General features: G+C 29.9%; 47 protein-coding genes and 2 other annotated features. Of the genes, 39 read left to right on the top strand and 8 right to left on the bottom strand.

The genetic code is table 11. The features are described from left to right. Window positions 1–49: 49 nt before the first annotated feature. Together TICRE_RS05240 and TICRE_RS05235 are read right to left on the bottom strand one after the other, a co-directional pair. On the bottom strand, window positions 50–346 hold the full coding sequence (locus TICRE_RS05240) for a transposase (RefSeq protein ID WP_075725875.1): 297 nt from the start codon (window positions 344–346) through the stop codon (window positions 50–52). A gap of 84 nt (window positions 347–430) precedes the next feature. Then, the gene (locus tag TICRE_RS05235) at window positions 431–649 is read right to left on the bottom strand and encodes a DUF188 domain-containing protein (protein ID WP_075725873.1); all 219 of its coding nucleotides are present in this window, start codon (window positions 647–649) and stop codon (window positions 431–433) included. Between the two features lie 111 nt (window positions 650–760). Here TICRE_RS05235 and TICRE_RS05230 point away from each other — a divergent pair, with 111 nt between their 5' ends. The 15 genes from TICRE_RS05230 to gltA all read left to right on the top strand — a co-directional run bounded on the left by TICRE_RS05230 (window position 761) and on the right by gltA (window position 17,709). Next, the gene (locus TICRE_RS05230) at window positions 761–1,483 is read left to right on the top strand and encodes an ABC transporter ATP-binding protein (protein WP_075725871.1); all 723 of its coding nucleotides are present in this window, start codon (window positions 761–763) and stop codon (window positions 1,481–1,483) included. Further along, window positions 1,483–3,156, top strand: coding sequence for a putative ABC transporter permease subunit (locus TICRE_RS05225; protein WP_075725869.1), 1,674 nt, complete (start codon window positions 1,483–1,485; stop codon window positions 3,154–3,156). The genes TICRE_RS05230 and TICRE_RS05225 overlap by 1 nt, the downstream gene beginning before the upstream one ends. Before the next feature lie 24 nt (window positions 3,157–3,180). Next, the gene (locus tag TICRE_RS05220) at window positions 3,181–4,032 is read left to right on the top strand and encodes a metallophosphoesterase (RefSeq protein ID WP_075725867.1); all 852 of its coding nucleotides are present in this window, start codon (window positions 3,181–3,183) and stop codon (window positions 4,030–4,032) included. Between the two features lie 68 nt (window positions 4,033–4,100). Continuing rightward, window positions 4,101–5,111 (top strand): AIR synthase family protein, encoded by a 1,011-nt coding sequence (locus TICRE_RS05215; protein ID WP_143583081.1) that lies wholly within the window; start codon window positions 4,101–4,103, stop codon window positions 5,109–5,111. A 277-nt stretch (window positions 5,112–5,388) separates the two neighbouring features. Further along, window positions 5,389–6,126 (top strand): DeoR/GlpR family DNA-binding transcription regulator, encoded by a 738-nt coding sequence (locus tag TICRE_RS05210; protein WP_075725865.1) that lies wholly within the window; start codon window positions 5,389–5,391, stop codon window positions 6,124–6,126. Next, the gene (gene pfkB / locus TICRE_RS05205) at window positions 6,127–7,041 is read left to right on the top strand and encodes a 1-phosphofructokinase (protein WP_075725863.1); all 915 of its coding nucleotides are present in this window, start codon (window positions 6,127–6,129) and stop codon (window positions 7,039–7,041) included. It abuts the gene before it with no gap. A 12-nt stretch (window positions 7,042–7,053) separates the two neighbouring features. Further along, window positions 7,054–8,937 carry a PTS fructose transporter subunit IIABC gene (locus TICRE_RS05200; protein ID WP_075725861.1) on the top strand — a complete coding sequence of 628 codons (1,884 nt, stop codon included), beginning with the start codon at window positions 7,054–7,056 and terminating at the stop codon, window positions 8,935–8,937. 109 nt (window positions 8,938–9,046) lie between these two features. Further along, window positions 9,047–9,511 (top strand): Cys-tRNA(Pro) deacylase, encoded by a 465-nt coding sequence (ybaK, locus tag TICRE_RS05195; protein ID WP_143583079.1) that lies wholly within the window; start codon window positions 9,047–9,049, stop codon window positions 9,509–9,511. 17 nt (window positions 9,512–9,528) lie between these two features. Continuing rightward, on the top strand, window positions 9,529–11,223 hold the full coding sequence (locus tag TICRE_RS05190; RefSeq protein WP_075725857.1) for a phospho-sugar mutase: 1,695 nt from the start codon (window positions 9,529–9,531) through the stop codon (window positions 11,221–11,223). A 72-nt stretch (window positions 11,224–11,295) separates the two neighbouring features. Beyond that, window positions 11,296–12,306 carry an aldo/keto reductase gene (locus TICRE_RS05185; RefSeq protein WP_075725855.1) on the top strand — a complete coding sequence of 337 codons (1,011 nt, stop codon included), beginning with the start codon at window positions 11,296–11,298 and terminating at the stop codon, window positions 12,304–12,306. A gap of 377 nt (window positions 12,307–12,683) precedes the next feature. Then, window positions 12,684–12,977, top strand: a complete 294-nt coding sequence (locus TICRE_RS05180; protein WP_075725853.1) for an iron-sulfur cluster repair di-iron protein, ric — start codon at window positions 12,684–12,686, stop codon at window positions 12,975–12,977. A 59-nt stretch (window positions 12,978–13,036) separates the two neighbouring features. Next, complete coding sequence (locus TICRE_RS05175; RefSeq protein ID WP_075725851.1) at window positions 13,037–14,890, top strand: heavy metal translocating P-type ATPase; 1,854 nt, start codon at window positions 13,037–13,039, stop codon at window positions 14,888–14,890. 26 nt (window positions 14,891–14,916) lie between these two features. Beyond that, window positions 14,917–15,144 carry a heavy-metal-associated domain-containing protein gene (locus TICRE_RS05170; protein WP_075725849.1) on the top strand — a complete coding sequence of 76 codons (228 nt, stop codon included), beginning with the start codon at window positions 14,917–14,919 and terminating at the stop codon, window positions 15,142–15,144. Window positions 15,145–15,451: 307 nt separating this feature from the next. Beyond that, window positions 15,452–16,312, top strand: a complete 861-nt coding sequence (locus TICRE_RS13630) for a sulfide/dihydroorotate dehydrogenase-like FAD/NAD-binding protein (protein WP_075725846.1) — start codon at window positions 15,452–15,454, stop codon at window positions 16,310–16,312. After that, on the top strand, window positions 16,312–17,709 hold the full coding sequence (gene gltA, locus TICRE_RS13625) for an NADPH-dependent glutamate synthase (protein WP_075725844.1): 1,398 nt from the start codon (window positions 16,312–16,314) through the stop codon (window positions 17,707–17,709). Before TICRE_RS13630 ends, gltA begins: the two co-directional genes overlap by 1 nt. A 32-nt stretch (window positions 17,710–17,741) precedes the next feature. Here gltA and sdaAA read toward each other — a convergent pair whose 3' ends face one another. Next, a complete protein-coding gene (sdaAA, locus tag TICRE_RS05155; RefSeq protein ID WP_075725842.1) occupies window positions 17,742–18,611 on the bottom strand; it encodes an L-serine ammonia-lyase, iron-sulfur-dependent, subunit alpha in 870 nt (289 codons plus the stop codon). 4 nt (window positions 18,612–18,615) lie between these two features. Continuing rightward, window positions 18,616–19,284 (bottom strand): L-serine ammonia-lyase, iron-sulfur-dependent subunit beta, encoded by a 669-nt coding sequence (gene sdaAB / locus TICRE_RS05150; protein ID WP_075725840.1) that lies wholly within the window; start codon window positions 19,282–19,284, stop codon window positions 18,616–18,618. Between the two features lie 202 nt (window positions 19,285–19,486). Then, window positions 19,487–19,697: a binding site (T-box leader), on the top strand. A 43-nt stretch (window positions 19,698–19,740) separates the two neighbouring features. Then, window positions 19,741–19,951: a binding site (T-box leader), on the top strand. 52 nt (window positions 19,952–20,003) lie between these two features. Between sdaAB and TICRE_RS05145 the strand changes: the two genes are divergently transcribed. From TICRE_RS05145 to TICRE_RS13735, 11 genes are all read left to right on the top strand, one after another. Further along, window positions 20,004–20,918, top strand: a complete 915-nt coding sequence (locus TICRE_RS05145) for a D-2-hydroxyacid dehydrogenase (RefSeq protein WP_075725839.1) — start codon at window positions 20,004–20,006, stop codon at window positions 20,916–20,918. A 123-nt stretch (window positions 20,919–21,041) separates the two neighbouring features. Then, window positions 21,042–22,118 carry a pyridoxal-phosphate-dependent aminotransferase family protein gene (locus tag TICRE_RS05140; protein ID WP_075725837.1) on the top strand — a complete coding sequence of 359 codons (1,077 nt, stop codon included), beginning with the start codon at window positions 21,042–21,044 and terminating at the stop codon, window positions 22,116–22,118. Window positions 22,119–22,200: 82 nt separating this feature from the next. Next, window positions 22,201–23,445, top strand: coding sequence for a DUF1015 domain-containing protein (locus tag TICRE_RS05135; RefSeq protein ID WP_075725835.1), 1,245 nt, complete (start codon window positions 22,201–22,203; stop codon window positions 23,443–23,445). A gap of 70 nt (window positions 23,446–23,515) precedes the next feature. Then, complete coding sequence (locus TICRE_RS05130) at window positions 23,516–24,604, top strand: metallophosphoesterase family protein (protein ID WP_084191861.1); 1,089 nt, start codon at window positions 23,516–23,518, stop codon at window positions 24,602–24,604. Beyond that, on the top strand, window positions 24,601–27,030 hold the full coding sequence (locus TICRE_RS05125) for an ATP-binding protein (RefSeq protein ID WP_075725833.1): 2,430 nt from the start codon (window positions 24,601–24,603) through the stop codon (window positions 27,028–27,030). Before TICRE_RS05130 ends, TICRE_RS05125 begins: the two co-directional genes overlap by 4 nt. Before the next feature lie 88 nt (window positions 27,031–27,118). Continuing rightward, window positions 27,119–27,808: a metallophosphoesterase gene (locus TICRE_RS05120; RefSeq protein WP_075725831.1), complete on the top strand. Its 690-nt coding sequence runs from the start codon at window positions 27,119–27,121 to the stop codon at window positions 27,806–27,808. A 4-nt stretch (window positions 27,809–27,812) separates the two neighbouring features. Next, window positions 27,813–28,538 carry a glucosamine-6-phosphate deaminase gene (nagB, locus tag TICRE_RS05115; protein WP_075725829.1) on the top strand — a complete coding sequence of 242 codons (726 nt, stop codon included), beginning with the start codon at window positions 27,813–27,815 and terminating at the stop codon, window positions 28,536–28,538. A 9-nt stretch (window positions 28,539–28,547) separates the two neighbouring features. Then, entirely contained in the window at window positions 28,548–29,708 is a 1,161-nt protein-coding gene (gene nagA / locus TICRE_RS05110) for an N-acetylglucosamine-6-phosphate deacetylase (protein WP_075725827.1), read from the top strand. After that, window positions 29,693–30,238 (top strand): class IV adenylate cyclase, encoded by a 546-nt coding sequence (locus TICRE_RS05105; protein ID WP_075725825.1) that lies wholly within the window; start codon window positions 29,693–29,695, stop codon window positions 30,236–30,238. Before nagA ends, TICRE_RS05105 begins: the two co-directional genes overlap by 16 nt. Before the next feature lie 57 nt (window positions 30,239–30,295). Next, window positions 30,296–30,523, top strand: a complete 228-nt coding sequence (locus TICRE_RS05100; protein WP_075725823.1) for a hypothetical protein — start codon at window positions 30,296–30,298, stop codon at window positions 30,521–30,523. 83 nt (window positions 30,524–30,606) lie between these two features. After that, window positions 30,607–30,738: a hypothetical protein gene (locus tag TICRE_RS13735; RefSeq protein WP_269843975.1), complete on the top strand. Its 132-nt coding sequence runs from the start codon at window positions 30,607–30,609 to the stop codon at window positions 30,736–30,738. 37 nt (window positions 30,739–30,775) lie between these two features. Here the strand turns inward: TICRE_RS13735 and TICRE_RS05095 are convergent, their stop codons facing one another. Beyond that, the gene (locus tag TICRE_RS05095) at window positions 30,776–31,000 is read right to left on the bottom strand and encodes a DUF896 domain-containing protein (protein ID WP_084191860.1); all 225 of its coding nucleotides are present in this window, start codon (window positions 30,998–31,000) and stop codon (window positions 30,776–30,778) included. A gap of 158 nt (window positions 31,001–31,158) precedes the next feature. Between TICRE_RS05095 and TICRE_RS05090 the strand changes: the two genes are divergently transcribed. Next, window positions 31,159–31,680, top strand: coding sequence for a peroxiredoxin (locus tag TICRE_RS05090; protein ID WP_084191859.1), 522 nt, complete (start codon window positions 31,159–31,161; stop codon window positions 31,678–31,680). Between the two features lie 19 nt (window positions 31,681–31,699). Here TICRE_RS05090 and mnmH read toward each other — a convergent pair whose 3' ends face one another. Then, entirely contained in the window at window positions 31,700–32,731 is a 1,032-nt protein-coding gene (gene mnmH / locus TICRE_RS05085; RefSeq protein ID WP_075725819.1) for a tRNA 2-selenouridine(34) synthase MnmH, read from the bottom strand. Window positions 32,732–33,145: 414 nt separating this feature from the next. Between mnmH and gloA the strand changes: the two genes are divergently transcribed. Further along, entirely contained in the window at window positions 33,146–33,532 is a 387-nt protein-coding gene (gene gloA, locus TICRE_RS05080) for a lactoylglutathione lyase (protein WP_143583077.1), read from the top strand. A 364-nt stretch (window positions 33,533–33,896) separates the two neighbouring features. On the opposite strand, the gene TICRE_RS05075 is transcribed toward gloA, so the two are convergent. Beyond that, window positions 33,897–35,165, bottom strand: coding sequence for an ArsB/NhaD family transporter (locus TICRE_RS05075; protein ID WP_075725814.1), 1,269 nt, complete (start codon window positions 35,163–35,165; stop codon window positions 33,897–33,899). A gap of 535 nt (window positions 35,166–35,700) precedes the next feature. On the opposite strand from TICRE_RS05075, the gene TICRE_RS05070 reads away from it, so the two are divergent. The 11 genes from TICRE_RS05070 to TICRE_RS05025 all read left to right on the top strand — a co-directional run bounded on the left by TICRE_RS05070 (window position 35,701) and on the right by TICRE_RS05025 (window position 42,242). Next, window positions 35,701–36,180, top strand: a complete 480-nt coding sequence (locus TICRE_RS05070) for a DUF2975 domain-containing protein (RefSeq protein WP_075725812.1) — start codon at window positions 35,701–35,703, stop codon at window positions 36,178–36,180. Between the two features lie 7 nt (window positions 36,181–36,187). After that, complete coding sequence (locus TICRE_RS05065) at window positions 36,188–36,400, top strand: helix-turn-helix domain-containing protein (protein ID WP_075725810.1); 213 nt, start codon at window positions 36,188–36,190, stop codon at window positions 36,398–36,400. Between the two features lie 133 nt (window positions 36,401–36,533). Then, window positions 36,534–36,821, top strand: coding sequence for a helix-turn-helix domain-containing protein (locus TICRE_RS05060; protein WP_075725808.1), 288 nt, complete (start codon window positions 36,534–36,536; stop codon window positions 36,819–36,821). Then, entirely contained in the window at window positions 36,818–37,069 is a 252-nt protein-coding gene (locus TICRE_RS05055) for a hypothetical protein (RefSeq protein ID WP_075725806.1), read from the top strand. Before TICRE_RS05060 ends, TICRE_RS05055 begins: the two co-directional genes overlap by 4 nt. A gap of 39 nt (window positions 37,070–37,108) precedes the next feature. Beyond that, window positions 37,109–37,453, top strand: coding sequence for a hypothetical protein (locus tag TICRE_RS05050; protein WP_233120151.1), 345 nt, complete (start codon window positions 37,109–37,111; stop codon window positions 37,451–37,453). Window positions 37,454–37,630: 177 nt separating this feature from the next. After that, window positions 37,631–38,509, top strand: coding sequence for a DUF4846 domain-containing protein (locus TICRE_RS05045; RefSeq protein ID WP_075725804.1), 879 nt, complete (start codon window positions 37,631–37,633; stop codon window positions 38,507–38,509). Window positions 38,510–38,632: 123 nt separating this feature from the next. Then, on the top strand, window positions 38,633–39,934 hold the full coding sequence (locus TICRE_RS05040; RefSeq protein ID WP_075725802.1) for a M18 family aminopeptidase: 1,302 nt from the start codon (window positions 38,633–38,635) through the stop codon (window positions 39,932–39,934). 19 nt (window positions 39,935–39,953) lie between these two features. After that, window positions 39,954–40,793 (top strand): fumarylacetoacetate hydrolase family protein, encoded by an 840-nt coding sequence (locus TICRE_RS05035; RefSeq protein WP_075725877.1) that lies wholly within the window; start codon window positions 39,954–39,956, stop codon window positions 40,791–40,793. 89 nt (window positions 40,794–40,882) lie between these two features. Beyond that, window positions 40,883–41,059 carry a hypothetical protein gene (locus TICRE_RS13175; protein WP_158016434.1) on the top strand — a complete coding sequence of 59 codons (177 nt, stop codon included), beginning with the start codon at window positions 40,883–40,885 and terminating at the stop codon, window positions 41,057–41,059. Window positions 41,060–41,172: 113 nt separating this feature from the next. Next, window positions 41,173–41,796, top strand: a complete 624-nt coding sequence (locus TICRE_RS05030) for a hypothetical protein (RefSeq protein WP_075725800.1) — start codon at window positions 41,173–41,175, stop codon at window positions 41,794–41,796. Window positions 41,797–41,864: 68 nt separating this feature from the next. Further along, window positions 41,865–42,242, top strand: a complete 378-nt coding sequence (locus tag TICRE_RS05025) for a hypothetical protein (protein WP_075725798.1) — start codon at window positions 41,865–41,867, stop codon at window positions 42,240–42,242. Here TICRE_RS05025 and TICRE_RS05020 read toward each other — a convergent pair. After that, the coding region (locus tag TICRE_RS05020) for an IS3 family transposase (RefSeq protein ID WP_143582993.1) at window positions 42,239–42,695 on the bottom strand (457 nt) is incomplete at its 5' end. The two genes, TICRE_RS05025 and TICRE_RS05020, sit on opposite strands and share 4 nt — an antisense overlap.

The following is a 42,695-nucleotide window of genomic DNA, read 5'->3' as shown; positions in this document are numbered from 1 at the left end:
ATTTGACGTTTCTTTCTAGCTTTATCAAGCTCAATATAGATAGCTTCAGTTAGTCTTCGTTGAGTATGCCTATAGCCTTTTTTAGAATATCAAGTGCATCTTCCTTGTCACGAAGCTCCTTTTTTAGTCTAGCTATTTCTTTCTCTGCATCAGAGGAATAGTTACCAGAACCTCTGTGTTCTACAATTCCATCATTAGACTTAGCACTTTGAATCCAGTTATTTAGGCTAGATGGGCTGATTTTTAAATCATCTGCTGCATCTTTCATAGATTTGCCAGATGAATAATAGTAATTCACGGCATCCTGCTTGAATTCTTCACTATATTGTTTCTTTCTCTTTTTCATAATAAATTCGCTCCTTTTCTGATAGTTTTATTATATCAGATATAGAATCTATTATGTTTAGGATGTCCGATTTCTATACTATCACTAGTCCTGAGTTATAACTATATCTCCTTTATCCACATGATTTACTATATAAAAGTCTGCACTATCGTTAGAAATATCCACTGAGATAACACTTGCATATGAATCATTAATTCTATGAGCAAAGTTTTTAACTACTATTATTTCTAAACTATATTCTTTTGCTATTTCAATGGCTATATCTACAATAGGGCATCCATCTGCATCTACATAAATTCTCATTTTTATCGCTCCTTAGGTTAATGGTATTAATAGTTTATCATATAATAGAAATTAAAGTGTGGATATAAATATGTTATAATGGAGTAAATTAATAACAAGGAGGTAGAGATTTTGTTAAAACTTGATAGTATATCGAAATCGTATAATAAGGGTAGAGTAAAAGCAGTAGATAATATAAGTTTAGAGATAAAGCCCGGAGAAATATTTGGGTTTTTAGGACCTAATGGTGCAGGGAAAACTACTACTATAAAAATGATAGTAGGTCTATTAAAGCCAGATAATGGCAGTGTTACAGTAGGTGGAATTAATGCTTGGAAGGAGCCACTAAAAGCTAAGTCGATGATTTCTTATGTACCAGACAATCCTGAAGTTTATGACAAACTAAAGGGAATAGAATACCTAAACTTTATAGCTGATATGTATGAGATTTCAAAAGATAAAAGAGAAGAAAAAATGAATTATTACTTGGAAATGTTCAATATAAAAGATGCTATAGAAGATATAGTTGGAAGTTATTCTCATGGAATGAAACAAAAGCTAGTTCTTACATCAGCTCTTATCAGTGAACCGGATTTATTTATATTAGATGAGCCTATGGTTGGATTAGATCCAAAATCATCGTTTAATCTTAAGGCTATTATGAGAGAAATGTGCGATGAAGGGAAAACTGTGTTTTTCTCAACACATGTTTTAGAAGTTGCAGAAAAAATTTGTGACAGAATAGCAATAATTAGTAAAGGGAAAATAGTAGCTATGGGAACTATGGAGGAGTTAAGATCACATGCTAAAGAAAAAGAAAGTTTAGAAAATATATTCTTGGAGTTGACAGAGTAATGGAAAAGATAGTTTCATTAATCAAAACAGATTTCAATACAACTTTTGGATTATCTTCTATAGCTTATAGCTTTAAAAATAAAAAAAATAGATGGCAAATAATAGTCTTTGGTATTGCGATGTTATCAATCTTACCAACATACTTTATATTAGTAAAAGGATTAGGGGGGATATATGATATATACAATGAAATAGGTCAAAAATCTATGTTCCTATTATCAGGGTTTTTAGCATCACAAGTAATGGTGTTTTTATTTGGATTAATTTATGTAATGTCCAAATACTATTTCTCAAATGACTTAGCACAGTTAGTGCCCCTACCTATTAAACCTTCTTATATAATAGGATCAAAGTTTATGACATTGATGATTAGTGAGTATTTGACATCACTACCTATTATATTACCATTTATATTTATTTATGGTATAAAGGGTGGAGAGGGAGTACTTTATTGGATATATTCAATTTTATTAGTCATAACAGTTCCAGTTATACCATTGGTTTTATCTTCTATTCTGATAATGATATTTATGAAATATACTAATATTGGAAGAAGAAAAGATTTAATTAGAACTATAAGTGCAGTAGTATTTATTTTATTAATGGTATATGCTCAATTTAAAATAAATGCTATAACTCAAAAAGCTTTGATGGAAGGTGAGGATTTTTTAATAAATTTAGTAAAAGATTCAAATTTATTAGTGAAAAACCTAGGTTTAACATTTCCACCCTCAATTTGGGCATCTTTATCCTTATCAAACTACTTAAATATAACTGGTTTGGTGTATTTGTTAATATTTGTAGGAGCAGGAGTTTTAAGTTTTATAATTATGATATATTTATCTGAAAGTCTTTTCTTTGATGGATTAATAGGAAATATTGAAGTTTCAGCATCTAAAGGAAGGGCTGGAAGAAAAACATCTATAAAAGATATAACAAAGCAAACAAAGCCGTATATTGCTTTAGCTAAAAAGGAAATAATAATGCTTTTTAAAACACCGATATATTTACTTAATTCCATTGGTGGAGTAATTATGATTCCTATAATCCTTGTTATGTCTACTATTTCCAATGGAGATGAATTTATGGAGATAGTAACAATTTTCATAAAAACAAAACCTGAACTTATAACTTTAGTGGGAATAGGTTTTATAGTATCACTAGGAATGTTAAACAGTGTAGGTTCGACTACTTTTTCTAGAGAAGGTAAAAACTTTTGGATACAAAGGACATTGCCTATAAAAGTAAGTGACCAAATTGTTGGAAGAGTATTAGCTTCTATTGCAATTCAAATATTAGGACTAATTGCAATGATTACAAGTCTTTTATTTACTATAAAGCTTGATATGAAAGCAATTATATTGATATCAACTTTGGGTCTATTGGGTAGTATTCCAATGACAGAAATAGGTATGATAATAGATATAACAAGACCATTACTAACATGGACTAACCCACAACAAGCTATGAAACAAAATTTAAACGTTTTAATTGGAATGGGAATATGTACTTTATATGTAGGTGGTATAGGATACTTGATATTTAAATTAATAAATAAGGTTGATATAAATTTAATATTCATAGGTCTTTCTATGGTTTTTGTAGTTTCATCTTTATTGTTTTATTTTATTTTAGAAAAGTTAATAAAAAAACAATTTGAAATATTGGAGTAAATATAAAATAAAGGAAGAACACTTATGACTTTTTATAAAAATAAATTATTTATAACATTGTTTGCTATTTTAGGATTTATGATATTTTTTAGATGGCAAAACAATGAAATACTTACTACCAAAGTTGATTATAAAAGCACTAAACTACCTAAAGATTTTGATGGATTTACTATTATTCAAATTTCAGATCTTCACAATAAGTTGTTTGGAAAAGACCAAAGAAGATTATTAGAAAAAATAGAAAATGCTAAACCAGATATAATTGTTATAACAGGAGATTTAATTGATAGAAGAAGATATAACTTAGAAACTTCTATGGTGTTTATAAGAAAAGCTGTGAAAATAGCCCAAGTATATTATGTTCCCGGGAACCATGAAGCTTGGTCTGGTAAATATAAAACTATTAAAGAAAACCTGGTAAATGAGGGTGTGAAGGTTTTAGAAGATGAAAAGGTAGAATTAGTGAAAAATCATTCAAAGATAGAAATAATAGGACTAAAAGATCCTGCATTTTATACTTCTAGTTATTTAGATGGTAGGGATTTATCTAAATTAGAAAAAGAGTTGAAGAGTTTATCCAATAATAGTAGTTTTCAAATCCTACTTTGCCATAGACCAGACCTATTTTCTATATATGCAGAGAATAATATAGATTTATCTTTTACAGGGCATGCACATGGAGGACAATTTAGAATACCTTTTGTAGGCGGACTATTAGCTCCAGACCAAGGACTTTTCCCTAAATATACAAGTGGTATGTATACTAAAGGAAGTTCAAGTATGATTGTAAATAGAGGACTGGGAAATAGTATAATACCTATTAGAATATTTAATAGACCAGAAATAGTGAAAGTAGTTTTAAAAAGTGGCAAATAAGGCATTTATACTTTCTTCATATTATATAAACGATAAAGAGCTAACTAAAAATTAAGAGGAGTGTTATTTTGATAACGGGAAAATTACCAAATGACCTATTAGAAAAGATGGTTTTTAAACATATTAATCATAAAAGAAAAGAAGTATTAACCGGTGCAAGTATAGGTGAGGATAATGCCTTAGTAGATTTTGGAGAAGAGGTAGCAGTATTATCTACTGACCCTATTACAGGGGCTGTGAATGATGTAGGAAGGCTTTCTATAGAAATATCAGTCAATGATGTATCTACAAGTGGTGGAGATGTTATAGGTGTACTTATGACCCTCTTAGCACCAAGAGGAATTAGCTATGAAGATATAGAACGTATAATGAAAGATGCAGGTGAAGCAGCTGAACGATTAGATGTAGAGATAATGGGTGGTCATACTGAGATAACTGATGCAGTAAATAGAGTAGTTATATCTACAACTGTAATTGGAAAAATTAAAAAGAAAAATATACTTAAACTTGAAGATATAAAAAAAGGTTATAAAGTAATTATGACAAAATCCACTGCAATAGAGGGAACGTCTATACTTCTAAATGATTATGAAGATTTTTTTAAAGATAAAATAAGTAGAGAAATGATAGAAGAAGGAAAGCGATACGGAGAAAAGATATCTGTAAAGCAAGAAGGGGAAATAGGTGGAAAAATACATGTAAACTATATGCATGATATCACAGAAGGAGGACTACTTGGAGCAGTTTGGGAGGCACATAAGGCGATAAATATGGGAATTAAAATATATGAAGAAAAGATCCCTATAACTAAAATCACTAAAGAGATGACTCGTATACTAGAGATAGATCCTTTAAGACTTATTTCAAGTGGAAGCATGTTAATTATAGCGGATGAAGCAAAGTCAAAGTTATTAATAGAAAAATTAAATAAAAGAGGAATAAGTGTGTCCGTTATAGGAGAAGTCATAGATGATGGAGCATTTATAGAAAGTAAAGATAATTTAAAGATTATAGAACCTCCTAGAGCAGATGAATTGTATAGAGCTATTGAAAAACTAAATAGTACTATAGATAAATAGATGATAGAAAAGATAAGAAATTATAAGAAAAATAAGAGGCATTAAAAGATTTCAGTAACTATATACTATATTAGTTACTGAAACTTTACTTATAAACTTCATTTGGATTTACTTTAAAAGTCTAAATATAGCATAAACATATAATACAAAAGATAAAACTTTGCGGCTACAAAGTTTTATCTTTTTTTGATTAACTTGAATGAATATGACTGAATTTGATTAATAATGATTGACTTTCAGAATATTTAATATTATAATATATTTAAGAGGTGATGTGATGTTATCTGAAGAAAGGCATGGTATTATATTACGAGAAATAGTAAAAAGAGGAATAACTAAAGTGGAAGATTTATGTAATCTCACTAATTCTTCAGAATCAACCATTAGGAGAGACTTGTCTTATTTAGAAGAAAAAGGACAAATTAAAAGGGTTCATGGAGGGGCTATCTTAACTAAAGGAAGATTTGTCGAAGAGAGTTTTAAAGAAAAACTGGTTCATAATAGAGAAGAAAAAATAGAAATTGCTAAATTTGCTGCATCTTTAATAGAGGATGGAGACTCTATATATTTGGATGCAGGAACTACAACTTATGAGATGACAAAGTTTATAGATAATAAAGATATATTTGTAGTTACAAATGGAATAGACAATGTAGATGCTCTTTTAGAAAAAGATATAGATGTATATATCCTTGGAGGAAAGATTAAATCTAAAACTAAAGCAGTAGTTGGTACAAATACATTTAATGAATTAGAAAAGTTTCGATTTGATAAGGCTTTTATAGGTATAAATGCTATAGATATAGAATTTGGACTTACAACTCCAGATCAAGAAGAAGCACTCATGAAGTCCAAGGCAATAGAGGTGTCAAGAGATGCTTTTGTACTTGCAGATAGTAGTAAATTCAATAAAATAAGTTTTACGAAAGTTTCAGATTTTAGAGAAGTAACAGTTATAACAGACAAAGAAGATAGACAATATGCTAGAAAATTAAATTTAAGGGTGGTGAAGTAAATGATTTATACAGTAACTTTTAATCCAGCTATAGATTATACAGTGGAGCTTGATAAAATTAGCCTAGGCGAAACTAATAGATCTAAGTATAGCTATATACTGCCAGGTGGTAAGGGAATAAATGTATCAAGAGTTTTAAACAACTTGGATATAGGAAATATAGCTTTAGGATTTGTAGGAGGATTTACAGGCAAATTTGTAGAAGATTATTTAAAAGCCCAAGGTCTAGTAACAGATTTTGTATATTTAGAAGAAGATACAAGAATTAATGTGAAAATAAAAACTACAGATGAAACTGAAATAAATGCAAGTGGACCAAATATAAACGAGAAAGATCTAGAAGAGTTTTATAAGAAACTAAATAGACTAAAACAAGGAGACTACCTCATACTTGCAGGGAATGTTCAAGATAGTTTACCAAGAGATACCTATTCAAATATACAAAAGAGATGTGCCTCTAAAGGAGTAAAGACAATTGTAGATACTACTAGGGAAGCTTTGACTTTAACATTAGAAAATAAACCTTTCTTATTAAAACCAAATTTACATGAGCTAGAGAGCATATTTGATATAAAAATAAGAGATAAATCACAAGCTATAATCTATGCTAAAAAACTTATAGAAAAAGGAGCACAAAATATAATAGTATCTATGGGAGGTGAAGGAGCCTTATTTGTATCTAAAGAAAAGGCATACTTTTCACAAGCACCACAGGGAATATTAAAAAACTCAGTAGGAGCTGGGGACTCTATGGTAGCAGGTTTTCTAGCAAAGTTTATAGAAAGTGAAGACTCACTTGAAGCCTTTAAGTATTCTGTTGCAGCCGGAAGTGCTACGGCTTTTTCAAAAGATTTATGTACTAAAGAAGAGGTAGAAGAGTTATTTAAGAAAATTACCTTTAAAGAAATATTTTAAGGAGGGATTAAAGTGAAAATTACTAATTTAATTAAAAAAGATACCATAATACTCAATTTAGAAAGTGTAAAAAAGGAAGATATATTAGAAGAACTTATAGAAGAATTATATACGGCAAATAGGTTAAATGATAGAGAAGAATTTAAGAAAGAAATATTAAAAAGAGAATCTGAAGGTACTACTGGTATAGGAGATGGAATAGCTATCCCACATGCAAAAACCAAAGCTGTAAAGATACCATCAATAGCATTTGGTAGATCTAAAACAGGTGTCGACTTTGATTCTTTAGATGGTGAACCGACAAACCTTTTCTTTATGATAGCAGCAAGCGAAGGAGCAGATAACGATCATTTAGAAACACTTTCAAAATTGGCTACATTTTTAATGGATAAGGATTTTTCTAAAAACCTTTTAAAAGCGAATTCTAAAGAAGAAATAATAGAAATTATAGACAAAAAAGAAATGGAAGAAGAAAATAAGCTTGCTAAAAAAGACACTTCACAAGATGTAAAAAGAGAAAAGATACTAGCTGTAACAGCATGTCCTACAGGTATAGCACACACTTATATGGCAGCAGATGCTTTAAAACAAAAGGCTGAGGAAATGGGCGTAGATATAAAGGTAGAGACAAATGGTTCTACTGGAGTAAAAAATGAACTTACCCAAGAAGATATAAGAGAAGCTAAAGCTATAATAGTTTCAGCTGACACTAAGGTTTATATGGATAGATTTGATGGTAAAAAGGTGATTCAAACTCCAGTATCAGAAGCGATTAAAAACCCCCAGGGGCTAATAAAAAGAGCATTAGAAGGAGAAGGAAACATATATAAAGGAAAGGGAGAAACTTCTTCTACTAGTAAAACAGGGGGAAAAAACATATACACTAATTTAATGAATGGAGTTTCAAATATGCTCCCCTTTGTAGTTGGAGGGGGTATACTAATTGCGTTATCATTTTTATTTGACTTTAACAATGCCGGTGGTGGAGATTATGGTTCTGGAAATAGTATAGCGGCGTTCTTTAATACACTTGGAGGAACTGCTTTTAGCTTTATGCTACCAATCTTAGCAGGTTATATAGCATTTTCTATAGGAGATAGGCCAGCTTTAGCACCAGGATTTGTAGGTGGCGCCTTAGCTGCAAATGGCAATGCTGGATTTTTAGGTGCTTTGTTTGCAGGTTTTTTAGCAGGATATATTGTTGTGGGACTTAGAAAACTCTTTGATAAACTTCCAAATTCTTTAGAGGGAATAAAACCTGTATTACTCTTTCCGCTATTTGGAATATTGATAGTAGGATTTGTAATGAACTTTATAATAGTTCCACCTGTTGAAGCGTTAAATACTGGTATGAATAACTTTTTAAATACACTTGGAGGATCAAATAAGGTTATTTTAGGATTGTTATTAGGTGGTATGATGGCAGTGGACATGGGTGGACCTGTAAACAAAGCTGCATATGTATTTGGTGTAGCATCTGTAGCTGAAGGAAATGGCCATATAATGGCAGCAGTAATGGCTGGAGGTATGGTTCCACCTCTTGGGATAGCACTTGCTACAACACTTTTTAAAGATAAATTTACTTTAGCTGAAAGAGATGCTGGAAAGACTAACTATGTAATGGGACTTTCTTTTATAACTGAAGGAGCTATACCTTTTGCAGCAGCAGATCCAAAGAGTGTTATACCTTCTATAATAGTAGGATCAGCTATAGCAGGAGGATTATCTGAACTATTTGGAGCTTCATCTCCAGCACCACATGGGGGAATATTTGTATTTCCAGTAGTTTCAAATTGGCTACTATATTTTGCCTCTATATTAATAGGTTCAGTAGTAACTGCTATTTTATTAAAAATATTAAAGAAAGATATACAGATACAAAAAGTTAATAGTTAAACTAAAGGGATAGAATTTTCTATCCCTTTAGTTGTTAAAATAGTATATAATTGGTGTATACTATTTTAACAACTAAAATTTGGGTATAAGTTTAGTGGGAGAGATGTTTATGAAAAAAACCAATGCCATGAGGATTTTAGATTCTAAAGGCATAAATTATAATGTTTTAGAATATAAAGTAGATGATGGACAAATAGATGGAATTTCTGTGGCTAAAAAAACACATAAAGAGTTCAAAGAGGTCTATAAAACATTAGTTACTAAAGGATTAGAAGAGATATATGTATTTATAATTCCTGTAGAAGAACATTTAGATTTAAAAAAGGCTGCTAAGCATGCTCGTGAAAAAAGAATAGAATTTATCAATATAAATGATATACTAAAGACGACAGGCTATATAAGAGGTGGATGCTCTCCTGTGGGAATGAAAAAGAGATTTAAAACTTTTATTCAAAAAGACAGCCTAGATTTAAAGAGTATAATTGTAAGTGGAGGGAAAATTGGCTTACAAATAGAATTAGATCCTTTAGATTTAAAAAAGGTTATAGATGTAGAGTTTGTAGATATAATTTAAAAATAGGGGGATTACTTATGGATTATAGAAAAAAGTATGATATGTGGATTGAAGATGAATACTTTGATGAAGAAACTAAAGCAGAATTAAGAGAGATTGAAGACGAACGAGAAATAGAAGATAGGTTTTATACGGATTTATCATTTGGTACAGCAGGTCTTAGAGGGAAAATAGGTGCTGGAACTAATAGGATGAATAAATATACAGTTGCTCTTGCAACTCAAGGACTAGCTTCTACAATAGTAAATAAAGGACAAGAGGCAATGGATATGGGGGTAGCCATAGCTTATGATGTTAGAAAGTTCTCTGATGAATTTGCTGAAACAGCAGCTAGAGTTCTTGCCGCTAATGGAATAAAGGCGTATTTGTTTGATGGTATAAGACCAACTCCAGTACTTTCATATGCAGTTAGGGAACTTGGTACTATTTCTGGCATTGTAGTTACTGCAAGTCACAATCCAAGAGAATACAATGGATATAAGGCATACTGGAAGGAAGGGTCTCAAATATTAGATGATATAGCTTCTGAAATTTTAGAAAAAATTAGCAAGATAAAAGATTTTAAAGAAATAAAGATGATTAGTCTAGATGAGGGTTTAGAAAATGGACTTATAGAGTATATAGGCAGTGAAATAGATGATAAATATAATAAAGAAATTTTAGATCGAAGTATAAGAGATGGAGAAGAACTAGATAAGGAGATAAAAGTAGTTTATACTCCGTTAAATGGAACAGGAAATATACCAGTTAGAAGAGTATTAAAGGATAGAGGATTTGAAAATATATTTGTAGTAGAACCTCAGGAAAACCCAGATCCTAATTTTACGACTGTAGGTTATCCAAATCCAGAGGATCCAAAAGCATTTAATCTTTCTATAGAACTAGGAAAGAAAAAGGATGCAGATATATTAGTAGCAACAGACCCTGATGCAGATAGGATAGCTATGATGGTAAAGGAAGAGTCAGGAGAATTTATATTTTTAAATGGAAATCAAACAGGGGCTCTTTTAGTAAACTATATCTTAAGTTCTTTAGATGAAAAAGGTAAACTACCTAAAAATCCAGCAATAGTAAAAAGTATTGTAACTGGAGATCTTGGAAAGAAAATTGCCCAAAAATATGGAGTAGAGACATTTGATACTCTTACTGGATTTAAAAATATATGTGCTAAAGCTAATGAGTGGGACATTACAGGTGAGTACAATTTTGTATTTGGATATGAAGAAAGCATAGGTTACACTTATGGAACACTTGTAAGGGATAAAGACGCAGTCATATCTTCTATGATCTTAGTTGAAATGGCAGCTTACTATAAAAGACAAGGTAAAAATTTACTAGAAGTATTAGAAGAACTTTATCAAGAGTTTGGATATTATAAAGAAAATCTTATATCAGTGGTACTTGAAGGTATAGAAGGAAGTCAAAGAATAGGTAGAATGATGGACTATTTTAGAAAAAACCCTATAAAAGAAATTGGCAATATGAAACTTTCTTCAGTTACAGATTATCTTTTAGATAAGACTGGAAATGAAAAGAGCAATGTATTAAAATATCTATTAAATGATGGTTCTTGGTATGTAGTAAGACCTTCTGGGACTGAACCAAAAATAAAACTATATATCTATAGTAAAGATAATAATGAAGAAGAAGCCTTGGGAAAGATAAAATTAATAGAAAAAGATGTAGTAGAAAAGTTGATGAGTGTAGAATAGCAATTAGAAAAAGCATCTTTATTAACTATAAAGATGCTTTTATCAGTTTATATAAAAGGAGTGAAAGTTATTATGGAAAAAAGAATCCTAGGAAAGACGGATTTTGAAGTAAGTGTAGTAGGTTTTGGAGGGATTCCTGCTCAACGATTGGACAAAGAACAAGTATTAGAATTACTTACAGAAGCTTATAATCAAGGTATGAACTTTATTGATACTGCTAGAGCGTATACAGCCAGTGAAGCATTAATAGGATATGCATTGGAGAAATTAGGGAGAGATAAGTTTTACTTAGCTACAAAATCTATGAGTAGGACTTATAAAGGTATAATAGATGAATTCAATTTAAGTCTTTCTCTTCTTAGAACAGATTACATAGATTTATATCAATTTCATAATGTTAAAACTTTTGAAGAATATGATGAGATTATGAGTGATGATGGAGCTTATAGGGCAGTTAAAGAATTAAAAGAGCAGGGTAAGATTAGAGAAATAGGAATTACAAGCCACAGTAAAGAAATACTTGATATGGCAGTGGATACAAACTTTTTTAATACTATACAATATCCATATAATGCAGTTGAAAATCAAGGTGAAGAATTATTTAAAAAAGCTAAAGCAAGTAATATTGGTGTAATTGTTATGAAACCATTAGCTGGAGGAGCTATTTCAAAAGGTGAATTAGCAATAAGATATATTCTAGATAATCCAAATATTTCAGTAGTAATACCAGGAATGGAAAGTATGGAGCAAATTATACAAAATTCTAGAGCCGGAATAGATAGAAGAGAGATGACAGAGGAGGAAAAAGAGATGCTAGCTAAAGAAGCTAGTACACTAGGGGCTGAATTCTGCAGAAGATGTGGATACTGTTTGCCATGCCCTCAAGGTATAGATATACCTACTAATTTTTTGATGGAAGGGTATTATACTAGATATGACCTTAAAGATTGGGCGAGAAGTAGATATGAAGCCATATCTCCAAAGGCTAATAACTGTATAGAATGTGGACTTTGTGAAACAAAATGCCCATATGATCTGCCTATAATTAAGATGTTAAAAAATGTTGTAAAAGTATTTGAATAAGGTACATAAGCTTTTCTTTTAATCACTAATATAAGTAGAGACTAACAAACCAAAGCTTACAAGAAACAGGAAGATTAATATAGAGTCTTCTTTTTTAGTAAACAAATAGATAGCAATAAACAAATGTATAAATATAGCTATCAATAAGAATAGTTTTCTTAGTTTTTTTAATATCATCTAATCACCTACTATAATATCTTACTTTATAAAACAAAGTTTTTTAAATCATTATTGTATTATATCATTGTTAGCAATAAAGTTATGTATTTAAATTATAAAAATACTAAAAATTTGACATAGGTCAAATCTTTTTTTTCAAAGACATGTTATCATATAGTTACAAGATTAAGAAACACTAAATAAAAGGAGAGAAAAAAATGACTAAATTTAATAAAGTAATAGAAAAAAATATTGAAAGATTAGAGCAATTTGTTCCTATAGTGGATCGTGTTCACGGTGGAAGCCATCCAGAATTTAAAGATGTGCATAAGTTGTTTGATAAAATCAATGCAAAAATAAAAGAAACAGAGTCAGAAAAACCAGAAATAGATAATGAGTTTAAAGAGTTGCGTAAAGTTACAAATAACTATACAGTACCAGGTGATGTATGTGAAAGCTATGAAGCAGTATACAATATGTTATCTGAACTAGATGAAGCTTACAATATATAAATAAAGTTATTTAGAGAAATAATATATCTTAATAAAAATAAATAAGGAGGTGGAATAAAATGCAGCGTTATATTTTAAGGAATAAAAATCAGACTATGCTAATTAGTGGTATCTTAATTGCCATTGCTTTTATTAGTAAGTGGACAATGAATAATATTATGATCTTTAATTGGGCGTTGATTATAGCTTCTATATTAGGCTTAGCACCTATTGCCATTCAAGCATATCAAGCTTTAAGAGTAAAAGTAGTCAGCATTGAGGTATTAGTTACAATCGCTGTTATTGGTGCATTCTTGATACAAAATCATGAAGAATCTGCTATTGTTACATTTTTATTCTTATTTGGTGCTTATTTAGAGCAACGCACCTTAAATCAAACACGTTCTGCTATTAAAGAATTGACTGAAATGGCACCCGAAAGTGCACTAAAGCAGATGGATGACGGTGAGTTTGAAGAGGTGGAAGTTGATGATGTTGATGAAGGGGATATCCTACTTGTTAAAACAGGTGCAAAAGTTCCTGTCGATGGCACAGTTTTAACTGGTGAAGGATATATTAATGAAGCAAGCATTACAGGAGAGGCTATTCCTGTAGAGAAAGAAAAGGATTCAAAAGTTTTCGCTGGTACAATTTTAGAAAATGGAACCATTCAAATTGTCGCTGATCGTGTTGGTGAAGATACAACATTTGGTAAAATCATCGAATTGGTAGAAGAAGCACAGGACTCAAAATCAGAAGCAGAACGTTTTATAGATCGATTTTCCAAATACTATACACCAGCTGTCCTAATTCTCTCCTTTATAGTGTGGTTAGTTTCAAGGAATATTGAACTGGCTATAACCATTCTAGTTCTAGGTTGCCCTGGAGCATTAGTTATCGGTGTACCAGTATCCAATGTTGCTGGTATCGGAAATGGAGCAAAAAATGGAGTATTGCTAAAAGGTAGTGAGGTTATCCATGATTTCAGTCGTACAGATACAATAATATTTGATAAAACGGGTACATTAACTATAGGAAACCCAGAAGTTTCAGAAACAAAATATTATACAGATAATGCCCATGAAGTATCAGGTTATCTTGCAAGTATTGAAAGGGAATCAGATCACCCATTAGCAAAAGCTATTTTAAAAGAAATTGGGGAAACAATATTTTCACCAGTTGAAAACACAGAAGTTGTTAAAGGTGGAGGAATCATAGCAAGCGTCAATGGACATAGACTATCAGTTGGAAATGTCTTATTGATGGAAAAAGAAAATGTAGAGCTTAGTGAAGAAGCTAAAGCAGATGTATCTCGTTTAGAAAAAGAGGGAAACTCTCTTGTATTAACTGCTATTGATGGAAAACTTGAAATCATCATGGGAGTTAAGGATCAAATTCGTAAAGGTGTTAAAAAGGATCTTGAAAGACTAAAATCCTTAGGAATAAAAAACCTAGTCATGCTCTCTGGTGACAACCAAGGAACTGTAGACCTTGTTAGCCGTGAACTAGGATTAACAAAAGCCCATGGACATATGTTACCTGAAGATAAGGCTGAATATGTTAAAAAGTTAAAAGAAGAAGGTAGAATTGTAGCATTTGTTGGAGATGGCGTAAATGATAGTCCTTCTCTAGCTTTAGCAGACATTGGTATTGCTATGGGAAGTGGTACAGACGTAGCTATTGAAACCTCAGATGTTGTCCTTATGAACTCTGACTTTGGACGACTACCACATGCCCTTGGTCTAACAAAAGCTACAGCAAGAAATATGCGTCAAAATATTATTATTGCTGTAGGAGTAGTGTTAATCTTACTAGCAGGTGTATTCTTTAGTGATTGGATGAATATGTCAATTGGTATGTTAGTGCATGAAGGTAGTATATTAGTTGTTATTCTTAATGGTATGAGACTATTAAGTTATGAGCTAAAAAAATAATAAGTATTTGAAAGGGGATTATAATTATGAAATCAGCAACAATCCAATTAGAAACTTTAGCATGTCCATCATGTATGCAAAAGATTGAAGGTGCAGTTAAAACTTTAGATGGTATCGATAAAGATACTTTAAAAGTATCATTTAACTCAAGTAAGGTGAAATTAGACTTCGATGAAGAAAAGATCTCAATAGATAAAATAGAAGAAGCAATTACTAGAGTTGGTTATGAAGTTATAAAAACAAAAGTAAAATAAATTGTAAAAGTTAAAACGCATTGGAAAGTTAAATTTTCAATGCGTTTTTATGTGTTCCCTATTAAAGTTTTATGCCCATAATTTTGTTTGTTATTTTAATATGGGTTAGGATGCTACTGTATTCATTTAAGCATAATTTTAAAGAATTTGAATCACAAAGAATTTATGATTGTATCGTAAACAAGGTTTGTCCCTTTGTAAAAAAAATAAACTAGTTATTTTTTCTACTATTGAATAAATTATATTCATGTGTTACACTCAAATTGTATTAAAACAAAATAAAAAGATAAAATGGAGATGAATAGTTTTGTATGAAATTATAGGAAAACAATTATTAGCTCCTAAGATTTATTCTTTAGATATATTAGCACCAAGAGTTGCAAAATCAGCCCTTCCTGGTCAATTTGTTATAGTGATAGTAGATGATAATGGTGAGAGAATACCACTTACTATCTGTGATAGTGATAAACAAAAAGGCACTGTAAACATTGTAATTCAAACTAGCGGTGCCTCTACAAAGAAACTTACCGATAAGGAAATTGGAGATACTATAAATGATTTTGTAGGACCACTTGGTAAACCTTCTGAATTTATTTATGAAGAGTTGGAAAACTTAAAGACTCAAAAGATACTTTTAGTAGGTGGTGGAGTTGGAGTAGCACCACTACTTCCCCAAGCTAAATGGCTTAAAGAAAGAGGAGTAGATGTCCATATAGTTACAGGTTCTAGAAATAAAGAATTTATTATACTTGAAGATAGATTTAGAGAAATAACTCAAAATCTTTTTATAGCTACTGATGATGGAAGCTATGGTTTTCATGGAATGGTCACTCATGCTATAGAGGAATTAGTAAATAGAGGCAATCACTATGATAGATGTATTGCAATAGGGCCTATGATTATGATGAAATTTACAGCTATGACTACCAAAAAACTAAACATCCCTACGGTTGTATCTTTAAATCCAATAATGATTGATGGTACTGGAATGTGTGGAGCTTGTAGAGTTACAGTAGATAAAGAGACAAAGTTTGCATGTGTAGATGGGCCTGAATTTGATGGACATCTAGTAGATTTTGATGAAGCTTTGATGCGTCAATCACAATATAAAGAAGAAGAAAAAGAAATTAATCATAAACATTGTAGACTTACAGGAGGTATGTTTTAATGAGCAAATTTACTAGAATACCTATAAGATATCAAGACCCAGATAAAAGAATTCATAATTTTGATGAGGTATGCTTAGGTTATACTCCTGAAGAAGCAGTTGCAGAAGCTAAAAGATGCATTCAATGTAAAAATCCAAATTGCGTCTCTATATGCCCTGTAAAGATAGATATACCAGGATTTATAAAGGAAATAGCTAATGAAGATTTTGAAAAAGCAGCTAGAATTTTAAACGAGTATTCATCGCTTCCCGCCGTTTGCGGACGAGTATGTCCGCAAGAAGACCAATGTGAAAAAACTTGTATACTTGGTAGAAAAGGGGATTCTATAGCTATAGGTAAACTTGAAAGATTTGCCGCAGACTATGCTATAGAAAATGGGATAAGATTTTCCAATAAAGCAAGATCAAATGGACATAAGGTAGCAGTCATAGGTTCAGGTCCCGCTGGAATATCTTGTGCAGGAGAACTTTTAAAAAAAGGTTATGAAGTTAAAATATTTGAAGCCCTCCATAAACCTGGAGGAGTTTTAGTCTATGGTATACCAGAATTTAGACTTCCAAGTGAAAAAATTGTAAGCGCAGAAATAGAAAATCTTAAAGATATGGGCGCAGAAATAGAAACCAATGTTGTAGTCGGAAGAACTATTACATTGAAAGATATATTTGAAGAAGGATATGAAGCTATATTTATAGGTTCAGGTGCTGGACTTCCATTGTTTTTAGATATACCTGGAGTAAATTTAAATGGAGTATTTTCAGCAAATGAATACTTAACTAGAAATAATCTTATGAACGCTTTTAAAGAAGAAGCTGATACACCTATAAAACTTGGAAAAAGGGTAGCTGTTATAGGTGGAGGAAATGTAGCTATGGATGCAGCAAGAACTGCAAAAAGACTTGGTTCTGATGTCTATGTAATATATAGAAGAACAAAAGATGAACTTCCAGCTAGAGACGAGGAGATTGAAAATGCTATTGAAGAGGGAATCAATTTTAAGTTTCTTACAAATCCTATTGAGATATTAGGAGATAAAGAGGGAAGGGTTAAAGCTGTTTTATGTGAAAAGATGGAATTAAGAGGTGAAGATAGTTCAGGTAGAAAATTTCCTGTAAAAGTGGAAGATTCACAATTTGCTTTTGAGGTAGATGTTGTTATAATGGCTCTTGGAACTACGCCAAATCCTCTTATAGCAAGTACAGCTGAAGAACTAGAGATTGATGATAAAAATAGAATTATAACTTTAAATGACAGAGGAGAAACATCTAAAGAAGGAGTTTTTGCTGGAGGAGATACGGTAACTGGTTCAGCTACTGTAATTCTTGCAATGGGTGCAGGAAAAGATGGAGCAAAAGCTATAGATAAATATATAAAAAAACAGCAAAAAGAATTAGCTTAAAAAAATAAACTCTTAATCAAGAGTTTGTTTTTTTATCCCAATATTTTTTTACTGCATCTTTTTCCAGTAGGAGTTGCCGCTAAACCTCCAAGAGCTGTTTCCCTTAGAGATTCAGGTAATGCTTTACCTACCTTATACATAGCTTCAACCACTTCATCAAAAGGGACTAAAGACTCTACCTTGGCAAGAGCCATATCTGCTGAGATAAGTGCATTTACAACTCCCGATGCGTTTCTAAGTGCACAAGGATACTCTACAAGTCCCGCTATAGGGTCACAAACTAGCCCCATTATATTAGTAAGTGCAAAGGAAGCTGCATTAAATGAATCTTCCACGCTTCCACCTGCCATTTCAACTATAGCTGCTGCTGCCATAGCAGCGGCTGAACCACATTCTGCTTGACATCCACCTTCTGCTCCAGAAATAGTAGCATTTTTTGCTATTATTTCTCCAACACCTCCAGCGGTAAAAAGCCCTTTTATAAGGTCGTCATCGCTTAAATTTAGCTTTTCTTTAGCCGATAAAAATGCGCTAGGAAGTATTCCAGAAGCGCCTGCTGTAGGAGCTGCTACTATCTTACCCATGCTAGCATTTACTTCAGATGTAGAAAATGCCTTAGCCATTGCAGAATTTATTAGATCTCCACTAAGTGTCTTACCTTTCTTTTTATAGTCTTCTATTTTTTTAGAGTTTCCACCAGTAAGACCTGAAACACTTTTTACTTCTTTTTCCAATGCTTCGGTTGCAGAATGTTTCATCACTTCTAGTGACTCTCTCATCTTTTCTATAAGCTGTTGGCGAGTAAGCCCTAAATGCTCTATTTCTTTTTCTATTATTATATCTGATATAGATTTATTTTCTAGTTTACAAACTTCTAGTATTTCTTCAGCTTTATTAAACAAACTATCACCTCACAATTGGATTTATAGATTTTATATATAAAATATCCTTTAAATTCTTTATACTTTCTATCGATTTATCATCTATAGTGGAATCTAGCTCACATATCATTGTTGCGATTCTTTTCTCTCTAGTAACTTTCATACTTGCAATGTTAAAATCATTCGTTGAAAATATAGAACCCACCTCACTTATGACACCTTTTCTATCTTTATATTTTAAAAATAACGTGGGTTTATCTGCGGTAAAATTTACATCATTACCATTTATATTTACTATAACTATATTACCTCCACCGATAGAAGAGCCAATTATATAGAAATCTTCTTTATCTCGATATTTAAATATTAATTTCACAGTATTTGGATGAACATATCCTAAATCTACTTCTTCAAAAGAGATATCTATGTTTTTTTCTTCAGCTTTTTCTAAAGAGGTTTTTATATTTTCATCATCTGGATCCATCCCAAGTATCCCGCCAACAAGTGCTTTATCTGTTCCATGCCCTTTATAAGTTTTAGCAAAAGAGCCATGAAGCATAAAGGCTACTTTATAAAAACCATCTCCTGCAATTTCTTTTGATATTCTAGCAAGTCTTGCAGCGCCCGCTGTATGAGAACTTGATGGTCCTATCATTATAGGACCTAATATGTCAAAGACACTATAATCTTTCATAAAAACCTCCTTATTATTCTTATAAACTTACATTAATTATACTTAATAGACTTGGTATTAACAAGGACTTTGTTTTGTAAGTGGTAGATTGAATAAAAAATTCATATTATATAGAAGTATTAGAAATTTTTAAAAAAACAGAAAATATTTTTAAAAAGTAGTTGACAAATCTACTTGATAGTAATATACTAATATAAATACATTAAAAGCAATGATGAAAAATAGTAATCAAGTTTTATCTATAAAGAGAGCAAATGGTTGGTGGGAATTTGCAGATAAATTGATGAATCCATTTCTAAGCTATTTACGAAAAAAGTAAAGTCGTATTCCTACGTTACAGGATTTGAGTGAACAGATAGAATGTTTGTCTGTTAATTTGGGTGGCAACGCGGAAGATATCTCTCGTCCCTTATTTTTTAAATAAGGAACGAGATTTTTTAGTTTTTGACAATTTAATATTTGGCAATGATGAAAAATAGTAATCAAGTTTTATCTATAAAGAGAGCAAATGGCTGGTGGGAATTTGCAGATAAATTGATGAATCCATTTCTAAGCTATTTACGAAAAAAGTAAAGTCGTATTCCTACGTTACAGGATTTGAGTGAACAGATAGAATATTTGTCTGTTAATTTGGGTGGCAACGCGGAAGATATCTCTCGTCCCTTATTTTTTAAATAAGAGGCGATTTTTTTATACGAAAAATTAGAGGAGGAATTGAAATGAAAGTATTGGCAAATGATGGTTTAGATAAAAATGCAGTGGAAAGATTAGAAAAAGATGGTATCTATGTAGATACTACTCACTATGAGAAAGATCAATTATTTAATATAATAAAGGATTTTGATTGTCTAATAGTTAGGTCAGCTACCAAAGCAAATAAAGAATTTATAGATGCAGCTAAAGGAACTAAACTTAAACTTATTATTAGAGCAGGTGTTGGACTTGACAATATAGATGTAGAATATGCAACCAATAATGGAATAACAGTTACTAATACACCAAATTCAAGTAGCAATTCTGTTGCTGAACTTGTTCTAGGTCATATGATTTGCCTTGCTCGTTATATAACAATTTCTAATATAACTCTTCGTGAAGGAAAATGGAACAAAAAAGCTTATACTGGAGTTGAGCTAAGTGGTAAGACTTTTGGAATCATAGGATTTGGAAGAATAGGAAAAGCTTTAGCAAACAAAGCAACTGCACTTGGTATGAATGTTATATTTTATGATAAATATTATAAAAATGATGAAAAATATGAATATCTGCCATTTAATGAAGTTTTAAGAAGATCTGATTTTATTTCACTTCATGTTCCAGGCATTGACAAACCACTTATAGGAAAGAATGAATTTGAACTTATGAAGGATGGAGTATTCTTGATAAATGCTGCAAGAGGTGGAGTCATAGATGAAACTGCTTTATTAAATGCGTTAAACACTGATAAGGTTGCTGGAGCAGGTATTGATGTCTTTATGGAAGAGCCAACACCAAATGCAGAATTATGTAATCATCCTAAAGTATCAGTTACACCACATATAGGGGCTGCTACAGCTGAGGCACAAATGAGAATTGGAGAAGAAATTATAGATATAGTTATGGATTTTGATAGTAGACTAAATACTATGGTAGTTTAGAAGTTGTGAAAAACTATTATATACTGTAAAAATAGATAAAGCACTTTCAAAGATGCGATAACGATAAAATAATCATAGGGCGACATAGTAGTAATAATGAATACAAATAGGAGGAGATACAATATGCATAAGAAATTATTTATACCAGGTCCAATAGATGTTAAAGAAGATGTACTTCAAAAGCTAGCTACGCCTCAAATCGGTCATAGAACTAAAGATGCATCAAATCTACAACAAAGTATTGAAGAAAAAATGGCAAAAGTATTTTACACCAAAAATACCATACTTCTATCAACCTCTTCAGGTAGCGGGTTGATGGAAGGGGCTATAAGATCTTGTACAGCCAAAAGAGCAGCAGTCTTTTCAGTAGGTTCTTTTGGAGATAGATGGTTTAAAATGGCAAAATCAAATGGTGTTCCTGCCGATAAAATAACATCTGATCCAGGTTTTCCAACAACTGTAGAAATGGTTGATGAAGCTTTATCTACAGGCAAATATGATGTTATGACTATCACTCAAAATGAAACATCAACTGGTTTGATGAACTCACTTGCTGATATTTCAAAACTTTTAAAATCTAAATATCCAGATATATTACTATTGGTAGATTCAGTTAGCTCAATGGGAGGAACTAAGATCGAAACTGACAATTGGGGAATAGATGTAAATATTACATCTACGCAAAAATGTTTAGGACTTCCTGCTGGCTTATCTATTTGTTCCGTTTCTGATAGGGCTATTGAAGCAGCTAAAAAAGTAGAAAACAGAGGAACTTATTTTGACTTGGTAGAACTATATAATTTTGTCCATAATAAGAACCATCAATATCCTTCCACTCCTTCTCTTCCGCATATGTTTGCTTTAGATTATCAACTAGATAAAATCTTAGAAGAAGGTCTTGAAAATCGCTTTGCTCGTCACATAGAAATGGCTGAGTATGTAAGAAACTGGGCAAGGGAATATTTCGATTTATTTGTTCAAGATCCAAAATATCTTTCTAACACTCTAACAACAATAAAAAACACTAGAGGGATAAATGTATCTGATTTAAATAAAAAACTGGGAGAGAGAGGCTATATGATATCCAATGGATATGGTGATTTAAAAGAGCTAACCTTTAGAATATCTCATATGGGGGACTATACTCTTGATGATGTTAAAGGATTGTTAGAAAATATCAATGATATTTTAGGAAATTAGAAAACTTGTATCAATTTCTTTGCTGTTAGCAAAGCTCTTACTTATACAGCTAAGCTTAGATAGATTAATAAGGAGGAAAACTATGGCAATTTTAAAACCATTTAAAGCATATAGACCAACAACTGAATTAGCAGATAAGGTTGCAGCACTTCCCTATGATGTTATGAATAGCGATGAAGCTAGAAAGATGGTAGTAGATAATCCATACTCTTTTTTACATGTGGATAAAGCTGAAATAGATCTAGACCCAAATGTTGATATACACGATAGACTTGTATATGAAAAAGCTAGAGAAAATCTACAAACTATGATTCAAAATAAAATTTTGATTCAAGATAAATCGGATAAATTGTATATCTATAAGCAAGTAATGGATGGACGTTCTCAAATTGGACTAGTAGGTTGTACTGCTATTGATGATTATCTAAATGATACAATTAAAAAACATGAATATACAAGACCTGATAAAGAACAAGATAGAATAAATCACGTAGATTATACTAATGCAAATACAGGACCTATTTTCTTAACCTATAAGAAAAATGATGAAGTAAATAGGGGAATTAATAATTGGATAAATACAAATAAAAGTGAATATGATTTTACATCACAAGATGGAATCCAGCACACAGTTTGGGTTATAGATGATAATGATGTTATTGAAAAACTAACATCATTATTTCAAAACATAGACCATCTTTATATAGCAGATGGCCATCATAGATCAGCTTCAGCAGCAAAGGTTGGCTTAAAGAGAAGAGAAGAGTTCCCAAATTATGACGGAACTGAGGAATTTAACTTTTTTCTTTCAGTAATTTTCCCAGATGAAGATCTATATATAATGGATTACAATAGAGTGGTAAAAGATTTAAACGGTTTATCAACAAAAGAATTCATAGATAAGATAAAAGAAAAATTCGAAGTAAAATCTTACGAAGGCGAAGGTGGATTTAAGCCACAAGAAAAAGATACATTTGGAATGTATTTAGATGGAAATTGGTATGAACTTAAAGCAAAGAAGGGTATGTTTGATCCAGAAGATCCAGTAGAAAGATTAGATGTATCTATTCTACAAAATAATATCCTTGATCCTATTCTAGGTATAAAAAATCCCAGAACTGATACAAGAATTGATTTTGTAGGAGGTTTAAGAGGACTAGCTGAACTTGAGTCTAGAGTTTCAGATGGCATGAAAGTTGCTTTTTCTATGTATCCAACCACTATTGATGATTTAATAGCTATTGCAGATGCAGGAAAGGTAATGCCTCCTAAGTCAACTTGGTTTGAACCAAAATTAAGAAGTGGTTTATTTATCCATGAGTTATAGACTCCAATTAAATAAAAAATATGATAATTCACCCCTTTTTATGATACAATTATAGCAAGGGGTGATAATTGTGATTAGTTTTGTTCATACAGCAGATATACATTTAGGATTACAATTTAAAGGATATTTAAGTCCAGAAAAAGCTATAGAAAGACGGGCAGAACTATGGTCTACATTTCAGAGAATAGTAGAATATACTAGAGATAATAGAATAGACTTTTTATTTATCGCAGGAGATTTATTTGAAGAACAATACTTTACTTTGGGGGATATTAAAAGAGTTAGAGAAATATTAGAAACTGCTATCGATGTAAATATAGTTATAATAGCTGGAAACCATGACTTCTTAGACAATAAATCCTTATATGGAAAAGTAGAATGGTCAAAAAATGTTACTATATTTAATGGAGCTAAAATCCAGAAAAAGGTATTTGAAGATTTAAATACAGTTATCTATGGATATAGTTGGGATAAAATATCTATAAAAGAAGGTCTATCATTAGAAGGTTTTGAAATTCATGATGAAGACTATAAAAATATCCTTCTTATTCATGGAGATATTGGTAGTGAATCAAACTATCTTCCCTTGGATATAAAAGCCCTAGAAAATTTAAATATGGACTATATAGCATTAGGACATATACATAAGCCTGAAAAGATAAGAAAAAACATAGCATATTCTGGATCTCCAGAGCCATTAGATTTTGGAGAAACTGGTCCTAGAGGTTTTATGAAGGGGAATATTTCTAAAGAGAAAAAAACTGTAGATTTTGTACCATTTAGTAAAAGAGAATATAAAAGTGAAGTCATATATATAGATGAAACGATGGGGTATTTAGATATACTAGAAAAGTTTAAAGTTATAGATGAGATAGAAAGGAAAAAAGACTTTTTTAGAATAAATATAAATGGATATCGAGATAAAGATATAAATTTAAAGTTTTTACATAGAGATTTAAAGAACGACTTCTTTCACTTAGAAATAATAGATAAATCTATTCCAGACTATGATTTAGAAACTATGGAAGCGGATTATAAAGATAATATAATAGGTCAATTTATAAATACTATGAAAACAAAAGATATAAAAGAGAAAAGGGTAAAGGATGCACTTTACTATGGACTCGAAGCTCTTTTGAAGGAGAAGATAGATATATGATTATAAGAGAGCTAAATTTATTGGGTTTTGGAAGATTTGACAATAAAAAAATAGAACTAGAAGAAGGAATAAACGTAATATATGGAGAAAATGAAGCAGGTAAGACTACCATTCACAACTTTGTAAATGGTATGTTTTATGGGTTTTTAAAACCATATGTAAAAAGAACCATATATTTAGATGAACATGAAATGTATAGACCTTGGTCTGGAAAGAAGTATTCGGGGGTAATTAAATTTAAAACTGATGATGAGGAATATATAATAGAAAGAGAATTTACTAAATCAGAAGAAACAACTAAAGTCTTTTTAGAAAAAACTGGTGAAGATATAACAAATAATTTAGATACAAAGAATAAAACTAGAATAATTCAACCTGGAAACCACTTTTTTGGATTTAATGATGCAGTATATGGAAACACTATATCAGTAAAACAATCTCAAAATAGAATCCAAGAAGATCTATCTAAAGAGATAAAAGAGAAACTCATCAATTTATCTACAAGTATGGACAATGAAGTATCAATTAAAAAAGCTATAAAAGAATTAGAAACAGCACTAAAGGAAATTGGAAGCAGTAGGGCTCCTACTAGGTATTATGGTAGAAACTATATAGAACTCAAAAGATTAGAACAAGAGAAAGAAGAGATATTAAAAAATAAAGATGAATATTTAGAAGCTATAGAACTTAATATCTCTATAGATAAAAAACTTGATGAAAAGTCAAATGAAATAAAAGTATTAGAAGATAGATTAAAAAAGATCATACTACTTGAAAAAAGAAAGATATATGATGAAGTCAAAGCTATAAAAGATGATATAGCTATTTTAGATAAAAATAAAAATAAATATAAAGAATACAAAGATCTATCTTTAGATGATTATTTAAAGGGTATAAATATAGATGGACAACTTAAAAATATAAAACCAAGAACTATTGAACTAGAAGAAACTTTAATAGAGTTAGAAAAAAATATACAACAAATAAAAGAAAAAAAAGATTTAAACTTTAATATAGATAAATCTATAGAAGATGATTTTTTAAATTATGAAAGATTAGAAGAAGAAAAGGAAGGATTGACTCTTCAAATTAATAATGAAATAGAATTTATAAAAAGAGACTTAAAGGAAGATACGGTTAAGATTAAAAATAACAATATATTTTTAATCTTAGCAATTATAGTTTCAGCTATATCTATAGTTTTATCATTTATTTCTAATATAGCATTTTTATCTATTAATCTAATAACTATACCCATAATAATATTTAGTTTTTTTAGAAGTAAAAAATTAAATATTATTTTAAATAAAAGAGAGCTTGATTTAAATAGTTTAGAAAAGAGTGAAGATGAAAAAAAACAAAGGATTTCCGATATAGATGAAGATAAAAATAGGATAATAGAAAAATATAATGTAGATGATAAATTTCAATTCAAGAGATTATTTGATGAATACAAGATGTCCTTTTATGCTTACAAAGAAGAAAGTAGTTTGTTAGAAGAATATATAAATAGGAAAAAAACTACATTAGAAAGACTTGAAAAAGACAAATTAGAATATAAAGAACTTAAAGCAAAGTTAAAGTTAATCTTAAACAATAACTTTACATCTAGCTTAGATGAGCTTAAAGATGGGATAGATAAGGCTAAACTATACAAAGAACTTGATCTTAATCTTAATGTAAAAGATGAACTACTTAAAAAGGTCATAGGAGATTTATGTTTTGAAGAATTACAAGAAGAATTAAAAGACTTACAGATAAATCTTAAAGAATCAGAAAAAGAATTTTCAAGTTTACAGTTAAAAGATATATTAAAAGAAAAATATGAAAAGATAGCTCAAATAAAAATAGAAAAAAGCAGTAATGATGCTAGAATAAGTTTTTTAGATAGAAGCATTTCTAAATTGATAGAGATAGAAGAAAAGATATATATGAAAAAAGAGCTTTTAAAATCCTTAGATGAAAAGATACAATCTTTAGAACTTGCTAAAGATACAATTGAAGATCTATCTAAGAATATACAAAGAGAATTTGCTCCTATACTAAATAAAAGAGTAGGAAATATCATCGATATAGTAACAAAAGGCAAATACTCTAAGATAAGGATTGATGACAAACTAGAAATGGGCGTTATAGATAATATTACCGGGGAAATGATAGATATAAAAGATTTAAGTGGTGGAACGATAGATCAAATATATTTTGCATTAAGGTTTGGGATTATAAACTCTCTAACTGACAAAAAACCACCTTTAATATTAGATGATTGTTTTGTTCAATACGATAATAGAAGATTAGAAAACATAATTGATCTTTTAATAGAAGAGTCTAAACTTAGACAAATCATATTATTTACTTGTCATAAAAGAGAATTCGAAGTATTATATAATAGGAAAACAAAATTTAATTTAGTTCAATTAACTTAAAGTTAAACACTAACTTTAAGTAGTAAATGTTGAAATCCTGTGTTTTTATAAATTGAAGTTAAACATTAAGATAATTTGGGGTGCATATATGATTTACGGAATAGGGGATTTGCATTTCGATTATTCCAAAGAAAAGACTATGGATATATTTGGTGATAATTGGATAGAACATGAAGAAAAGATAATAGAAGTTTGGAAAGAAAAGGTTAATGAAGAGGATCTAGTTTTAATTCCGGGGGATATTTCTTGGGCTTTAAAACTTGAAGATGCTTATTTTGATCTAAAGAGAATAGATGATTTACCAGGGAAAAAGGCATTTATAAAAGGTAATCACGACTATTGGTGGCAAAGTATTAAAAAGATGAATGATTTAGAGCTTAAAAGTCTATTTTTTATACAAAACAACGCCTACCATTATAAAGATATAGGTATAGGTGGTACTAGAGGTTGGAGTTCTAGGGACTGTGATTTTTTTGATGAAAAAGATGAAAAAATATTTAAAAGAGAACTTTTAAGACTTGAGAACTCTCTATCGTGTATAGATGGGGATTGTAAATTTAAAATAGCTATGATTCACTATCCACCTTTTGATATGAATTTAAAACCTAATGAATTTGTAGAAGTTATGAAAGAGTTTAACATTGATTTATGCATATATGGTCATCTGCATTCAGAAGGACACAAATATGTAGTAGAAGGTGAGATAGATGGTATAGATTTTCAATGTATAGCAAGTGATTATTTGAAATTTGAACTTAAATCTTTATATGAGGAGTGATAATGTGAAATTAATAGTAGAAAAAGATTATGATGGAATAAGTAAAAAAGCTGCAGATATATTGGTCAGTGAGGTAAATAACAACTCAAATATAACTTTGGGTCTTGCTACAGGAAGTACACCAATAGGAACTTATAAAGAGATTGTCCAAAGATACAAAGCTAAAGAAGTAGATTTTTCAAATGTTAAAAGTTTTAATTTAGATGAATATGTAGGATTAGAAGGAACAAATCCTAATAGTTATAGATATTTTATGAATGAAAACTTATTTGATCATATAAATATAGATAAAGCAAACACATATGTGCCAGATGGGAAAGCTAAAGATTTAAATTCTTATACAAAAGAATATGATAAACTTATAGAAGAGATGGGTGGAATAGATATTCAGATTCTTGGAATCGGCACAAATGGTCATATTGCATTTAATGAACCAGCTAGGGAACTTTCTGTTGGAACTTCTGTAGTTCATCTTACAGAAAATACAATTATGGACAATGCAAGATTTTTCAAATCTTTAGAAGAAGTACCAAAAACTGCTATAACTATGGGAATAGGAAGTATATTAAAGGCTAAAAAGATACTTCTTTTAGCAAGTGGAGAAAATAAAAGAGAGATAATAAAAAAACTCTTAGAAAATGATACCCTAACTACGGACTTGCCAGCATCTTTCTTAGCTCTTCATCCAGATGTAACTATAATAGTAGATGAGGCGGCTTATAAAGGGTAGGAGGAAATGATGAAAACCTTAATTAAAAACGTTAAGATAATAACTCCTTTTGATGTTTTACATGATCATAGTTTAGTCATAGAAAAAGAAAAAATTGAAGATATTATCGAAGATAAGGCTATAAATTTAAAAGAATTTGAAACGGTTATAGATGGAGAAGGACTATTTTTGTCTCCTGGATTTGTTGATATACACAATCATGGTAATTCAGGATTTGATGTGATGGACAGTACTGAGGAGGCTCTAGATAAAATGGGAGATTACCATATTTCAAATGGAGTCACTTCTTATTTAGGGACAGTAATAACATCTTCTTATGAGAACATGACTGATGCTATAAAAAATATAGTTAATTATAAAAATAAAGACTATAAATCTCATATAATAGGAATTCATCTTGAAGGACCCTTTTTTAATAGGATAAATAAAGGTGCACAGCCTGAAGAATATATAGATACACCAAATATAAAAAAGGCTCAAACTATATTAGATGATTCAAAAGGTAATCTTAAAATGGTTTCTTTAGCACCAGAACTTGTAGGATCTATGGACCTTATAAGATTTTTTAAGAAAAATGATGTAGTAATTGCCATGGCCCATTCTAATTCAGAATACAAAGACGCAAAACTAGGAATAGAAAATGGTATAACTGTTGCTACACATCTTTATAATGGTATGAGAAACTTTACACATAGAGAACCAGGGATAATAGGGGCATCTCTTACCGATGAAAGAGTATATTGTGAGATAATTTATGATAGATTTCATCTTCATGATATAGCTGTTAAGATTGCTTTAAAGATGAAAGGATATGAAAAGATTATATTGGTTTCGGATGCTATGAGGGCAGCAGGACTTGAAGATGGAGAATATGATTTAGGTGGGCAAAAGGTATATGTAAAAGATAAACTTCCAAGACTCCAGTCTGGAAGCATTGCAGGTTCAACATTAAATTTGCAAAGAGCCGTTTATAATATGATAAACTATCTTCAAGTACCAATAAATGAAGCTGTAAAGATGGCAAGCTTAAATCCAGCTAAAGCTATAAATATGGATAAGGATTTAGGAAGTATTGAAGTAGAAAAGAAAGCAGACTTTATCCTTTTTGATAAAAATATAGATATAAGAAAAGTATTTATTGGAGGGAAACTTTCGTGGAAAAAGAATTAGAAGTTAAAGTTCTTGGAATAGATATAGATGAAATGGAAGAAAAAATAGTTAATCTAAAAGGTGAACTTATAGCTAATGAACTTCAAGTAAATACATTAATTGATTCTACTAAAAACCCAATAAAAGACAGTGTTGATGCTTATTTGAGGATAAGAGAAACAGAGGATTTATTTAATGGAAAGGTTAATGTAGTCTTAACCTTAAAGAAGAACATTAAGAATAAAGACCTAAGAGAAAATATAGAGTTAAATAGTGCAATAGAGGATAAAGAAATAGTGCTTGAAATATTAAAAAATCTAGGATTTGATAAAATAGAAGTAGGATATAAAGAAAGAAGATCCTATAAATTAAATGGTGCTCGTATTGATTTGGATAATTGGGATAAACAAACTTATCCTTTCCCGTATATGGAAATAGAAGTAAGAGATTTTAAACATTTAAATGAAATAACAAGCCTATTAGAAATACCTCAAGAAAATATTTCCAATAAGTCTATTGTAGAACTTCAAGAAGAATTAAAACTATTGTAACCCATAGCCTCCTATTAGAATAAGATATATTAATCTAATCTAATAGGAGGTTATTTTATGATAGAAAATTTATTTGGCGGATTTGGAAAAGGAAACAGTGATATACTACTCATTCTAATTATATTTTTACTTTTTAGTAGTTCTAAAGATGATTGTCATGGAGGACACGGAGGATTGTTTGGAGGAAAAGGCGGCTTATTTGGCGGAGATAATATAATTTGGATACTTCTTATATTACTTCTTTTAGGCGGTGGAGATATATTTGGATTAGGAGAAACAGAGTAAATTTAATTTGTTTCTTCATTTAGTAACAAGTTTTATATCTCATGCATAAGATATCATGAGAAATAAATGAGGAGGGATATTACATGGAAGACATGAATATGGAAGTTGTGAATGTTCCAAAAAAAGGTATATTTGGAGGTATAGGAGAAGATAGTTCATTATTATTTTTCTTCTTATTACTAGTTATATTATTTATGGGAGGCAACAAATACTAAACTAAAATTATCCTAGACAAATTTGTCTAGGATAATTTTAGTTTTTCCTCTTTTGTTGTTCTTTTATTAATTTTTCAGGTGTTACATCCCTACCTTCTTCATCTACTACTTTTACATGCATAAGAGTTTCTTTAAAAGAACCTCTAAAATTATCTAGATACTTTTTTCTAAGCTCAGCTTGTTCTATTTTTTCATCAGGACTAAGTTCGTTAAGTTTAGCTTTATTTGCTAGTTCGTTTATTCTTTTTATTAAATCTTTCAAAATATCACCTCTAGTATAATTATAGCATATTTTATTAAATTTATTTATAAAAATATTTTATCTATGATAGCCATTATCGTTTAATGTTTAGATTTTTAAAAAAGGGATATAAATATCTATAGTGGTAAAAGTTAATAAAACAATAATGGAGGTATAATATGGAGAGATTAGTAGGAAAAAGAGCACCTGATTTTAAGATGAATACATGTACAGGTGATGGTTGCAGTTTTGAAGAAGTAAAACTTAAAGATTATGATGGGAAATGGCTTGTAATGTTTTTCTATCCTTTAAACTTTACATTTGTATGACCGACTGAACTTACAGCCTACAGTGATAGGATAGATGAGTTTAAAGCTCTAAATGCAGATTTATTATCTATAAGTGTAGATAGTGAACATGCTCACAAAGCATGGATTGAATCAGGACTAGGTCCAGTAAACTATCCAATGGCTTCTGATATTACAAAGGAAGTATCAAGAGATTATGGTGTATTAATAGAAGAAGAAGGAATAGCTTTAAGAGGATTATTTATAATAGATCCATCAGGAATTGTAAGATATTCTGTAGTACACGATCTAAATGTTGGTAGAAACGTAGATGAAACACTTCGAGTATTAAAAGCCTTAGAAACTGGTGGACTCTGCCCTGTAAACTGGGAAGAAGGAGAAGACCTATTATAAATAAATGGACTCTAGGTATCTAGAGTCCATTTATTTTTTGATCATCAACCCATTTTATTATATTATCAGCCGTAATATTTGGATCTATATTTTCAAATGTTTTCATATATTCTCTCTTGTGTTTTTCATATAGAGGATCATAGTAGTTAATAAATAATTCTTTTATGACGGGAGCATAATTTTTTTCTTTTATTAGATCAATGTAGTTCTCGATTTTTTCATTGCCTAAACGATTTCGCATATGATTTAGAACTTCTATAAGTTCACTATCAGTACCATTTACATAATCCTTTAAAATAACTTCAACTCTTTTTTCCATAGGAGAAATAATCTTTAAACTTATTCCTTTATTCATCTTATCGAAGATAAACTCTGGTATTAACGATTTTCCAATTCTCTTACTTTCGCCTTCTACAAAAACTAGATTAGAATTTCTGTTTTTTAACTCTTCATATACTAAACTCTCAAACATCTTTTGACTATTTGGCTCTCCTAGCCCTACACTTCCAAGAATAGAACCACGATGATTTGCACATTTCTCTAAATCCAATACATTCATACCTTTTTTTCTTAACTTATCTAATATATGGGTTTTACCAGTTCCAGTATTTCCGTACAATACTATTAATTGTAAATCTTTTGAAATTATTTGTAAATCTTCCCTTATGAAAGTTCTATATCCTTTATACCCTCCATGAAGTTTTATTACACTCATATTTAAAGCCTGGAAAAAAGGAGCCAGAGAGCTACTTCTAAAGCCACCTCTAGAACAAAACATATAGATATGATTGTGTCCTTTATTTAAATTGGATACTTCTTCATAGATATATGGAAGTTTTTTAGAGGCTATAAATATACCTGTCTTTTTAGCTTCTTCTATACTATTGTTTTTATAGAGAGTTCCTATAAGTTCTCTTTCTTTATTATCAAATATAGGTATATTTATAGCACCTGGTATAGTTTCTTCACTAAATTCTTTGGGACTTCTTACATCTATAAATAGATCGTTTGAACCATTTTTTTCTATATCTTTATAATCAATTTCATACATAAATATAATTACCTTCTTCTATAGTTTTTTAATTGATGCTTACGATTTCAATACTTTTTTCTTTTTAGACTAGAGTAGAAAAAAGTTTAGTTCCTGGATAAGTAAGGGCTTTGTATCCTACAATCATCTTATACAAGTTTTTATATAATTTTAGTTTTCTCATTAATAACTTATTATATCATAATAAGTAAAAAAATTAAAATCAAGTAGGAATAAAAATATGAATGATATATAATATGATATATTAACTTTATTAAATTAGTAGAGAAGAGCTCAAAGTCTTAATAGCTACAAAGAAGATTGATTATATAATAGAAGAGTGATTAAGCATTAAGCTATTATATAATCAAGGTTTAGACAAATGAAATAAAGGATATAAGTATATAGATAATACTATTAAAGGAGATGGAAATATTGAAAACTAAAATGCTACACACCTGTATAAGGGTAATGGATTTAGAAAAATCCTTAAAATTTTATAAAGATGCACTAGGTCTAATAGAAACAAGAAGAAAAGATATTCCAGAAGATAAATTTACATTGGTGTTTTTAAGTGACGAAGAAGGAGCATATGAATTAGAACTAACATATAATTACAATCCACAAAAACCTTATGAAATAGGAAATGGTTTCAGTCATATAGCAGTTTCTGTAGATGACTTAGAAGCTTCTCGAGAAAGACATAAAGAAATGGGATATAAAGTGACAGATTTGATGGGTTTAAGAGGAGAGAGACCAAGGTTTTATTTTGTAACAGATCCTGATGGATATGATGTTGAGGTAATAAGAGCAGAAAAATAGTAAAAGAAGGAAAAACAGAGTCGTATATACCACCACAAGACATTATATAGTAGGTGTTGACGACTCTGTCAATCGTTTAATGAAGATTGATATTCCCAAAAATGTTTTCATATTTTTATTTCTTATAATACTAATCAATCAATAGATGAATGGAATAATTATAAGGAAACAAAAAGAAAAGTGCATTTATTAATGTAGCATTTACAGGTATTGAACCTAAAATTAAGATATATATTTATAGAAAGGATAAAAAGGAAGAAGAAGCTTTAAGAAAAATAGAATTAATAGAAAAATATGTAGTAGATAAATTGATGAGTGTAGAGTAAAAAAATAAGTGATGCAGATAAGATGCATCACTTATTTTTTATGACCATAAAAACCAAATCATAATATACCCTACTGTTACTGCTACTAAAGTAAAGGGTATACCTATTTTCATAAACTCAGATGCCTTAACCTCATATCCATCCTTACGCAATATGCCAAGGGCAGTTATATTTGCTGAGGCTCCTATAGGAGTAAGATTTCCTCCTAAAGTTGCACCTGAAAGTAATCCAAAATATAAGATATAAGGTTCTATATTTAAAATACTAGATATACTAGAAACCACAGGCAGCATAGTTGCAACATAAGGTATATTATCAATAAAAGCTGAAAATAAAACTGATGCCCAAACTATAAGGGTATAAATAACAAAAATGTTATCCTTACTAAATCTAACAAATAATTTACTTATATCATCTACTACCCCAGCCTCTGTTAGTCCCCCCACTACTATAAATAAACCAGCAAGTAATAAAATAGTAAAATAGTCTATTTCTTTTAATGCTTTAGATATAACACTAAAATCCTTTGTTTCAAAATATTTTTTTATCATACCAATCACAAATAGTGTTACACATATAATTCCATTAATTGTTCTTGGAGTATTGGGTATAAATGAAGCTATGATTAAAAGAAGAACCATTCCAACTAAAAGTATTGTAGGAAAAAAATCTTTAACAACTGTTTTATCTATAGAACTTACAGGATGTTTGTATTTTCTCAATAAATATAATAATACTAAAGTTGAAGCAAGCGCTCCAGCCTGAACAACCCAAAAAATACCAGGGCTACCTCTAAAGAAGAAAAAATCTAGAAAATTTAGATTTGCATATCCACCCAAAAGTATAGAAGTTGTATCTCCTACTAAGGTAGCTGCACCTTGAAGATTTGATGAAACTGAAATAGCAATTACACTTGCAACTGGCGAAATTTTTAGTTTTTTAGAAATATCTAATGCTACAGGTGCAACCATTAGAACAGTTGCTACATTATCAACAAAAGCAGATATAATGCCTGCAAATAGGGATAAGGAAATAATGGCCCATTTTACATTAGGTGTCTTTTCAAGTATAAGATCAGCTAATAAGGCTGGCATTTTTGATTCAATAAATAAAGACACTATACCCATAGTACCTGCAATCATTAAAATTACATTCCAATCAATAGTAGTAAAAGCCTTTTCCACTGGCAAAATGCCTAGTGTTACAAAAGATAAAGCTGAACCAAGCGCTATATAGGCCCTAACTTTAGGGAAAATTAATAGTAATACATAAGTTAAAATAAAGATTATTATTGCAATATTTTTCATTATATCCTCCTGTTTTATATAATCCTTTATATATCTTACCTTTACTTATTATGTAAGTAAAGGTAAATTTCCATTCATATAGAAAATAATAGATTGTGAACTTCATACATAAAAGAATATGGTATAATAAATAAAAGATAATAGAAGCCAAAGAGAAGCAGAAGCAAATAAGGTATTTCCATTTATAAAAAAGATAAATGAAAACTCAAAAATGGGTGTTTGGGGGTGGAGGGGTAATCGTGAAAAAGATCATTATTCTTGTTTTAACCTTAATACTATCACTATGGATAGAGCTAAATATTATTGATTGGATAAATCTTAATACTTAAAAATACAATTATTAGTATACTATGGATTTTTTAAAACAAAGAAAGTTACTAAAATCTAAATAAACTCTACTGATATTTCCAATACATGAAGCAGGTTACATGTATTGAAATTCAATAAAAATATATTGAATTTCAATAATAATATATTGAAATTCAATATATTATGTGTTATACTATACCCAGATAAATACTTGGGAGGGATTAGATTGAAAGTTAATATGGCGTCGAATATTTTAAAAATATTATTAATTGTATTTGCAATAGGTGTAATATTCCTGGGAACATATATACTGCCTATAATGGCAGAAGATATGTTATATGTATATCCTGAGCTTGAATATGCTAAACTGCCTATTCTTGTAACTTGTGAATTATTGTTAATTTTATTATTAATAGGAACAGGAGTTATAATGTATCTACTTAGGATGTTTGACCATGGTTTTACATTCACTTTAAGATTTACTAGAGGATTAGAGATATTAGTTGGAATGTGTATATTAGCATCCATAGGAATCATAATTTTAATACAGTATATGACAACTTTTGGAGGACCGGGGCCATTATTATCGTTAATAATGATAGGCATAACATTTGTAATATGGATAGTAGCAATGGTAATTATGCTGATTCGAGCTATAGTGAAAAAGGCAATTATTTATAAAGATGATTATGATTTGACAGTGTAGGTGATAGATGATGATAATAGTAAATTTAGATGTCATGTTAGCAAAGAGAAAAATGAGTGTCACTGAACTAAGTGAAAGAGTAGGAATCACTATGGCTAATATATCCATATTAAAAAATAATAAAGCAAAAGCGATAAGATTTAATACACTAGATGCAATATGTAAGGTGCTTGAATGTCAGCCTGGAGATATTTTAGAATATAGGGGAGAAGATGAGTAATTTAATTTTCTATAGAATTTTTAAATTTATCATATATTGAAGAAACCGCTATAATTGTGTATTATATGGAGAGGAATATTGTATTTAGATTTTAAGTAGTAAGAAAATACATTGAGAATCAGGGAGCAAAATAATGCTTAAAGCCTATAAATATAGGATATATCCTACAAATGAACAAAGATTATATTTAGCTAAAAATTTTGGAGGTGTTTTAAGTTTTAAATATTCTTTAGGATACAACAATAAAGAGATTTCAGACATACTTAAAATTACTAAAGTTGATGTTCGTAAAAGAATATCTAGAGGAAAGGAGAAAATTGAAAAGATGTTATCAGAAGATGGGGGATTTGAAAGTTTGGATAGATTAATAAATTCTAAAAAACATACTACTTTCTGTATACATTTAGGAGGGGTTATATGACAAAGATGAGGCGTATTGTTGCAGGTATAGCTTGGTTTGTATATTTATCACTTTTTTTAATGAAGATTGATATTCCAAAAAATGTTTTCATATCTCTACTTCTTATAATACTTATCAATCAAGCAATAGATGAATGGAATAATTATAAGGAAACAAAAAGAAAAGTACATTTATTAATTCCAGTTACTGCATTATTATTTTGTGTTTATGGGGTTTTAATTTTAATTTATAAAACTTTAAATAAATAACTTAGTATAGATTATTTATAATAAAAGTATGGTTAGAAAATGGAGATATCAATAACAGCTTTTCCAGAAGGAATGTCTATAGTAATTACAATAATTTTATATGCAAAGGAAGGCGAAACAATGAAAAAATATATAAATATAAAAAAGCTATACTTATTTACATTTATATCTTTCATGGCTACATTTTTATTTCTCTATATTTTTACAGGAACAGCCGAACAATTTTATACAGGATGGGATGGATATGGAGATAAAAATATAGAAAGTATATTTATAGATGTTATATTTATACTTTTACTTTTAGTTAATTTTACAGGCATTGTATTATCTGTTATTTATACCTTTAAGATATTTTTTAATAAACTAGTTAAGAAAAGCAAATAAATAGTTTGTGAATAAATACAATTATAAATTATCTATAATAAAATATTTTAATTAAGTTGTCACAAAGCAGTCTTTAGATTCGTTAATATGGTATAAGATAAAATATTTATTAGAAAACTAAACAACTCGAGTTTAATAAACCCGAAAATAATTTACTATAGGAGTGGAGCGGTAATCGTGAAAAAGATCATTATTCTTGTTTTAACCTTAATACTATCTACAGGTTGTGTGAACAAAGGAAATTTAATTTCCAATAATCAAAATACTGACAAGAAACTACCTACATCAGAAGATATGAAAGATAGTTATAAGGTAAATGAAGAAGGAATGACTATAGAGGAGAGATATCCTACTCCAGAAGGATATGATAGAGTAGATACTAAAGAAAAGAGTTTTGGAGATTTTTTAAGAAAGCAAAAGCTGAAGCCTTACGGAGAAAAAGTTCTCTTTTACGATGGAAGAGAAAAGACTAAAACAGATGTATACGATAGCGTATTTGATGTGGAGATAGGGGAACGTGATTTGCATCAATGTGCTGATGCGGTTATGCTCCTTCGAGCAGAATATCTCTATCAAAATGAAATGTATGATGATATAAGCTTTAGATTTGTATCAGGATTTAAAGCAGAGTATAAAAAGTGGATTGAAGGGTACAGAATAAAGATAGATGGAAACGCTGTAAGCTATTACAAAGCTACAGAGCCAGTAAACACTTATGAATCCTTTAGAAAATATATGGAATTAGTTATGGCTTATGCTAGTACTTTATCATTAGAAAAAGAACTAAAAAGTATAAAGATAGAGGATATGCAGATAGGTGATGTATTTATACAAGGAGGAAGTCCAGGGCATGCTGTAATAGTTGTAGATATAGCAGTTAATGAAGCAGGTGAGAAGGTTTTTCTATTGGCTCAATCATATATGCCAGCTCAACAAACTCAAATACTTATAAACCCAGTAGATAAAGAAATTGGTCCTTGGTATTCATTAAAGGGAAAGGAAAGACTTATAACTCCAGAGTGGAAGTTTGAATTTAGTGACTTAAAAAGATTTTAACTTCTGTCTCTTTTGCATTGCAGAAATAGAAATATCTTTAGCCTGATTTAATTGAGCGAGCGTTAATGTAGAAGGATTTTCTACTGGATTTATAATATAAAATAATAAGTAAAGGATGATTATATGATAAAAGAACAGCAATTTGCTAAAAATCTAATTGAGTTTATTGACAAAAGCCCTAGTGCTTTTCATGCAGCTAAAAATGTAGAGGAAACACTTATTAAAGATGGATTTAAAAGATTAAATCTACAAGATAAGTGGAATTTAGAAAAAGAAGGAAAGTATTATACAACTAAAAATAATTCAGCAATAATAGCGTTTAAAATAGGAAAAGGTGAAATAGAAGAAGATGGATTTAAACTTATAGGGGCTCATACTGATGCACCTACTTTTAAAATCAAACCTAATCCTGAGATGGTAGTAGAAAAAAAGTATTTAAAACTAAATACAGAGATTTATGGTGGACCAATATTAAACACTTGGTTTGACAGACCCCTATCTATTGCAGGAAGAGTTAGTATAAAAACCGAAAACTTACTACAACCTAAAGAAATTTTAATAGACCTAGAAAAGCCTATAATGATAATACCAAATTTAGCAATACACATGAACAGAGAAGTAAATAAAGGTGTCGAAATAAATGCCCAAAAAGACACTCTTCCATTAATATCTAATATAAATGAAAAGTTTGAAAAAGATGGCTTTTTAATAAAATTAATTGCTAAAAACTTGGAAATAGAAGTAGAAGATATTTTAGACTTTGAACTGTTTCTATATGGGGTTGACAAAGGAATGCTTGTAGGTCTTAATGAGGAATTTATTTCTGTTGGTAAATTAGATGATTTAGGAATGGTTCATGCAGGATTAAATGGACTTATCCATAGTGAGGTGGGAAGAGCTACAAATGTTTTAGTTTGTTTTGACAATGAAGAAGTAGGAAGTGGAACAAAGCAAGGAGCAGCTAGTCCTATGCTTAGAACTGTTCTTGAAAGAATTACTCTTTCTATGGGCAAAGATAAAGAAGATTACTATAGAGCTTTAGCTAATTCATTTTTAATTTCAGCAGATCAGGCTCATGCTCTTCATCCAAATTATATTGAACAACAAGATCTTACTAGCAGACCAGTATTAAATGGAGGACCTGCTATAAAAATGGCTGCAAATCAAGCCTATACAACAGATAGTTTTTCATCATCAGTTTATAAGGGAATATGTAAGTCTATAGAAGTTCCCGTACAAAAGTTTGTAAATCGATCAGATAAAAGGGGAGGGTCTACTATAGGGCCTATTTCTTCAAGCCAACTTGATATCCCTTCAGTAGATATAGGAAATCCAATACTAGCAATGCATTCAATAAGAGAACTAGGTGGAGTCTTAGACCATTACAATGTGTATAGAACTTTTAAAGAGTTTTATAAGCTGTAAAGATAAAGTGAGGTGTTTTATGAAGATTATAAATTATTTATATAAAGAAAGAGAAGAAATTGGAATATATACCCCAAAAGGCATAATAAGATTAGAAAAGTTTAAAGATATGATAGATTTTATTAAAAATGCAAAAGAAGAAGATTTTGAGGATATAAAAAAATCTACTAATATCATAGATAAATCAAAAGTAAAGATAATCTCTCCAATTACAAGACCTATTCACGACATTATATGTGCAGGTAAAAACTATAGAGATCATATCTTAGAGATGGATGATTTTATTGATATGGAAAATTTTAAATTAAGTTATTTTAGTAAAAGAGCAAGTTATATTTTAGGAGATGGTGAAGAAATAAAGGGAAGATTTGATTTAGATGATAATATAGATTACGAATCTGAATTAGCTATTATAATAGGTAAAGAAGGTAAAAATATAAAAAGAGAAGAAGTAATAGATTATATATTTGGGTTTTCTATTTTTAACGATTTATCATCTAGAAAGATACAAATGGCACATAATCAATGGTTTCTAGGTAAGAGTATTGACAACTACTCTATAATGGGTCCATGGATAGTTACTAAAGATGAGTTCACATTTCCATTAGAAATCAATATACAGTCCAAAGTAAATGGGGAAATAAGACAAGATTCAAATACAAAACATATGATACAAGGGATAGAAGATATAATTGTTGAGCTATCGTCTCATATCACTTTAGAACCAGGGGACATTATCTCAACAGGCACACCTGCCGGTGTAGGAATGGGATTTACTCCACCTAAGTATTTGAAAGAAGGAGATACTGTGGAGTGTATAGTGGAAGGTATAGGAGTTTTGAAAAATAAGATTATATAACAATTAGAATAAATAGAGTATATTGTAATTTAAATTATGATATATTCCATTTATTTTTTGTACATTATAATTACTTAGGGGGAGTTAAAATGAAAAATCATCAATATTTAATAGGTAAAATTATTATTGCTATAGCTATTATTATTTCTGCAACTTTGTTTTCTAATGCGTTAAAAGCTGGATTTATCAGTATTGAGTATGGTCTTGGTCGAATGGGTGATTCTATTAGAGATGGTTTGATCCAACAAGGAACCTCAGAAAATTAATATTATCATCATAATTAAAACCCTGAGTTTAATTGTTTATTTTCACCCTCTTTATAAAAAATATGAACCGTTAATAATAATTCAAGCTAATATAAAAATAAGGGGAGGATTTTATGAAGATAAGAAAATCTTTAATAACTATAATTATATTCATATTTTCTGGATTGTTACTAGTATCATGCAAACAAAACAATACTTCTTCAAGTGATATAAGTTTAGATTTTTTGATTACACCACAAAAAATGGTATTCCATAGCAATGATCAACTTATAGCATTAAATAAAGCAGAAAATAAAGCAAAAGCTAATATTAAACTGATAAATGAAAAGTACAGTGACCTTTCAAAAATCTCTGAAAAAGATATTAAAATTCAAGAAGAAATCCATAATGAAATAAGGGATGTTTTGAATTCAGGGAAGACCATCGAAAATAAAAGCACTATAGAAAATATATTTAATCATCTTAGAGAGCTAAAAGGAGATTATGTTGATTCATTTGAAGACGATATTGTTGCGAAAATTTACTTAGTTGAGGACACGGAAACATCATCAGTTGTTTCTTTAGAAAATGCTTATATTAGGATGCTTATACTATTAAAAGATGGAAATATGATAATACCTAAGGGTATAATGTCTGACTCTAAAACTGAGCTTAAACCAACTGGTAAAATAGGATATATTAGGATTAAACTTCCTGATAAATTAAAAGATGAATTAGAAAAACTTGTTGAAGTTTAATTCTTTTTTTTAAAAAATATATACCTATAGATACACACATGGCAATAAATAATAAGGAGAAGTATTATATGAAAGAGAATAAGTTTTTAATAATATCTGTCTTAATCCTATCAATATCTATATTTGTGGGAAGTGTATTGATTGCAAATTCAATAAGAGATACTAATCCAAGTGATTTTGAACAATCCGTAATAACTAATAAGGGGTTAATAACAGAGGCAGAAGCAGCAGAATATTTAAACTTGACACATGATGATTTTAAGGATTTAATATCTACCCTGGAATCACAAAGAGAAAAGTTAGATAGTTACGAGACTTATAGATTTATACCCTTTATTCAAATTGATGGAATTAAGTATTTTAATAAAGAACAGTTAAATAAGTGGATAGTGGTCCTCTGTCAAGAAAAAGGACAAATTAAACATAATAAATCTATATTCTGTTAAATAATATTTTCTTCCTCATAGTCATAAGGCGACTTCATGTCACAGTGACTATGTATTCTCTTTGTATTGTAGAATGTTTCAATGTATTCAAATATTAACTCATGAGCATGACTTAGATGCTGAATTACAAATCTATTCAGCCATTCTCTTTTAATAAGTGCATGAAAAGACTCGATTACTGCATTATCCCAAGGGTTACCTTTCCTTGAGTAACTCCTTATAAAGCTTTCTGCAGGAGTAGCGTCAATATAAGCTTTTGAGATGTATTGCACGCCTCTGTCGCTGTGAATAATTATGGGGCAATCTATTTTTCTGTTTTGCTTTGACTTTTCTATTGCTCTTAAAACACTTTTAGTAGAAAGATTATCAGTTAAATGCCAACCGACTATTTTTCTTGAATATAGATCCATTATTGATGCTAAATATACAAAACCAGATAAAGTATAAATATAA

This window comes from Tissierella creatinophila DSM 6911, from assembly GCF_001940565.1.
Taxonomy (GTDB): domain Bacteria; phylum Bacillota; class Clostridia; order Tissierellales; family Tissierellaceae; genus Tissierella_A; species Tissierella_A creatinophila.
This window is presented reverse-complemented; position numbering and strand designations above follow the sequence as displayed.

Bases quoted from the DNA above. Each gene is read 5' to 3' on its own strand.
- TICRE_RS05040 (WP_075725802.1), top strand. From the start codon at position 38,633: ATGATAAAAGAACAGCAATTTGCTAAAAATCTAATTGAGTTTATTGAC.
- TICRE_RS05035 (WP_075725877.1), top strand. From the start codon at position 39,954: ATGAAGATTATAAATTATTTATATAAAGAAAGAGAAGAAATTGGAATA.
- mnmH (WP_075725819.1), bottom strand. From the start codon at position 32,731: ATGTATGAAATTGATTATAAAGATATAGAAAAAAATGGTTCAAACGAT.
- pfkB (WP_075725863.1), top strand. From the start codon at position 6,127: ATGATTTATACAGTAACTTTTAATCCAGCTATAGATTATACAGTGGAG.
- sdaAB (WP_075725840.1), bottom strand. From the start codon at position 19,284: ATGAAAGATTATAGTGTCTTTGACATATTAGGTCCTATAATGATAGGA.
- TICRE_RS05210 (WP_075725865.1), top strand. From the start codon at position 5,389: ATGTTATCTGAAGAAAGGCATGGTATTATATTACGAGAAATAGTAAAA.
- TICRE_RS13735 (WP_269843975.1), top strand. From the start codon at position 30,607: ATGGAAGACATGAATATGGAAGTTGTGAATGTTCCAAAAAAAGGTATA.
- TICRE_RS05135 (WP_075725835.1), top strand. From the start codon at position 22,201: ATGGCAATTTTAAAACCATTTAAAGCATATAGACCAACAACTGAATTA.
- TICRE_RS05190 (WP_075725857.1), top strand. From the start codon at position 9,529: ATGGATTATAGAAAAAAGTATGATATGTGGATTGAAGATGAATACTTT.
- TICRE_RS05025 (WP_075725798.1), top strand. From the start codon at position 41,865: ATGAAAGAGAATAAGTTTTTAATAATATCTGTCTTAATCCTATCAATA.
- TICRE_RS05220 (WP_075725867.1), top strand. From the start codon at position 3,181: ATGACTTTTTATAAAAATAAATTATTTATAACATTGTTTGCTATTTTA.
- TICRE_RS05065 (WP_075725810.1), top strand. From the start codon at position 36,188: ATGATGATAATAGTAAATTTAGATGTCATGTTAGCAAAGAGAAAAATG.
- TICRE_RS05185 (WP_075725855.1), top strand. From the start codon at position 11,296: ATGGAAAAAAGAATCCTAGGAAAGACGGATTTTGAAGTAAGTGTAGTA.
- TICRE_RS05030 (WP_075725800.1), top strand. From the start codon at position 41,173: ATGAAGATAAGAAAATCTTTAATAACTATAATTATATTCATATTTTCT.
- TICRE_RS13175 (WP_158016434.1), top strand. From the start codon at position 40,883: ATGAAAAATCATCAATATTTAATAGGTAAAATTATTATTGCTATAGCT.
- TICRE_RS05240 (WP_075725875.1), bottom strand. From the start codon at position 346: ATGAAAAAGAGAAAGAAACAATATAGTGAAGAATTCAAGCAGGATGCC.
- TICRE_RS05175 (WP_075725851.1), top strand. From the start codon at position 13,037: ATGCAGCGTTATATTTTAAGGAATAAAAATCAGACTATGCTAATTAGT.
- ybaK (WP_143583079.1), top strand. From the start codon at position 9,047: ATGAAAAAAACCAATGCCATGAGGATTTTAGATTCTAAAGGCATAAAT.
- TICRE_RS05125 (WP_075725833.1), top strand. From the start codon at position 24,601: ATGATTATAAGAGAGCTAAATTTATTGGGTTTTGGAAGATTTGACAAT.
- TICRE_RS05145 (WP_075725839.1), top strand. From the start codon at position 20,004: ATGAAAGTATTGGCAAATGATGGTTTAGATAAAAATGCAGTGGAAAGA.
- TICRE_RS05100 (WP_075725823.1), top strand. From the start codon at position 30,296: ATGATAGAAAATTTATTTGGCGGATTTGGAAAAGGAAACAGTGATATA.
- TICRE_RS05140 (WP_075725837.1), top strand. From the start codon at position 21,042: ATGCATAAGAAATTATTTATACCAGGTCCAATAGATGTTAAAGAAGAT.
- TICRE_RS05225 (WP_075725869.1), top strand. From the start codon at position 1,483: ATGGAAAAGATAGTTTCATTAATCAAAACAGATTTCAATACAACTTTT.
- nagA (WP_075725827.1), top strand. From the start codon at position 28,548: ATGAAAACCTTAATTAAAAACGTTAAGATAATAACTCCTTTTGATGTT.
- TICRE_RS05170 (WP_075725849.1), top strand. From the start codon at position 14,917: ATGAAATCAGCAACAATCCAATTAGAAACTTTAGCATGTCCATCATGT.
- gltA (WP_075725844.1), top strand. From the start codon at position 16,312: ATGAGCAAATTTACTAGAATACCTATAAGATATCAAGACCCAGATAAA.
- TICRE_RS05120 (WP_075725831.1), top strand. From the start codon at position 27,119: ATGATTTACGGAATAGGGGATTTGCATTTCGATTATTCCAAAGAAAAG.
- TICRE_RS05050 (WP_233120151.1), top strand. From the start codon at position 37,109: ATGGAGATATCAATAACAGCTTTTCCAGAAGGAATGTCTATAGTAATT.
- TICRE_RS05060 (WP_075725808.1), top strand. From the start codon at position 36,534: ATGCTTAAAGCCTATAAATATAGGATATATCCTACAAATGAACAAAGA.
- TICRE_RS05055 (WP_075725806.1), top strand. From the start codon at position 36,818: ATGACAAAGATGAGGCGTATTGTTGCAGGTATAGCTTGGTTTGTATAT.
- TICRE_RS05235 (WP_075725873.1), bottom strand. From the start codon at position 649: ATGAGAATTTATGTAGATGCAGATGGATGCCCTATTGTAGATATAGCC.
- TICRE_RS05075 (WP_075725814.1), bottom strand. From the start codon at position 35,165: ATGAAAAATATTGCAATAATAATCTTTATTTTAACTTATGTATTACTA.
- TICRE_RS05180 (WP_075725853.1), top strand. From the start codon at position 12,684: ATGACTAAATTTAATAAAGTAATAGAAAAAAATATTGAAAGATTAGAG.